At 63.4% G+C, this 55807-nt stretch carries 52 protein-coding genes (1 of these 52 cut by a window edge); 31 read left to right on the top strand and 21 right to left on the bottom strand.

Translation table 11 applies throughout. The annotated features are described in order from the left end of the window. The 4 genes from ACVOMB_RS12905 to ACVOMB_RS12890 form a co-directional block, all read right to left on the bottom strand. A protein-coding gene (locus ACVOMB_RS12905; protein ID WP_481531544.1) for a sensor domain-containing diguanylate cyclase crosses the window boundary here: on the bottom strand, positions 1 to 1354 show its 5' portion. It extends 344 nt beyond the left edge of the window; 1354 of the gene's 1698 nt are visible here — the first part of the coding sequence; it begins with the start codon at positions 1352 to 1354; its stop codon lies beyond the left edge, outside the window. Positions 1355 to 1516: 162 nt separating this feature from the next. Then, positions 1517 to 1912, bottom strand: a complete 396-nt coding sequence (locus ACVOMB_RS12900) for a hypothetical protein (RefSeq protein WP_481531543.1) — start codon at positions 1910 to 1912, stop codon at positions 1517 to 1519. Between the two features lie 331 nt (positions 1913 to 2243). Then, positions 2244 to 2585: a hypothetical protein gene (locus ACVOMB_RS12895; RefSeq protein WP_481512630.1), complete on the bottom strand. Its 342-nt coding sequence runs from the start codon at positions 2583 to 2585 to the stop codon at positions 2244 to 2246. A gap of 121 nt (positions 2586 to 2706) precedes the next feature. Further along, positions 2707 to 3882 (bottom strand): thiolase family protein, encoded by a 1176-nt coding sequence (locus tag ACVOMB_RS12890; protein WP_481531542.1) that lies wholly within the window; start codon positions 3880 to 3882, stop codon positions 2707 to 2709. 180 nt (positions 3883 to 4062) lie between these two features. Here ACVOMB_RS12890 and ACVOMB_RS12885 point away from each other — a divergent pair, with 180 nt between their 5' ends. Continuing rightward, positions 4063 to 6927: a S8 family serine peptidase gene (locus ACVOMB_RS12885; RefSeq protein ID WP_481531541.1), complete on the top strand. Its 2865-nt coding sequence runs from the start codon at positions 4063 to 4065 to the stop codon at positions 6925 to 6927. 79 nt (positions 6928 to 7006) lie between these two features. Here ACVOMB_RS12885 and ACVOMB_RS12880 read toward each other — a convergent pair whose 3' ends face one another. Next, positions 7007 to 8104 carry a Glu/Leu/Phe/Val family dehydrogenase gene (locus tag ACVOMB_RS12880; RefSeq protein WP_481508352.1) on the bottom strand — a complete coding sequence of 366 codons (1098 nt, stop codon included), beginning with the start codon at positions 8102 to 8104 and terminating at the stop codon, positions 7007 to 7009. 304 nt (positions 8105 to 8408) lie between these two features. Between ACVOMB_RS12880 and ACVOMB_RS12875 the strand changes: the two genes are divergently transcribed. The 3 genes from ACVOMB_RS12875 to ACVOMB_RS12865 all read left to right on the top strand — a co-directional run bounded on the left by ACVOMB_RS12875 (position 8409) and on the right by ACVOMB_RS12865 (position 13671). Then, the gene (locus ACVOMB_RS12875; RefSeq protein WP_481531540.1) at positions 8409 to 11924 is read left to right on the top strand and encodes a methylmalonyl-CoA mutase family protein; all 3516 of its coding nucleotides are present in this window, start codon (positions 8409 to 8411) and stop codon (positions 11922 to 11924) included. A gap of 246 nt (positions 11925 to 12170) precedes the next feature. Beyond that, positions 12171 to 12572, top strand: a complete 402-nt coding sequence (locus tag ACVOMB_RS12870) for a DUF4288 domain-containing protein (protein ID WP_481531539.1) — start codon at positions 12171 to 12173, stop codon at positions 12570 to 12572. Positions 12573 to 12630: 58 nt separating this feature from the next. Further along, positions 12631 to 13671 carry a S66 peptidase family protein gene (locus ACVOMB_RS12865; RefSeq protein ID WP_481531538.1) on the top strand — a complete coding sequence of 347 codons (1041 nt, stop codon included), beginning with the start codon at positions 12631 to 12633 and terminating at the stop codon, positions 13669 to 13671. A gap of 49 nt (positions 13672 to 13720) precedes the next feature. On the opposite strand, the gene ACVOMB_RS12860 is transcribed toward ACVOMB_RS12865, so the two are convergent. After that, complete coding sequence (locus ACVOMB_RS12860) at positions 13721 to 14695, bottom strand: tetratricopeptide repeat protein (RefSeq protein ID WP_481531537.1); 975 nt, start codon at positions 14693 to 14695, stop codon at positions 13721 to 13723. Between the two features lie 270 nt (positions 14696 to 14965). On the opposite strand from ACVOMB_RS12860, the gene ACVOMB_RS12855 reads away from it, so the two are divergent. Together ACVOMB_RS12855 and ACVOMB_RS12850 are read left to right on the top strand one after the other, a co-directional pair. Continuing rightward, entirely contained in the window at positions 14966 to 15916 is a 951-nt protein-coding gene (locus tag ACVOMB_RS12855) for an MBL fold metallo-hydrolase (RefSeq protein WP_481531536.1), read from the top strand. Positions 15917 to 15963: 47 nt separating this feature from the next. Then, entirely contained in the window at positions 15964 to 16308 is a 345-nt protein-coding gene (locus tag ACVOMB_RS12850; RefSeq protein WP_481531535.1) for a hypothetical protein, read from the top strand. Between the two features lie 162 nt (positions 16309 to 16470). Here the strand turns inward: ACVOMB_RS12850 and ACVOMB_RS12845 are convergent, their stop codons facing one another. Beyond that, the gene (locus ACVOMB_RS12845) at positions 16471 to 17361 is read right to left on the bottom strand and encodes a diguanylate cyclase domain-containing protein (protein ID WP_481531534.1); all 891 of its coding nucleotides are present in this window, start codon (positions 17359 to 17361) and stop codon (positions 16471 to 16473) included. Between the two features lie 368 nt (positions 17362 to 17729). On the opposite strand from ACVOMB_RS12845, the gene ACVOMB_RS12840 reads away from it, so the two are divergent. From ACVOMB_RS12840 to ACVOMB_RS12830, 3 genes are all read left to right on the top strand, one after another. Beyond that, positions 17730 to 18614 (top strand): acyltransferase, encoded by an 885-nt coding sequence (locus ACVOMB_RS12840; protein ID WP_481531533.1) that lies wholly within the window; start codon positions 17730 to 17732, stop codon positions 18612 to 18614. A 288-nt stretch (positions 18615 to 18902) separates the two neighbouring features. Beyond that, positions 18903 to 19826, top strand: coding sequence for a M14 family metallopeptidase (locus ACVOMB_RS12835; protein ID WP_481531532.1), 924 nt, complete (start codon positions 18903 to 18905; stop codon positions 19824 to 19826). A 270-nt stretch (positions 19827 to 20096) separates the two neighbouring features. Further along, positions 20097 to 20864: a transporter gene (locus ACVOMB_RS12830; protein WP_481531531.1), complete on the top strand. Its 768-nt coding sequence runs from the start codon at positions 20097 to 20099 to the stop codon at positions 20862 to 20864. On the opposite strand, the gene phaZ7 is transcribed toward ACVOMB_RS12830, so the two are convergent. Then, positions 20854 to 21993, bottom strand: coding sequence for an extracellular native short-chain-length polyhydroxyalkanoate depolymerase PhaZ7 (phaZ7, locus tag ACVOMB_RS12825; protein WP_481531530.1), 1140 nt, complete (start codon positions 21991 to 21993; stop codon positions 20854 to 20856). The two genes, ACVOMB_RS12830 and phaZ7, sit on opposite strands and share 11 nt — an antisense overlap. Positions 21994 to 22100: 107 nt before the next feature. Beyond that, complete coding sequence (locus ACVOMB_RS12820) at positions 22101 to 23006, bottom strand: LysR family transcriptional regulator ArgP (RefSeq protein ID WP_481531529.1); 906 nt, start codon at positions 23004 to 23006, stop codon at positions 22101 to 22103. Between the two features lie 134 nt (positions 23007 to 23140). On the opposite strand from ACVOMB_RS12820, the gene ACVOMB_RS12815 reads away from it, so the two are divergent. Beyond that, positions 23141 to 23776, top strand: coding sequence for a LysE/ArgO family amino acid transporter (locus ACVOMB_RS12815; RefSeq protein ID WP_481508366.1), 636 nt, complete (start codon positions 23141 to 23143; stop codon positions 23774 to 23776). Between the two features lie 204 nt (positions 23777 to 23980). Here ACVOMB_RS12815 and ACVOMB_RS12810 read toward each other — a convergent pair whose 3' ends face one another. Beyond that, the gene (locus ACVOMB_RS12810) at positions 23981 to 26716 is read right to left on the bottom strand and encodes a bifunctional diguanylate cyclase/phosphodiesterase (RefSeq protein ID WP_481531528.1); all 2736 of its coding nucleotides are present in this window, start codon (positions 26714 to 26716) and stop codon (positions 23981 to 23983) included. Positions 26717 to 27018: 302 nt separating this feature from the next. Continuing rightward, positions 27019 to 27822: a carboxylesterase family protein gene (locus ACVOMB_RS12805; RefSeq protein ID WP_481531527.1), complete on the bottom strand. Its 804-nt coding sequence runs from the start codon at positions 27820 to 27822 to the stop codon at positions 27019 to 27021. Positions 27823 to 27930: 108 nt separating this feature from the next. Here ACVOMB_RS12805 and ACVOMB_RS12800 point away from each other — a divergent pair, with 108 nt between their 5' ends. Next, entirely contained in the window at positions 27931 to 28221 is a 291-nt protein-coding gene (locus ACVOMB_RS12800; protein ID WP_481531526.1) for a hypothetical protein, read from the top strand. Between the two features lie 501 nt (positions 28222 to 28722). On the opposite strand, the gene ACVOMB_RS12795 is transcribed toward ACVOMB_RS12800, so the two are convergent. Beyond that, positions 28723 to 29517 carry an IclR family transcriptional regulator gene (locus ACVOMB_RS12795; RefSeq protein ID WP_481531525.1) on the bottom strand — a complete coding sequence of 265 codons (795 nt, stop codon included), beginning with the start codon at positions 29515 to 29517 and terminating at the stop codon, positions 28723 to 28725. Between the two features lie 14 nt (positions 29518 to 29531). After that, entirely contained in the window at positions 29532 to 29774 is a 243-nt protein-coding gene (locus ACVOMB_RS12790) for a hypothetical protein (protein WP_481531524.1), read from the bottom strand. Positions 29775 to 30529: 755 nt separating this feature from the next. Here ACVOMB_RS12790 and ACVOMB_RS12785 point away from each other — a divergent pair. After that, entirely contained in the window at positions 30530 to 31588 is a 1059-nt protein-coding gene (locus ACVOMB_RS12785; protein ID WP_481531523.1) for an HDOD domain-containing protein, read from the top strand. 85 nt (positions 31589 to 31673) lie between these two features. Here the strand turns inward: ACVOMB_RS12785 and ACVOMB_RS12780 are convergent, their stop codons facing one another. Further along, positions 31674 to 33245 carry a phospholipase D family protein gene (locus ACVOMB_RS12780; RefSeq protein WP_481531522.1) on the bottom strand — a complete coding sequence of 524 codons (1572 nt, stop codon included), beginning with the start codon at positions 33243 to 33245 and terminating at the stop codon, positions 31674 to 31676. A gap of 123 nt (positions 33246 to 33368) precedes the next feature. Here ACVOMB_RS12780 and sstT point away from each other — a divergent pair, with 123 nt between their 5' ends. Genes sstT through ACVOMB_RS12765 form a run of 3 tightly spaced genes read left to right on the top strand, consistent with a single transcriptional unit; the run spans position 33369 to position 35619 of the window. Continuing rightward, on the top strand, positions 33369 to 34574 hold the full coding sequence (sstT, locus tag ACVOMB_RS12775; RefSeq protein ID WP_481531521.1) for a serine/threonine transporter SstT: 1206 nt from the start codon (positions 33369 to 33371) through the stop codon (positions 34572 to 34574). Further along, entirely contained in the window at positions 34574 to 35320 is a 747-nt protein-coding gene (locus ACVOMB_RS12770) for an AzlC family ABC transporter permease (protein ID WP_481531520.1), read from the top strand. The genes sstT and ACVOMB_RS12770 overlap by 1 nt, the downstream gene beginning before the upstream one ends. Then, on the top strand, positions 35317 to 35619 hold the full coding sequence (locus tag ACVOMB_RS12765; RefSeq protein WP_481531519.1) for an AzlD domain-containing protein: 303 nt from the start codon (positions 35317 to 35319) through the stop codon (positions 35617 to 35619). The genes ACVOMB_RS12770 and ACVOMB_RS12765 overlap by 4 nt, the downstream gene beginning before the upstream one ends. 166 nt (positions 35620 to 35785) lie before the next feature. On the opposite strand, the gene ACVOMB_RS12760 is transcribed toward ACVOMB_RS12765, so the two are convergent. Further along, entirely contained in the window at positions 35786 to 36496 is a 711-nt protein-coding gene (locus tag ACVOMB_RS12760) for an rRNA pseudouridine synthase (protein WP_481531518.1), read from the bottom strand. A gap of 66 nt (positions 36497 to 36562) precedes the next feature. Further along, positions 36563 to 37060, bottom strand: coding sequence for a M48 metallopeptidase family protein (locus ACVOMB_RS12755; RefSeq protein WP_481531517.1), 498 nt, complete (start codon positions 37058 to 37060; stop codon positions 36563 to 36565). Between the two features lie 69 nt (positions 37061 to 37129). On the opposite strand from ACVOMB_RS12755, the gene ACVOMB_RS12750 reads away from it, so the two are divergent. The 8 genes from ACVOMB_RS12750 (at position 37130) to ACVOMB_RS12715 (ending at position 44146) form a co-directional block, all read left to right on the top strand. After that, positions 37130 to 37684 (top strand): DUF2058 domain-containing protein, encoded by a 555-nt coding sequence (locus ACVOMB_RS12750; protein WP_481531516.1) that lies wholly within the window; start codon positions 37130 to 37132, stop codon positions 37682 to 37684. A gap of 73 nt (positions 37685 to 37757) precedes the next feature. Then, positions 37758 to 38021 (top strand): DksA/TraR family C4-type zinc finger protein, encoded by a 264-nt coding sequence (locus tag ACVOMB_RS12745; protein WP_481531515.1) that lies wholly within the window; start codon positions 37758 to 37760, stop codon positions 38019 to 38021. A gap of 285 nt (positions 38022 to 38306) precedes the next feature. Beyond that, on the top strand, positions 38307 to 38594 hold the full coding sequence (locus tag ACVOMB_RS12740; protein WP_481531514.1) for a hypothetical protein: 288 nt from the start codon (positions 38307 to 38309) through the stop codon (positions 38592 to 38594). Further along, complete coding sequence (locus ACVOMB_RS12735) at positions 38591 to 38917, top strand: hypothetical protein (RefSeq protein ID WP_481531513.1); 327 nt, start codon at positions 38591 to 38593, stop codon at positions 38915 to 38917. Before ACVOMB_RS12740 ends, ACVOMB_RS12735 begins: the two co-directional genes overlap by 4 nt. Continuing rightward, positions 38914 to 41670, top strand: a complete 2757-nt coding sequence (gene mgtA / locus ACVOMB_RS12730; RefSeq protein WP_481531512.1) for a magnesium-translocating P-type ATPase — start codon at positions 38914 to 38916, stop codon at positions 41668 to 41670. Before ACVOMB_RS12735 ends, mgtA begins: the two co-directional genes overlap by 4 nt. A 37-nt stretch (positions 41671 to 41707) precedes the next feature. Then, complete coding sequence (locus tag ACVOMB_RS12725) at positions 41708 to 42439, top strand: MgtC/SapB family protein (protein WP_481531511.1); 732 nt, start codon at positions 41708 to 41710, stop codon at positions 42437 to 42439. Positions 42440 to 42474: 35 nt separating this feature from the next. Beyond that, complete coding sequence (locus ACVOMB_RS12720) at positions 42475 to 43533, top strand: sensor histidine kinase (RefSeq protein WP_481531510.1); 1059 nt, start codon at positions 42475 to 42477, stop codon at positions 43531 to 43533. Further along, the gene (locus ACVOMB_RS12715; protein WP_481531509.1) at positions 43523 to 44146 is read left to right on the top strand and encodes a response regulator transcription factor; all 624 of its coding nucleotides are present in this window, start codon (positions 43523 to 43525) and stop codon (positions 44144 to 44146) included. The genes ACVOMB_RS12720 and ACVOMB_RS12715 overlap by 11 nt, the downstream gene beginning before the upstream one ends. A gap of 12 nt (positions 44147 to 44158) precedes the next feature. Here the strand turns inward: ACVOMB_RS12715 and ACVOMB_RS12710 are convergent, their stop codons facing one another. The 3 genes from ACVOMB_RS12710 to ACVOMB_RS12700 form a co-directional block, all read right to left on the bottom strand. Then, entirely contained in the window at positions 44159 to 44674 is a 516-nt protein-coding gene (locus tag ACVOMB_RS12710) for a GNAT family N-acetyltransferase (RefSeq protein WP_481531508.1), read from the bottom strand. Between the two features lie 82 nt (positions 44675 to 44756). After that, a complete protein-coding gene (locus ACVOMB_RS12705) occupies positions 44757 to 46016 on the bottom strand; it encodes a sugar transporter (protein ID WP_481531507.1) in 1260 nt (419 codons plus the stop codon). 263 nt (positions 46017 to 46279) lie between these two features. Then, the gene (locus tag ACVOMB_RS12700; protein WP_481531506.1) at positions 46280 to 46861 is read right to left on the bottom strand and encodes a mechanosensitive ion channel domain-containing protein; all 582 of its coding nucleotides are present in this window, start codon (positions 46859 to 46861) and stop codon (positions 46280 to 46282) included. 237 nt (positions 46862 to 47098) lie between these two features. Between ACVOMB_RS12700 and ACVOMB_RS12695 the strand changes: the two genes are divergently transcribed. Genes ACVOMB_RS12695 through ACVOMB_RS12685 form a run of 3 tightly spaced genes read left to right on the top strand, consistent with a single transcriptional unit; the run spans position 47099 to position 49130 of the window. Then, positions 47099 to 47671: an RNA polymerase sigma factor gene (locus ACVOMB_RS12695; RefSeq protein ID WP_481531505.1), complete on the top strand. Its 573-nt coding sequence runs from the start codon at positions 47099 to 47101 to the stop codon at positions 47669 to 47671. Beyond that, entirely contained in the window at positions 47671 to 48228 is a 558-nt protein-coding gene (locus tag ACVOMB_RS12690) for a hypothetical protein (RefSeq protein WP_481531504.1), read from the top strand. Before ACVOMB_RS12695 ends, ACVOMB_RS12690 begins: the two co-directional genes overlap by 1 nt. Before the next feature lie 11 nt (positions 48229 to 48239). Next, entirely contained in the window at positions 48240 to 49130 is an 891-nt protein-coding gene (locus tag ACVOMB_RS12685; RefSeq protein ID WP_481531503.1) for a DUF4097 family beta strand repeat-containing protein, read from the top strand. 126 nt (positions 49131 to 49256) lie between these two features. On the opposite strand, the gene ACVOMB_RS12680 is transcribed toward ACVOMB_RS12685, so the two are convergent. Beyond that, on the bottom strand, positions 49257 to 50636 hold the full coding sequence (locus tag ACVOMB_RS12680; protein WP_481531502.1) for an Hsp70 family protein: 1380 nt from the start codon (positions 50634 to 50636) through the stop codon (positions 49257 to 49259). 357 nt (positions 50637 to 50993) lie between these two features. Here ACVOMB_RS12680 and ACVOMB_RS12675 point away from each other — a divergent pair, with 357 nt between their 5' ends. After that, positions 50994 to 51326: a zinc ribbon domain-containing protein YjdM gene (locus ACVOMB_RS12675; RefSeq protein WP_481531501.1), complete on the top strand. Its 333-nt coding sequence runs from the start codon at positions 50994 to 50996 to the stop codon at positions 51324 to 51326. A 38-nt stretch (positions 51327 to 51364) separates the two neighbouring features. On the opposite strand, the gene ACVOMB_RS12670 is transcribed toward ACVOMB_RS12675, so the two are convergent. Further along, on the bottom strand, positions 51365 to 52456 hold the full coding sequence (locus ACVOMB_RS12670) for a tetratricopeptide repeat protein (RefSeq protein WP_481531500.1): 1092 nt from the start codon (positions 52454 to 52456) through the stop codon (positions 51365 to 51367). 276 nt (positions 52457 to 52732) lie between these two features. On the opposite strand from ACVOMB_RS12670, the gene thpR reads away from it, so the two are divergent. The 4 genes from thpR to ACVOMB_RS12650 all read left to right on the top strand — a co-directional run bounded on the left by thpR (position 52733) and on the right by ACVOMB_RS12650 (position 55683). After that, complete coding sequence (thpR, locus tag ACVOMB_RS12665) at positions 52733 to 53320, top strand: RNA 2',3'-cyclic phosphodiesterase (protein WP_481531499.1); 588 nt, start codon at positions 52733 to 52735, stop codon at positions 53318 to 53320. A gap of 96 nt (positions 53321 to 53416) precedes the next feature. Next, a complete protein-coding gene (locus tag ACVOMB_RS12660; RefSeq protein ID WP_481531498.1) occupies positions 53417 to 54016 on the top strand; it encodes an HD domain-containing protein in 600 nt (199 codons plus the stop codon). A 62-nt stretch (positions 54017 to 54078) separates the two neighbouring features. After that, positions 54079 to 54276 (top strand): oxidoreductase-like domain-containing protein, encoded by a 198-nt coding sequence (locus ACVOMB_RS12655; RefSeq protein ID WP_481531497.1) that lies wholly within the window; start codon positions 54079 to 54081, stop codon positions 54274 to 54276. Positions 54277 to 54345: 69 nt separating this feature from the next. Beyond that, positions 54346 to 55683, top strand: coding sequence for a virulence factor family protein (locus ACVOMB_RS12650; RefSeq protein WP_481531496.1), 1338 nt, complete (start codon positions 54346 to 54348; stop codon positions 55681 to 55683). Positions 55684 to 55807 lie beyond the last annotated feature (124 nt).

Raw genomic sequence — 55807 nt, 5'->3', positions numbered from 1 at the left:
AGGCATCGCCGCCACCGTGACCGTGGGTGTCGTTGAACTGCTTGAAGTGATCCACATCCAGCATGATCACCGACAGTGGGAAGTCGCGGCGGCCGCAGCGGGCGATTTCACGGGTCAGTGATTCTTCCAGATAGCGACGGTTGTACAGCCCGGTCAGCGGGTCGCGGATCGACTGCAGGCGCAGTGATTCGCGCAGGCGCAGATTGCTCAACGCAAGCGACAGCTGTTCCACCGCCGATTCGGCGATGTTCAGGCGCGGCAGCGGGCCGGGGCCAGCACCGGAAAGAAATAGAAAACCAATCTGTACGCCTTGGGCCGACATCGGGATGCAGGCGGTGGCCACACTTTGACCGTGTTCTGGTCGGCTGATATGCGGGCAGCTGGCATCGCGCAGCAGGTCATCAATCACATGCGGTTGCCCACGCCGTATCGCCCAGCAATCGCTGGGCGGCAGGAATGCGCTGGTTTCCACCAGCGGCTTGCCCCAGCTGACGATGTTCTCGACGCGATCATTGGAGGCGCGCAGCAGATAGACCGAGCCGGCGACATTGGGCATCAGCGCTTCCAGCGTACGCGCGCTGATTTCCAGGGCTTCTTCCGGGTTGGCGCAGCTCTGCAGCAAGCCGGTATAGCGGCCCAGTGTCTGCAGGTCGGCGCTGGAACGTTCGATCTGCTCCAGGTTGCCGGCCAGTTGCTGCGTAGCGCTTGCTGCGCGCTTCTCGGCGCGGCTGCGGCGGCGCAGCTCGGACAGCAGGATGCCGTAGACCGATGCGACCACGGCAAGGCCAAAGGGGATGCCGGCGAAGGCGAGCCCTAGTAGCAGGTCCGCACTGCGGCGTGAGCTGGCGGCGCGGTCCACCAGCCGGTCGTGTTCTTCCTCGACCATGGTCCGAACCTGCTCGCGGATGGCGCTGGTGGTGCGGAATGCGCTCTGGTTGATCGCGGCGCGTGCGGCGTCCAGCCCTTGGTCGTCGTAGATGTCGACGACGTGCTGGATCTGCTGCAGGCGCCGGTTCACCAGCTCATTGAGTTTGATTGCATTGCGTGCCTGATCGGGGTTGTCGGGGACCGACTTGGACAGGCTGCTCAACAACAGCGGCAGCCGTTCCACGCTCACCTGGTAGTCAATCAGATAGGCCTGGCTGCCGGTCAGCAGGTAGCCGCGCTCGGCCGATTCGGCATCGAGCACCATGGCCTGGATTTCATCAATCCGGCTGATGACTTCGTGGGTATGGGCGACCAGCCGTGCATCGGCGATGAACCTGCGCGCGCCGACGAATACACCGACGCCAATGGCGACGAACACCAGCGCCGAAAAAATCAGCGCGAATTTACTGCCCGTGTGTTTCCGCATCCGGCCCTTGACTGCATGATCGAGGTGATACGCACGTGCTGTCTACGCGGGCGTGATCACATGCCTGCCCGGATTGCGTGCATCCGGCCCCCTGTGGCATCACGCATCCAGCGCGAGCGTCACGCAGCTGTCATCGGCATGACAGCTGCGTGACGAAGTCTATCAATGCTTGGCGGCGTCTGCTTTTTCGCGCGCTTGCTTGGCTGCGTCGTGGGCGTGGTCGGCAACCTTCTGTGCTGCGTTGGCGGTAGCGGCGCTGGCATCGGCGGCGGCGTCCTTGGCTGCGACCGAGGCATCGTCGGCAGCCTTGGCGGTGGCGTCGGCGGCTTTGTCCAGTGCCTGTTGCGATTCGGCGGCGGCATTACGGGTGGCCGCGGCAGCTTGGTCGGCGGCGTCGCGGGTCGCATCTGCGGCGGATTCGGCCGCGCTCTTGGCCGCTTCGGCGGCGTGATCGGCAGCAGCGGCTGCGTCCTGCTTGGCCTGCTCGGCGTCATGGTTATTGCAGCCAGCCAAAGCCAGCACCAGGCCTGCGGTCAGTACGGGGACAAACAACTTCATTGCGCTCTCCTGTGTTGGGTCAACGTGCTCACCCTAGTGGCTGGCGTATTCAGATCACGTCAAGGCCGGATCAAGCGGTGTGATGCGCTCAAGGAGATCATGACCTTGGCAGCCAAGGTTGCTGCGCAGTGCGTATCTGCTCATCCCTGCCAACGGGTGCTGCTAGGAAACATGCTTGCAGATCAGCATGCCTTGGTCAGCGCGCATGGCAGCATTGGCGCGTTGAGGCCTGTTTGCCGTGAATCGTAGTGCTGTCTGGGCAAACCCCGCCCATAAGAAAAGCCGCTGGCGAACCAGCGGCTTTTCAAGACCAGCTTGGAAGCAGAAGTTATTACTTCTTGGCTTCTTCAGCAGCGTCCTTGGCCTGTGCAGCAACGTCTTCAGCAGCCTTGGCAGCGTCGGTAGCGGTGGCAGCAGCAGCGTCGGTGGTGGCAGCAGCAGCGGCGCCAGCAGCCTGGCCAGCAGCGTCAGCAGCGGTGGCGGCGGTGTCGGCAGCAGCCTGGGCAGCGTCAGCGGTAGCAGCGCCAGCGGTGGCAGCAGCGTCAGCAGCGCCCTGGGCTTCGGTTGCAGCGGTGTCAGCGGCAGCGGCGGCGTCAGCAGCCTGCTCCTGCTTCGAGCAGGCGGTCAGGGCCAGACCCAGGGTCATTGCGATCAGCAGCTTGTTGATGCTCATTTGTGAATCCTCGTCGTGAAATTAGGCAACGCGCCATTGCGCGCCGGGAACATGATGACAAGCCCATTTTGACTGTCAAGCGGTCCCGCATTCAGGTTTTGAATTATCTGAAATTTTCCAATCAAATCAATTCAATGGCGATGGCAGTTGCTTCGCCGCCGCCGATGCAAAGCGACGCAATGCCACGCTTGAGGCCGCGTGTGCGCAATGCATTTACCAGCGTAACCACCAAGCGGGCACCGGATGCACCGATGGGATGGCCCAATGCGCAGGCACCGCCATTGACGTTGATCTTGGCGTGTGGAATGCCCAGTTCGCGGATCGGTGCCATCGCCACCACGGCGAAGGCTTCGTTGATCTCGAACAGATCGACGTCGGCGATGGTCCAGCCGGCTTTTTGCAGGACCTTGTTGATCGCACCGATCGGCGCAGTGGTGAACCACTCCGGTTCCTGCGAGTGGGTGGCGTGTGCGGCAATGCGTGCCAGCGGCTGCACGCCGCGCTTGGCAGCATCGTCGGCGGACAGCAGCACCAGCGCGGCGGCGCCGTCGGAAATGCTGGAGGAACTGGCGGCGGTGACGCTGCCGTCCTTCTTGAAGGCCGGACGCAGGGTCGGGATCTTGCTGATGTCCGACTTGCCCGGCTGCTCGTCCTGGTTGAACTCGACCTCGCCCTTGCGGGTGGCAACCTTGACCGCAACGATTTCGTCAGCGAACGCGCCATTGGCCACGGCAGCCTGAGCGCGGGTGACCGACTCGATGGCGTAGGCGTCCTGCTCTTCGCGGGTGAAGCCGAATTTGGCTACGGTGGCTTCGGCAAACACGCCCATGGCCTGGCCGTCGTACGGGTTGGTCAGGCCATCCCATGCCATGTGGTCCACCGCCTGGAAGTTGCCGTAACGGTTGCCGGTGCGCGAGTTGGGCAGCAGGTGCGGGGCGTTGGACATGGATTCCATGCCGCCGGCAACCACGATGCTGGCCGAGCCGGCCTTGATCAGGTCGTGGCCGAGCATGATGGCCTTCATGCCAGAGCCGCAGACCTTGTTGAGGGTGGTGGCACCGGTGCTGGTCGGCAGGCCTGCGGCCAGCGCGGCCTGGCGTGCGGGCGCCTGGCCCAGGTTGGCGGGCAGCACGCAGCCCATGATGACTTCGGACACGTCGCCGGCAGGGATGCCGGACTGCTGCATGGCCGCGCTGATAGCGGCTGCACCGAGGGTCGGGGTGGGGACGCCGTTGAACTGGCCAAGGAAGGAGCCAATGGCGGTACGCTTGGCGGCGGCGATGACGATGTCAGACATGAGCAATCTCGGTTATACCTTTCGGCAATTATCGAACGTCTGCGGGATCGGGCACATTGGACCAACGGCACATCCCCACAGGCAGTGGATTGTCGTTGCAGTATAGAAGGTAGCTGGAGCGCTACCGGGATCAGGTAATACCTGAATTGGCGAATCATCCACAGGAAGGGGGACAAGGGAATGAGCAGTTCATTGGTAAATGGCAGCGCGGCTCGCGGCGTGTTGGCCAGTTCATTGGCGCTGGCGTTGGCGGCCTGCGGCAGTGGTAGCGGACCCAAATCCGACCCGCCACCGGTGACACCACCGGTAACGCCGCCGCCCACCACGACTCCGCCGGTAACCCCGCCGGTGACCCCGCAGCCTGCGTTTGATGCGCACCTGGCGTTGACCAATACGCCGGCAGCGCAGGCCATGGGCCTGACCGGTGCCGGTTACCGCATCGGCGTGATCGACTCCGGGGTGATGCGTAACCATCCGGCCCTGGCCGGGCGGGTGCTGGTCAATCGCAACTACGTCAGTTCGACCCAGAACAATCTGTCGGTGGACGATGTGGTTGGGCATGGCACCACCGTGGCGCAGTTGGCCGCTGGCGCACCCACTGGGCAATGGCCGGGCGGCATCGCGCCGGGCGCGCAGATCCTGTCGGCGCGCATCATTGCCGACAAATCGCCAACCGACGATGGCTCCGGCAAGGGCAACGAAGTGACCGGCGCGCTGGGCATGGCCTCGATCCATGCGGACCTGATCCGCGATGGCATGCGCATCATGAATAATTCTTGGGGCGGCTTGTACTGGACCCGGCCGAACGTAACGGCGGAGATTGCTAACGAGTACCGTCCTTTCATCAACAATAATGATGGGCTGGTGGTGTTCGCCACTGGCAACGAATCAAAGCCCAACCCTTCCGACATGGCCGCGTTGCCGAGCAAGGCTGGCGACCCTGGCAGCTATCCGGCGGCCGATCTGGAGCGGGGTTGGTTGGCTGTGGCGGCCCTGGATACGGCCAAGCCGACGGCGTTGGCGTCTTACTCCAACGCCTGCGGCGTCGCCAAGAATTACTGTCTGGTGGCGCCGGGGACATCGGTGTTCCTGGGACAGAACAGCACCGCGAACAATCTGTCCTATTACTACGGCAGTGGCACCTCCTATGCGGCGCCCCTGGTGTCGGGCGCGGCAGCGCTGGTGTGGCAGGCGTTCCCTTACTTCAACAATGACCTGGTCCGGCAGACCCTGTTGGGCACTGCGACCGACCTGGGTGATCCAGACCCGGACGCTGTATTCGGCTATGGCCTGCTCAATGTCGGCAAGGCGGTGAAGGGGCCGGGCAAGGCCGATTGGGGCGACATCAAGGTTAATGTGAATCAGCTCGGCCTCAATTCGGTATGGAGTAATCCGATCAGCGGCGCCGGTGGTCTGGTGAAATCCGGTAGTGGCTCGCTGGGCTTGTCCGCTGCCAATACCTATGCCGGTGCCACCCGTATCCAGCAGGGTACGCTGGCGCTGCGCGATGGCGGCTCGATCCGTTCCAATGTCAGCATCGACGCGCAGTCCAATCCTTCGGCTGCTGCACTTCAGTTCATGGGTGGCACCACACGTGTGGTTGGTAACGTGGACAACGGCGCCAGCGTGATCGTGCTCAGCAATGAGGGCTCGGCAACGATCGAGGGCAACTATGTGCAGCGCTCGGGCGCACGCTTGATGGTTGCGCTCGGTTCCAATGCCTTGCAGGTCACAGGAACCGCGAGCCTGGATGGCGGGGTGATGGTCAGTGGTGCGGTCGCCGGGTATGTGCCGCAGGACGGTCGCCGCCAGGACCTGCTGCATGCGGGCGGGGGTATCAGCGGGCAATTCGCAACCCCGGCTACTGGCAGCACCGGCGTTACCTTGCTGCAGACCCAGTATGGCTATGACGTCAATAACGCCTGGCTGCAGCTGGACCGGGTGAGTGTCACCACGGCAGCAAACACCGCCAGCGTTGGCTTGCGCGCAATGTCGGCAGCGCAGCGGGTGGAGCAGGCGTTCGAACTGCTGGATACCGATACCGGTCTGCAGGCCACGGCGTTCGGCTCGGCAGCGGCAGCGGTGCAGGGCGTTGGCGGTGGTTTTACCGGCTTGGCCCAGAGTCTGGAGAGTCTGTCCGGGCAGGCTCACGCTACTGCCACGGCGATGACCTTTGACAGCATCGACATGAGCCGGCGCGCGCTGTCCAGCCAGTTCGCCGAGGCTGGCGCGCGGCCGGCGGCCAGTGGTGTGTGGATGCGCAGCCTGGGTGGCGGTGGCCAGGGCGGTTATCTGGGCAGTGACTACAGCGTTGGCGGTTGGATGATGGGCGGCGAAACCGCGTTGTCAGGCAATGCCGTGCTGGGTTTCGCGTTCGGTGAAACCCGCGCCAATACCAGTGGTGGCGTGGCCCAGGATCGCAGTCGCGACCGCCAGACCCAGTCGCAGCTCTACGCTGGCTGGCAGCGCGGTGATGTCTATGTGCTGGGCCAGGCCGGGTTTGGCCAGTACCAGCGTGAGCTGGATCGCGGTCTGTTGCTGGGTTCCGAACGCGCCGGGGTGCATGCGCGTTACAGCGGCAACTTCCTGTCCAGCAGCGTCGAGGCTGGTTATCGGCTCGGCCATGGCAGGGCGCAGCTGACACCGTATATGGGCGCGGATTACACCCGCATCGACGGTGGCGCTTTCAACGAACAGGGCGGCTACGGCTTCGGCCTGCGCGCCGATGACTGGAGCAGCAGCCGTGTGCAGGCCTTGGCTGGCTTGCGTGGCCAGTACCTGTGGAAGCAGGTGGCCTTCAATGGTTATGCCGAATGGCAGCAGGCGCTGGGTGGCAATGGCCTGAGCCTGGATGCCAGCTTCGTCGGGGTGGATGCCTGGGCGCCGATTGCTGGTCTGCAACCGTCGCGTTCGGGCGGCTTGTTTGGTTTGTCGGTGGAGTCGTGGCTGGCCCGCAATACCCGCCTGTCACTGGGCTATGACCAGCGCTTCGGCCCGCGCGGTGACAACCGGCAGGTGTCGCTGCGTCTGCAACAGGCGTTCTGATCCGGCAGCGGTTGTAGTTGGATGAAAAGCAGAAGGCGGGCCATGTGATCGCCCGCCTGCAGTGTTTTTGGTGCGTGGCTTACTCGCCGCGCAGGCGATTCATGCGCGGGGTTGCGCGGCCCATCGGCATCTTCAGCTTGCCGATCGCCTCCAGTCGGCTTTCGGCGATGCGGTCGGCGGCGCGCTGCGGCGAGACGTCATCGCGCTCGGACTGGTCGAAGATCTTGCCGAGGTTGTGATAGATGCTGCGGATCAGGCGCATCGCCCGCTCGCGGTTGTAGCCGTCGATCTCCAGCGACACGTTCATCACGCCGCCGGCATTGACTGCATAATCCGGTGCCCACAGTACGCCGCGCTTGTACAGCTCATCGCCGACGGCATGGCTGGCCAGCTGGTTGTTGGCGGTGCCGCAGATGACCTTGGCCTTGAGCCGCTCCAGCGTGCTCATATCGATGGCACCTTCCATCGCGCAGGGCGCGAACACGTCGGCGGCGACGTCGTAGATGGCATCGGGTTTGACCGCTTCGCAGCCGTATTCAGTGACGGCCTTCTGCACCAGCACCGGGTCCAGGTCGGTGACGTAAAGCTTGGCTCCGCGCTCGCGCAGCAGCTTCACCAGTTCCATGCCGATATGGCCCAGGCCCTGCACGGCGATGCTGAGCTTGCCGATTTCCTCATGGCCGAACTTGCGCTTGACCGACGCCATCAGCGCCTGCAACGCGCCGTAGGCGGTGAACGGGGCCGGATCGCCGGAGCCGCCATGGACCTGGTGCACGCCGGTGACAAAGCCGGTTTCCAGATAGATGTTTTCCATGTCGTTGACGTCGGTACCGACGTCTTCGGCGGTGATGTAGCGGCCGGCCAGTGCCTCGACCTGGCGGCCGAAGGCGCGGAACAGCACTTCGCTCTTGGCGGTCTTGGGGTCGCCGATGATCACGGCCTTGCCGCCACCCACATTCAGCCCGGCCAGCGCGTTCTTGTAGGTCATGGTGCGGCTCAGGCGCAGTACGTCGCGCAGCGCATCATCGGTGTTGGCGTAGGGGCGCATGCGCACGCCGCCCAGGGCCGGGCCGAGGGTGGTGTTGTGGATGGCGATGATCGCCTTCAGGCCGGCGTCGCGGTTCTGGCAGAACACGACCTGCTCATGGCCGGAAGTCTCGAGGGTTTCGAAAAGCATGCAAGCTCCGATGGCGTATCTGCCACAACGTCAGTGATCGTGTAGCCAAATGGCTGGCCGGAAAACAAAAAATGCGACTTCGTCATTGGCAGGGACGGGGGTCGCGGGCCGCCATTCTAATCCATTCCCGGTAGGGGAGTGTTCAGCCCGGCGTACCGCTGGCGGTGCCTGGTTTTGCCGATACGGGCGGCGCCGTGCCTGGTGAAAGGGCAAACCGGCAAAAGGTCACGCTGCGCTGCAACCTGACCTGCGGGGGCAGCGGTTCTATGATCGGTTGCAATAGAAACCGGATGTTGCACGGCCCATGAGTACCCCCGCCTCCCAGCTCCCGCAGGCGCAGCCTGAAACCACCCCGCTGCGCTTCGTCACCGCCGCCAGCTTGTTCGATGGCCACGACGCGGCCATCAACATCATGCGCCGCCTGATCCAGGCGCAGGGCGCGGAGGTGATCCACCTCGGCCACAACCGCAGCGTGGAAGACGTGGTGCGCGCCGCACTGCAGGAAGATGCCGACGCCATCGCGCTGTCGTCCTACCAGGGCGGGCACGTGGAGTACTTCAAGTACATGGTCGACATGCTGCGCGAACGTGGCGCCGGCCACATCAAGGTATTCGGTGGCGGTGGCGGCACCATCACCCCGGAGGAGATCCGCGAGCTGCAGGCCTATGGCGTGGAGCGCATCTACCACCCCAACGACGGCATGAAGATGGGGCTGGTGGAGATGATCGAGGACGTGGTGGCGCGCGCTGGCAAGGCCCGCGAAGCTGCCGCCCGTGAAGTGCATGCGGAGGTGCCCTCGATCGAGGATGAGATCGGCATCGGCCGGGTGCTGTCGCAGCTGGAGGATGGCAATCACGGAGAGGCCGAGCTGGGCTTGCTGCGCAAGCAGTGGCAGTTGGCAGCTGGCAAGACCCCGGTCATCGGCATCACCGGTACCGGTGGCGCCGGCAAGTCGTCGGTCACCGATGAACTGCTCAACCGCTTCCTGGCCAGCTTCCCGCAGATGCGCATCGCGGTGATCTCGGTCGACCCGACCCGCCGTCGTACTGGCGGCGCACTGCTGGGCGATCGTATCCGCATGAACTCGCTGCGTTCAAAACGCGTCTACATGCGCTCGATGGCAACCCGTCGCCAGCATGCCGCGATCAATACCGTGCTGCGCGACTGCATTGGTTTCCTGAAGTCGCTGCATTTCGATCTGGTGATCGTCGAAACCGCAGGTATCGGCCAGAGCGATTCGGAGATCGTCGATCTGGTCGACTTCCCGATGTACGTGATGACCAGTGACTTCGGCGCACCCAGTCAGCTTGAAAAGATCGACATGCTTGATTACGCCGAGCTGGTGGTGCTGAACAAGTTCGACAAGCGCGGCGCCGAAGATGCGCTGCGTGATGTGCGCAAGCAATGGAAGCGTAACCGCGTCGCCTTCACCATGAAGGACGAGGACGTGCCGGTGTATCCGACCATTGCCAGCCAGTTCAATGATCCGGGCATCAGCTGGATGTTCGCAAACCTGTGCCGTCTGCTGCGCGAGAAGGCCAAGGCAGACGCCGGCCTGCAGCCGCAGATCGACACCACGTTGAAGGAACCTCGTGCGACGGTGCTGATCCCCGGCGCCCGCGTGCGCTACCTGGCCGAGATCGCCGAACAGGGCCGTGGTATCAACGCCCGTATCGAGTCGCAGGCGGAAGTGGCCGAGCGTGCGCAGAGCCTTTGGCAGGCGCTGAAGGAGCTGGGTGATGCAGCACAGCCGGGAGCGTTGGATTTGTACGCGGGTGATGCGCTCACCGATGCAGGCGCCGACAACAGCATCCGCACCTTGCGCCAGCGCTACAACGATGCGGTGCAGTCGCTGGATTCGGACGCGCTGCGCCTGCTGCGCGAGTGGCCGGCACGGCTGAAGTCGATCACCGATCCGGTCAACGAGTACCAGGTGCGCGGCAAGACCATTCGTGTCGAGAACTACCGCGAATCGCTCAGTCACCAGCAGATCCCCAAGATCGCTGCGCCCACTTACCGCAGCTGGGGCGAGCTGCTGGTATTCCTGCAGAAGGAGAACCTGCCCGGTTCCTACCCGTATACCGGCGGCGTCTATCCGTATCGCCGCAGTGGCGAAGACCCGATCCGCATGTTCGCCGGTGAAGGCACGCCGGAGCGCACCAACCGCCGCTTCCATTACCTGAGTGTTGGCCAGCCGGCCGCACGCCTGTCCACCGCCTTCGACAGCGTCACCCTGTATGGCGAAGACCCGGCACCGCGACCGGACATCTACGGCAAGATCGGCAACTCCGGCGTCAACATCCCCACGCTGGATGACATGAAGAAGCTGTATTCCGGCTTCGACCTGTGCGCGCCGACCACCTCGGTGTCGATGACCATCAATGGCCCGGCGCCGATGATCCTGGCGATGTTCATGAACACCGCGGTCGATCAGCAGATCGAGAAGTACCTGCAGGAAGACCCCGCGCGCTGGGCCGAGGCGGAGCAGAAGATCGCGAAGATCTTCGAAGGCCGCAGCCGTCCGCAGTATCACGGCGAATTACCGCCGACCAATAACGGTCTAGGCCTGGCGTTGCTCGGCGTTACCGGCGATCAGCTGGTGGACGCCGAGACCTACGCGCGGATCAAGGCAGAAACCCTGTCCACCGTGCGCGGCACGGTGCAGGCCGACATCCTCAAGGAAGACCAGGCGCAGAACACCTGCATCTTCTCCACCGAGTTCGCGTTGCGGATGATGGGCGATATCCAGCAGTACTTTGTCGACCACAAGGTGCGTAATTTCTACTCGGTGTCGATCTCCGGATATCACATCGCCGAGGCCGGCGCAAACCCGATCAGCCAGCTGGCTTTCACCCTGTCCAATGGCTTCACCATCGTCGAGTACTACCTGGCGCGTGGGATGAAGATCGATGACTTCGCGCCCAACCTGTCGTTCTTCTTCTCCAACGGCATGGACCCGGAGTACACCGTTATTGGCCGCGTGGCGCGGCGCATCTGGGCGCGTGCGATGCGTGAGCGTTACGGCGCCAACGAGCGCTCGCAGATGATGAAGTACCACATACAGACCTCGGGCCGTTCGCTGCACGCGCAGGAAATCCAGTTCAACGATATCCGCACTACGCTGCAGGCGTTGTATGCCTTGTTCGATAACTGCAACAGCCTGCACACCAATGCCTATGACGAGGCGATCACCACGCCGACCGAGGAAAGCGTGCGTCGTGCAGTGGCGATCCAGATGATCATCAACAAGGAGCTGGGGCTGAATTTCTGCGAGAACCCGTGGCAGGGCAGCTTCATCGTCGACAAGCTCACCGATATCGTCGAAGAGGCGGTGTACAAGGAGTTCGAGGCGATCAGCGAGCGCGGCGGCGTGCTCGGTGCGATGGATACCATGTACCAGCGCGGCAAGATCCAGGAAGAGTCGTTGTATTACGAGCACAAGAAGCACGACGGCAGCCTGCCGCTGGTCGGCGTCAATATGTTCCTGCCCAAGGAGCATGCTGGTGAAGTGGCGACCGAGATCGAACTGATCCGTTCGACCGAGGAAGAAAAGGGTCAGCAGATCGAGAACGTGCACACGTGGCAGCGCAACCGCAATGCATTGGCCCCGGCGGGTGAGACCTCGCATGCGCATGAGATCGAAGGCGCAGCGGCGGATCACGAAGCGCACGATGGTCACGGTCTTGGCTACCTGCAGAAGACCGCACGTGATCGTCGCAACGTGTTTGAAGCGCTGATCGAAGCGGTGAAGACCCACAGCCTCGGCCAGATCAGCCATGCCCTGTACGACGTAGGCGGCGAGTACCGTCGCAACATGTAACGGTAGCGCCGAGCCATGCTCGGCAAGGGGCTTTCATGTAGTGCCGAGCCATGCTCGGCAGAGGCGTTCCCGGAAATGCCCCAGCCGAGCATGGCTCGGCTCTACCGGGTCAGGCGTTGCCAGCTTCGCGGCTTACGCCGCCCGCACAAATTGTAGTCATCCAGCGTTCTCATGGGCCTGTTTCCGATCTTTGGCGGTTGCCTGCTAGTCTTGCACCAGTCCTTTACTGGCGCGTGCAGGTGAAGCATGTCCGACCATTCAAATGATCTGTCCCCGGTCGGTTGGTACGTGGGCTCCTATCAGTTGCGCTTCGTCGAACTGGAGGAGGCCGGAAACGATGACCCTCAGGGCGAGTTCCTGGTCTGGGAGAATACGGTCATCGTCAAAGCGGGCAGTTTCGAACAGGCCTACGAAAAAGTTGTTGCCATTGGAGTGGATGCAACTGAGCCTTATCGGGGCGGTGAGCTGGGGGTTCCGGTTCAATGGCTCTTTGAGGGGGTGACCGAGTTGCTGCCGATCTATGATCCTTTGGAGGACGGCGCAGAGATCATGTGGACCGAGCTCCCTTCCGTCGAGTTGGCTAGGTTGCGGCTGCGTGCCAAATCCCTGGAAGAGTTGAGACAGCACTTGGATAAGGACGCTCAGTAGGGAATCATCGGATACGGCTTCCGTCCGGAAGCATTTCCCCTTGATGACAGGCTGCAACATGGATCGACGTCGTTTCATCGGTGGTACGGCTTTGGCGGCGGCTTTGCCGCTGATCGGCGTGCAGGGCGCGATGGCTGCCACGCGCGGGCAGATGCTGGCGGCTGGCCTCAGCAAGGGCGATACGGTCGGCCTTGTCAGTCCATCCTCAGCCAGCAGCGAGCGGCTCAGCCTGCAGCTGGCGCGCGAGGCGATGGAGGCCTTGGGCTTCGTGGTCAAGACCGGCGCGCACTACGCCGCACGCCATGGACATCTGGCTGGTACCGATGCCGAACGCGCGGGCGACCTCAATGCCATGTTTGGCGACAAACAGGTCAAGGCCATCATCTGTGTGCGCGGCGGATCTGGTGCGGCGCGTTTGCTGCCCTTGCTCGACTACGAGCGCATCCGCGCCAACCCCAAGGTGTTGCTCGGCTACTCCGATATCACCGCGCTGCATTGCGCGATCCAGGCCAAGACCGGGCTGATTACCTTCCACGGGCAGATTGGCGCAGGCAGTTGGAATCGTTTCAACGTCGATCAGTTCGATCGGCTGTTCTTCAAGCGCGAGCTGATGCAGTACCAGAACCGCAGCGAGAGCGACGACGAGCTGGTGCCGCGCGACAACCGCACGCTGACCCTGCGCGGTGGCAGGGCCCAGGGCGAGTTGGTCGGCGGCAACCTGACCGTGCTGACCGCCTTGGCGGGCTCGCCCTACCTGCCGGACTTCAGCGGCAAGATCCTGTTCCTGGAAGACGTGGCCGAAGCCCCATACCGCATCGATCGCATGTTCAGTACCTTGAAGCTGATGGGCGCACTGGACAAGATCGCCGGCTTCATCTTCGGCGAGTGCACCGATTGTTCGCCGGGTGACGGTTATGGCTCGCTGACCCTGGACGAGATCTTCGATGACTACATCGTGCCGCTGAAGATCCCTGCCTATCGCGGCGCGATGATCGGCCACATCAAGGAGCAGTTCATCGTCCCGGTTGGCGGCAAGGTGGAGATGGATGCCGATGCCGGTACGTTCCGGCTGCTGGCGCCGGTGCTTACCGGCGCTTGATAAGCAGGACGACGTTACGGGATGCCGTCACGTCGTCAAAGTCCGAGGCTTATTCTTCTTCGTCGCCGCCCTCATCCGCATCTTCATCCTCGGGTGACAGCCACCAGGCATAGCCGTCTTCGCGTACCGGTTGCGGACACTCACGGGTTTCTATGGCGTCGAGGTGACGGCCAGGTTGGCCGGCGACCCAGTCTTTCAACAGCTTCTCGACCGATAGGCGGCTCTGCGCGGCAATGCCGAGATTGCGCTCGACCTGCCATTGTTCGACCTGCTCCTCGTTGGACTCCTGCGCATGGCTATGCGGCGCGCCGTAGCTGCAACGCAGGCAGTAGTGACGGATGCTGCTGGTCCAGTCTTCTGCGTAACCGATGCCTGGAGCGCTGGCGCGCAGCAAGGCGGTGATGTCGTCGCGACTGTCAGCGCGCACGAACACCACGAAGGTCTGAAACTCGGACGGCTGCAGTCGTTCCAGTTCGTTGAATACATGCACTTCACGCTCGCCGTCGAAGCGTGCGCCGGTGGCCGCGCCGTCATGCAGCACGATGTCGCCAAAGCGGTGGCCGCTTTCCGGTAGTGGTACGTTGAGGATACGTGCGCGCACCGGATCGACGCGGCGCATGAACACCGTCTCGCCGGCGCTCCAGGGATTCAAACGCACAACGGCGACGCCGAAGTCGGCATCGATGGGGCCGTTGCCTTCCGGCAGTGTGATGTCGCAGGCTGCCCATAGTTCGCGCACCGTGCTCCACCGGCCAAGACCTGTGGCGGCGATGGCCGCGTTCCAGTGCTGGGCCTGGCTGAACTCTTCCGCCAGTTCAATCGCACGCAGGTTGTCGCGTAGCGAGCCGGCCCACTCCATCTGGTACTTCAGTGCCAGTCCGCGCATGTAGTGATAGAGCGGGTTGTCCGGGTGGTGTTGCAACAGCAGGTCGAAATTCTGTGTGGCGCTTTGCAGCTCGCCTTCGTCAACTGCGGCGTACGCATTGTTGTGGACGCTTTCAAGGTCGGGCTGTTCGGTGGTCATTGCGCGCGGCAGCATTGGGGGACGGGAGATGATCGCATGCGGACAGTGTTCCCGGGCCGGGCATACAGCCATGTGATCGATATGCCGAATGGTTGTCAGCGCGGGATGGGTGCAGCATCGGTGTTGGTAGAGCTGCGCATTAACATGCCAATAACAGGACTCTTGCCAGCATCGGCATCGAAGCGTGGTCGTGAGTCGTTGTCTGGGGGCACCGCGCACAATGAAGTCCCGTCTTTGGTTTGCCGGAGCAGTGCAATGAGTAGCAGAAGCATGCGGTACACAACATCGGCAGCAGCGCTGGCGCTGACGGTAGCATTGGCAGGCTGTGGCAAGCAGTCGACAGCCGATGGCGCCGCAACAGCGGCTCCGGCGGTAGCGACACCAGCAACGGATGATCTCCCGCAATCCGCCCAGCAAGCGCTCAAGGTTGAGGTGTTCAATCCGGGCGAGGGCGGCATCTTCGCGGTGTCTTCCGAACTGCTCACGGGCGCAACCGATGCGGTGCTGGTGGATGCGCAGTTTTCCACTGCCGATGCGGCCAAACTGGTCGAGCTGATCAAGGCATCCGGCAAGAAGCTGACCACCATCTACATCAGCCATGGCGATCCGGATTTCTACTTCGGCCTGGAAACGCTGCATGCCGCCTTCCCGGACGCGCGGATTCTGGCTACACCGCAGACCATCGCGCATATCCAGGCCAGCAAGGATGAGAAGCTGAAAATATGGGGGCCGCAGCTCGGTGCCAATGCACCCAAACAATTGCTGGTGCCTTCACCCTTGCAGGGCGACAGCCTGCAGCTGGAAGGGCAGGAGCTGAAGGTGATCGGCCTGGACGGAGCGAGCCCGCAGCGCACGGCCTTGTGGGTGCCATCGATCAGGACGGTGATGGGCGGAGTGTTGGTGGATGCAGGCTCGCACGTGTTCATGGCCGATACGCAGACACCACAGTCGCATCAGGATTGGCTGGCGGCGCTTCAGCAGATCAAGGACCTGGCGCCGGCGCGGGTGATTCCCGGTCACTATGCGCAGGGCGCGCCACAGGATCTGGCGGCCGTGGAATTCACCGCCAACTACATACGCGCCTTTGATGAGGAAGCTGCCAAGGCCAAGGACTCGAACGCGTTGATTGCAGCAATGAAGCAGCGCTACCCGGGCCTGCAGGGCGAAGCATCGTTGGAACTCAGCGCCAAGGTTGCCAAGGGCGAAATGCCGTGGGAATAATTGCGTGGCGCGGTTAGGCTGCATGCCAATTTTCATCTAGGATCGTTATGCATAATCGCTTTTGGGCCGTTCTCATCGTCGGCTGCCTGGCAACAGGCACTGCGCGGGCCGAGGAACCCATTCGCTTGGATGCGTCTTCGGATGCAGCAGCTGAGGCCAGTTGGAAAAGGATGCTGGAGTCGGTTGGCCCCGAAAAGAAGCAGAAGCTCCTGATAGCCTTGCTTCAGATAAATTTCGTCGCCGTGAGTTCGGCTTATCAGGCAGCGGGCAGTACTGAACAGCGGCGCGTTGGTGTTGCCAAGGTAAAGAACAAGATTTCCAATCTGAATGCCGATGAGATCATTGAGGTGGGAAGTCGGATGTCCAGCGTTCAAGTCCCGGCGATCCAGTGAGCCCAGCAGTTTGGAAAAGCCGAGCCCGCTCGCGGATAGTCTTGGTGCAGACGACGTAAGCGTACTGGAATGCACTTCTTCGCCCTGGGTCAGAGCGCTCAGGGCGAAAGTTGGCTTACCTGCTCAACTCACGCCAGCTGAAGGGTCGAAGAGCACTCTGCGTCAGGAGATGGGGTTGGAAGTGCGGTCCGCAGAGGAGTTGGCAAGCCGCTTCTTCGCCTTCGCTGCATACATGGCGGCATCGGCGTGGCGCAGCAGCGCGTCGGCGTCATTGCCGTCGGCGGGGAAGCAGGCCACCCCCACGCTGGCGTCAATCTGCGGGGTATCGCTACCAAGGCTCTGCAGCAGGGCCAATCGCGCGCGCAGGGCTGTAGCGATATTCAACGCATCACTGGGGCTGGTGCAGGCTGGCAGCACGGCAACGAATTCGTCGCCGCCGACGCGGGCGATCAGGTCGTTCTGACGCAGGCCGTCGCGCAATTGGCGGGCGGCATCACGTAGCAGGCGGTCACCAGCTTCATGCCCGTAGCGGTCGTTGGCAGCCTTGAAGCCGTCCAGGTCGATGTAGAGCAGTGCCAGTCCCCCGCCATCGCGCGCAGCGCGTTCCAGTGCAGCCTCCAGCTCGCGCCGCAGGTGGTAGCGGTTGGGCAGGCCGGTCAGTGCGTCGTGGCTGGCCAGGTGCTCCAGCTGTCGCTCAATGCCACGCAGGGCGGTTACTTCATGGCCGACGCCGATGCGGATGCCGTACTCCGGCAGCCATTTGGCCGACCATTGGATATCGACCACGCTGCCATCCTTGCGGATGTAGCGGTTGCGGAAATTGGAGCGCGGGTGGCCTGCCATCGCATCCAGCGCTGATTGCTCGGTGGCGGCACGGTCCTCCGGATGCACCAGGTCCATGATCTGCCGGCCTTTGGCCTCGGCAGGGGTGTAGCCAAAGATGGTCTCGAAGGCTGCATTGACCATCAGCAACTCGCCATCAGGGGCAACCATACATACCGCGTCGGGTAGCAGATCAAGGACTTCACCGAGCGGCGGCAACTTGAATGGCATGTGGAAGCACAACAAATACGAAGGCTGGGATTATGCCGTGTCCAGATTACCGCGTATGTCGGGGCGCAGCCCACGCAGGCGGGGAGGCGGGCCGCCGCAGTGCCGGTGGCTGAAGGTGGCCGGCGCTGGGGGCGGGGTTGAGGAGATGCCAGCCGGTCTGCAGCCGCTGGGAAGATGCACGGAAACTTGCCTGCGGGCAGCCGCATTACCGGCGGCTCCTGGCTGGTCCGAGCGCGAAAATGCCTGGGATTACCGCTAGTTGGCCGTCGCTGTCGGGCCTTTTAAAGCAGCTCGGATAGAACCTGAAGCGGCGGTTTTGCTACCCTGTGCTTCTTTGGGTTCTGGGGTCGCCCCCCACGGTTATTTCCATGGTGTGGTTGCGTGTTGCTCTGATTCTCCCGTTGATCGTGATCAATACGCTGGCCCATTGCCTGCCGTTGTTCGTGGTGGCGCTGTTCAAGGCGGTACTGCCGCTGAAGTCGGTGCGTCGGGCCTGCAATCCGCTGCTGACTGGCTTGGCCGAAAGCTGGATCGCGGTGAACAGCGCAATGATCCATGCCTTTACCGCCACCCGTTTTTCGGTCAGTGGCACCGAGGGGCTGGAGCGCGATGGGCACTATCTGGTGCTGGCCAACCACCAGAGCTGGGTCGATATCCTGGTGCTGCAGAAAGTGTTCAACCGCCGCATCCCGCTGCTGCGCTTCTTCCTGAAGCGCTCGCTGTTCTGGGTGCCGGTGCTCGGCCTGGCTTGGTGGGCCTTGGATTTCCCGTTCATGGGCCGCTACAACCGCAAGCAGATCGCCAAAAACCCCGAGCTGGGCCGGCGCGACATGGAAGTGACCCGCAAGGCCTGCGAGAAATTCGCCAGCATTCCGGTGGCGGTGATGAACTTCGTCGAAGGCACTCGCTTCACGGCCAGCAAGCACGCCTCGCAGAGCTCGCCGTTCAAGCACCTGCTCAAGCCCAAGTCCGGCGGCGTGGCCTTCGTACTCGATGCGATGGGCAAAGGACTGCATGCCTTACTGGATGTGACCATCGTCTATCCCAAGGGTATCCCCTCGATGATGGACCTGATGGCCAATCGCCTGCCGGAAGTGAAGGTGCTGGTACGCAAGCTGCCCATCCCCGCCGAATTCATTGGCCGCAACTATCAGGAAGATCGCAACTTCCGCGCGCAGTTCCAGCAGTGGATGAATGGCTTGTGGCTGCAGAAGGACGCGGACATCGCGCGCCTGCTCGAAAACAAGGCCTGATCGACACCCGGCGGTTTTGCAGAACTCCCTCGGTTTCTGTTGTGGGAGCGGCGTAAGCCGCGAAGCCGACATCGCCGAAGTGCCGGGCTTTGTTGCCACCTGAGGATGTGGGAGCTTCGCGGCTTACGCCGCTCCCACAACGGCGTAAGCGGAGGTGGCGGGTATTTGTGCAGCCTGACAGTGCAGCAGCTTCGCGGCTTACGCCGCTCCTACAATCCGTGCGCGCCTGAAGCCGATTCGGCATAGGTGTAAAGTGCGCGCCAACATCCGTATTGAAGAGACCTGCGCATGAGCATTGATGCCGCTTTCTATCCCATTGGTACCCCCGGTCAGGCCTGGGGGGCGCCGGAGCGCGCGCAGTGGTTGGCGCAGCAGCATGTGCAGCGCAGCTATGCCGAAGAAGTGCTGGTCAAGATCGACGCGTTGCGCGAGCGTTTTGACGTGACGCAGTACGGCGAGCTGGATTACCCGTCGGGCCGTTATCCGCTGTTCGCGATCCGCAGCCAGAACTGGGACGAGGCGTTGCCGGCGATGTTGGTCACCGGTGGCGTACACGGCTATGAGACCAGTGGCGTGCAGGGCGCGCTGCAGTTTGTCGATCAGCATGCGGAGAGCTACGCCGGGCGCTGTAACCTGCTGGTCGCGCCTTGCGTCAGTCCGTGGGGCTATGAGCGCATCCAGCGTTGGAATGCATTGGCACTGGACCCGAACCGCTCTTTCGTGGACAACAGCCCAGCGCAGGAATCGGCCGCGCTGATGGCGCTGGTTGCTCCCTTGCTCGGCAATGTGCTGATGCATATCGATCTGCACGAAACCACCGATACCGATGAAACCGAATTCCGCCCGGCGCTGGCCGCGCGCGACGGCAAGCCGTTTGAGCCGGGTGAGATTCCTGACGGCTTCTATCTGGTCGATGACACCGAGAACCGCCAGCCGCAGTTCCAGCAGGCGGTGAATGCCGAAGTGGCCAAGGTGACCCATCTGGCCCCGGCTGACGAGCGCGGCGAGATCATCGGATCGACCGTGGTAGCGGAAGGCGTCATCGAGTATCCGCTCAAGGCCTTGGGCCTGTGTGCCAGCGTCAGCGGTGCGCGCTACACCACCACCACCGAGGTCTATCCGGACAGTGCCAAGGCGACGCCGCAGCAGTGCAATGACGCTCAGGTCGCTGCCGTGATCGGCGCTTTGGACTACGCGTTGGCGCATCGCTGAGCACACGCACCAGCACGTTCGATGAAAGCCCATCCGGCGCCACCGGGTGGGCTTTTCATTTGCGTGGCAGATTGCCCCGCGGTGGTGGCCCGGGCAGGCGCAAGCGCACCCGGGACAGACGCTGCGTCACTGGTGTTGGCCGTTCCGCCGGCATGGGTGACCTCCAGCGGGCGCCCCGCATCACGACTCCGCGGGTTTGTGCCACCGTGGCTCGGACTCTGCCTTTGATTGTTCACGTCACCCAGCAACGGCTTATGCAACATGGCGAGCATGAAAGCTTCGATTCCCCTGTGTGCAGTGCTTGCCTTGGTTGGCCGCCAGGCCCATGCCGATGAGGCGCCGGAATTCGACCGGCCCGGCATCAGCTTCGCCACCAGCACGGTCGGCAAGGGCGTGTTTGCCTGGGAGCAGGGTTTGCCCGATGCCAGCCGTGATCGCAGCGACGGCCTGAGCACCACTACGTGGGTTGCAGACACGCTGTTGCGGGTTGGGCTGGCCGATACGCTGGAGCTGCAATTGGGTGCAAACAGCTGGAGCGGGCTGCGGATGCGTGGCCCCGGAGTGCGAGTGCAACAAAGCGGTGGCGGCGACGGCAACGTCGCGCTCAAGTGGGCGCCGAAGCTTGCCGATCAGCAGCGGAGCTTGGCGTTCAAGGCCGGTGCCAGCCTGCCGTGGGGCAGGGCACCATTGGGCAATGCGGGGCGTAATTACGATCTCGGCATGACCATGGCGTGGGCATTGTCGGGTGATCGCAATCTTGCATTCTATGCTGATCGGCGCTGGGGCGATGCTGGCGGCGGATGGCTGCTTTCGCCCAGTTATGGCTTCGCCTTGCGGCCGCAGCTATCTGCCTATGTCGAAGCGGGTTACGGTACCGGCGCGCAGTACATGCGTGCGGCCGGTGGCGGTGTGGCCTGGATGGTGACCCCGCGTGTGCAGCTGGATGCATCGTTCCTGCGCGGGCTGGACGCCGACACCGTTGATTGGCAAGGTGGTGTCGGCGTGTCGATGTACTTCAACGCCGGGTTCAGCGATTGACTGCCGGTCCGTAGACGCCGCTGTAGCCCGTGGCGCAATCGCTGCTGCAGTCACTGGTCAGCATGTTGCGCACGATCAGCCCAGCATTATTTTTCGAGCGGAAATGACCGACGCCGTTACTGGTATCGCCACCGCCGAAGTTGTACGGGCTGCCATCGCTCCAATCCCAGTCAAAGCTGTAGGCGCTGCTGCCGGCGCCGATGTCCACCTGTGCGTAGACATTGGTGGCACCGTTGAACAGTGCACCATCGGCGCAGCCGGCGCTGTAGCTGGTGGTGAAGCAATGCACCTGGTCACGCGAGCCGGCGGTGATGGTGTAGAAGCGGATGCCGGTGTACGTGGCCGGGAAGGTGCGCAGGCTGCCACTGCCGCTGCCGGTCCAGCGGTTGTAGCCGTAGTAGGTGACACCGGTGCTCGGGTACAGGCCGAAGGTGTAATAGGTGTAGGGATAGACGTAGGCTTCGGCATTGCAGGTGGGTGCCAGTGCCGATTGATAGCCGGTGCTACGGCAGGTCTGCAGGCCGCGCAATCCGCCTGCGATGTTGATGAAGCGACGCACGCTGCTCTGGTTGGCGTTGTACTTGATCGATGCCAAGGCCATGGTCGAGCCCAACGAGTGAGTGACGATGTCGACCTGGCTCTTGCCGGTGTAAGCTTTGACCTTGTCGATGAAGGTCTTGAGTGTCTGATAGGTGGCCGGCGAGTGGTAGTTGTTCTGTGGTGCGGCGCGCTCGCTGGCACTGAGATAGGTGATGCCAAACAGTTCGCAGTCGTTGTAGCCGGCGGCCTTGAGCTCGGCATAGATCGAACGCGGCGGCGTGCTGTAGCCGCTGACCGCGCCGGCCGGCATGTCGAAGCTGATGGCACTGTCGCCATTGCCGGGGATGAACACCACCGGGGTCTTGCTGGCAGTGCAGCTGCCGCCGCCAAAACCGCCTTGGCCAACACCGGGGCTGAAACCGCCTGCGTATTGGTTGGCGGTGCCGGTGCAGGTGTAGCCGTTGTTGCTGCCGCACTCCAAGGCCTTGGCGCTGGTCGGGGCCAGCATCAGCATGGTGCCGGCCAATGGTGCGACCAATGCGCTGAGCAGCCACGAGGAAACAACGGGGACAGATCGTTTGCTCGACATCTGGCAGCTCCGGTAGGTGTGCGTTGTGATCGACGCAGCATCCGCCGGTACCGTTGGTGCGGGCAGTGTCCTTTAGGGAAACTTGCAGTGCAGCATGAGCGCCGAGGTTATTTGCGCTTGCGGATCAGCATGGTCGAGGCCTGCAGGATGGCGCGGGTCAGCAGCGCCATGGTTTTGACCTCGCCCTTCCAGTGCTGCCAATACAGCGGCACGTCCTCCCATGCGCGGGCTTTGACGTAGACCAGGCGGCCGCTTTCCAGATGCCGGCGTACCAGCGGTAATGGGTTCATGGTCCAACCCAGTCCGCCGAGGTTGGCGTGGACGAAGGCGCGGGTGGAGGGAATCCACCAGGTTGGGGCGTTGTGTGCTTGTTCGACACCGGCCAAGCGCCGAGCGTAACGGGCCTGCATATCGTCCTTGCGGTTGAATACCAACACCGGTGCCTGCGCCAGCGCCTGCGCGGTCACGCCCTTGGCGAAGTGGCGGGCATGGAATTCGGGGGTACAGGTGGCGGCGTAGCGGATGCTGCCCAAAGCGTGGATCTGGCAGCCCTGTACCGGCTCGGACAGGGTGGTGACCGCGCCCATCACCGCGCCCTGACGCAACAGGGCAACGGTGTGGTCCTGGTCTTCGGTATGCAGGTCCAAGGTGGTGGAGGTGCTCTGCGAGAACGCCTGCACGGCCTCCGGGAACCAGGTTTCCATGCTGTCGTGGTTGACCGCGACCGGGATGCTGGCCCGTGGCAGCTCGGCATCGCTGAGGCCGATGCGCTCGAAGGCGTCGCGCTCGAGCAGGGCAGTCTGCTCGGCCAACTGCACCAAAACCTGACCTTCCAGTGTCGCCTCGGTAGGGATGGTGCGCTTGATCAGCAGTTTGCCGACTCTGTCCTCCAGTGCCTTGATCCGCTGCGATACGGCCGAGGCGGTGACGTTCAGCGATAGCGCAGCGCGCTCAAAGCTGCCTTCGCGGATGACGGCTGCCAGCGCCCGCAGCTGGGCATGATCGATGCGCATATTAATTTTCGCTAATGATGGTTAACGAAGTTTAGCTCTACTTTTCCGTGCTGCATTGCGACAATTGCCGCGTCCGGACGTAACCGGTGGGCTCTCCCGCTACGTCCTTCCCCCTAGTAACAAGGTTTTTCCTCATGTTTTCGGTTATTTCCGCCCAAGCTGCCGGCAGTGCCTGGCTCAGTGGTGCCGGTATCGGTATCGGTCTGTTCGCCATCGTCGGCGCGCAGAGTGCGTTCATCCTGCGCCAGGGCATCATGCGCCAACACGTGATTCCGATCATCGCCACCTGCTTTGCGATCGACGCGGTGTTCATCATGGCCAGCGTGGCCGGCCTGCGTCAGCTGACTGCGCAGTTGCCGTGGCTGACCACCGTATTGCTGTGGGGCGGTGTTGCCTTCCTGACCTGGTACGCGGCGCAGTCGGCGCGGCGTGCGGTGGTGGGCGGTGGCGGCATGAACCTGGATGACAACGGCGAGCAGTCGCTGCGCACGGCGCTGATGGCTGCGGCCGGTTTCTCGATCATCAACCCGCATTTCTGGCTGGACATGATGGTGATTGGCTCCATCGCCGACAACTTCGGTGAGTCGCGCATGGCCTTCGCCATCGGCGTGGTGACCGCCAGTGGCGTGTGGCTGACGGTGCAGGGTCTGGGCGCACGGATGCTGGCGCCGTTGTTCACCAAGCCGTCCACCTGGCGGATTCTGGATGGCACCATCGCGGTGATCCTGAGCGTGCTGGCCTTGACCCTGGCGATCCGCGGGGTCAACTGAGGTCAGGCTTCATCCGGGCAGGTTCGGCGTGCCCGGGTCATACCGGGGCACGGCCGGACGGACGCTTCAGCCGCCGCGCCAACATGGCCGGGGTCAACGCAGCGCACTCTGGAGCACAGAAGTCTGCGGTTCTTGCAGGCTGCCAAACCACAGCCCCCGGGTGGACTGCGCTTACCCGGGCTGTGGCTCCGCATGCTTTCGTGGCTATGTGGCCGGGTTCCAGCGTGCCGGCCACTGGAGGATGAAGTCCTCCACCTTTGCCAACGGCATTGGTCGACCAAACACATAGCCCTGGCCCTCGGCACAGTGCTCTTCCTTCAGCTGGTCCAGTTGTGCCTGGGTTTCGACACCTTCGATGGTGGTGCTGATGCCCAGCTTTTCGCATAGGTGCGATACCGCGCCGATGATGGCGCTGCCCTGGCTTTGTTCGCCCAGATCGCGGATGAAAGACTTGTCGATCTTGACCTTGTCGAACGGGAACGCACGCAGGTAGCCGAGCGAGGAATAGCCGGTGCCGAAGTCATCCATCACGATCGACACGCCGGCCATCTTCAGCCGTAGCAATTGCGCCGATGCCGCCTCGATGTTGGCGATCAGCGCGTTTTCGGTGATCTCCAGTTCCAGCCGGGTCGGTGCCAGCCCGGTTGCTGCCAACACCTGCTCGACGTCTTCAGCCAGAGTGGGCTGAGCCAGCTGCGATACCGACAGGTTCACCGCGATCTTCATCTGCTCCGGCCACTGGCTTGCATCCTGCGCGGCCCGACGCAGTACCCATGCGCCCAGCGGCAGCATCATCCCGATATCTTCGGCCAAGGCCAGGAACTCACTGGGTTCGAGCAGGCCACGTTGCGGGTGATTCCAGCGCAACAGTGCTTCAAAGCCGACGACCTGGCGCAGGCGCAGATCCACCAATGGCTGGTAGTGCAGCTCAAATTGCTGCTGTTGCAGGGCTGCGCGCAACTCGGTCTCCAGCTGGCGACGGCGCTGCATGCGGGTGTCCATCTCCGCTTCAAAGAAACGGTAGCAGCCACGCCCTTCGTCCTTGGCCCGGTACAGCGCCAGATCTGCATTGCGCATCACGGTGTCGGCCGCGCTGGCGTGGTTGTCGATGAGGACGATGCCGATGCTGGTGCTGATGGCGAACTGGTGGTTTTCCAGCTCGACGCTGCGGCTCAGTTCTTCCACCAACCGTGCGGCCAGTGATGAGGCCGCCTCCGGGGCGCGGCTCTCGGGTGCCATAAGGATGGCGAATTCGTCGCCACCCAGTCGTGCGACCAGGTCGTTGCCGCGTACACAGCCGAGGATGCGCTGGGCAACTTCCTGCAGCAGCCGGTCGCCGGTGGGATGGCCAAGGCTGTCATTGACCTCCTTGAAGCGGTCCAGGTCGAGCAGCAACAAGGCGCTGTGGTGACCACGGCGGGCAGCGATCAGGCCTTGGTCGAGTTTCTCGAACAGCATGTTGCGATTTGGCAGCGAGGTCAGCGGGTCGTGCTGTGCAAGGTAGGCGATGCGCGCCTGTGCCTGACGCCGCGCATCCACGTCCTCCAGTACGCCGGCCCAGCTGCTCAGGCTGTGGCCGATGCGCGCGCCGCGTGCGCGCAGCCAGCGCCACTTGCCGTACAGGTCCAGAACGCGGAACTCCACGTCCAGGGAGGCTGCGTTGGTGGCGGTGAAACTCTGCTCCAGAGCAACTTCTATCTGTGGCAGGTCGTCTTCGTTGACCCGGCGCAGCCAGCCTTTGCCGAGCGCATGATCATCGGGTTGCCCGGTCAGCTCGCGCCAGCCGGTCGCCGACAGCACGGTTCCATTGCGATCGGATTGCCACAGCACCAGTGCGCCGGCCTCGGCGACGGCGCGGTAGCGCTGCTCGCTGGCCTTGAGGTCACGGGCCAGGTCGCGCGCTTCATCGGCGCTGCGCTTCAATGCATCGACGGTGCCGCTGAGGCTGCTCTGCAGGCTGCGTACTTCGCGGATGCGGGAGGGCTGTGGGTCAGGCAGGGTGGCGACATTGTCAGCGACGCTGTGACTGCGCTGGGCCAAGGCCCGGATCGGCAGCAGGATGCTACGGGCGACGGCGTTGGCCCAGAGCAAGGCGATGACCGCTGCGACGATGCCGCCGAAAATGATCCCCAGCAACGGTTGTTGCCAACGCGCCTGGAAGCTCTGTTGTGGTTCTCCTACCACCAAGGTCCAGCCCGGCGCAGCTTGCAACCGGTGGAAGGCGAAGATCACCGGCGTGCCCTCGTTGCTGCTGGCATCGAACAGCCCGTGCTTGCCGCCACTGCGTTGCAGCACCCTCCAGTCGGGTACCTGTTTGCCGATGTAGCGTTCCGGTGACAGTGATCGCGCAGCAATGACGCCATTGTTGTCCACTACCGCAGCCAGCAGTTGTTGGTCGTTGCCAGTACCCATGATGCTGGCGATCAGGCGATTGGATGGCTGCACCATGGTCAGCACGCGGACGTCGTCGGCATCGCCGAAGGGCAGGGCGATGGCCACTTCCGGGGTATTGGTGACCGCGTTGGTGAACAGGTCCGAGACCTTTACCTCGTCTTCGCGGCGAGCGTCCTCCAGCAAACCCGGCGGCAATGTACGGGCCTGCTCGCTGTTGTCCTGGATCAGCCTGATGTCGGGATTTTCGCGTGCCCATGCCCGCAGCTCCGGGGCGGTTTCCTGCAGCTGCGGTGCCAGCAATGACAATAGACGCAGTTGGTTGACGTTGTCTTCGATGCCCTGATCGACACCGCGTGCCAGCGCGGTGGCGGTTTCCTGCAGGCGTTGTTCGGAGCTGTGGCGGTAGTCGCGGGCGGCATTCCAGACGGCGAAAGCGCCGATCACCAGCAATGGCAGCAGAGTGGCAAGGATCAGCAGGTGAAGACGTGAATGCAGGCCACGGGTGCGCGCCAAGGTGTGCTGCGCTGCCGACGGGGTAGTTGCCAAGCCTCAGTCTCCGGTTGCCGTTGCGCCGTTAGCAGCCAAACCCGAGTAGCTGCCGAGGGCGGCGTGGCGCTGTTATGGCACGAACCCGGTACGGTTGGAAGCAGGGGGGAGGCCGGGCGCTGGTCCCCACTGTCCAATCCTGGCCGTGCAGGGCAGGTGTAGACAGTCGCAATGGATACGTGATTGCGGTCACGCTATCACATCGAGCTGACGACAAGGGCTCCCGCATCGTCCGTCAACGCAGAAAATGGCGCAGATGGGGTCACTTCGGGCCTTTGCGTCAAGCGATATTGACGCCGTTGTCAAGGGCGCTTCTGGCTCCACATCCACTCCCACATCGCGGGGTTGCGATAGGTGGCGTCCCAGGCGTTGTGCTGGACGTCCGGGTATTCGGTGTAGCGGAAATCTGCGCCCATCTGCCGGCTGGCAGCGGCGATTGCGCGATCATCAGTGGTCGGTACCAGCTCATCGAGGGCGCCGTGGAATATCCAGGTAGGTACGCCGCGCAGGCGGCTGACGGCGCTCTGGTATGGATCAGCAGCATCGGCAACCTGGTCGACCATCAGCCCCGGCCGGTCCGCCCGCGGCGCGCGCAGCGCGCCACAGATCGGCACCAATGCGGCGAACTGTGTCGGCCGGGTCAACGCAAGTTCCCAGCTGCCATAGCCGCCCATCGAGATGCCGGTGAGATAGATGCGTTGTGGATCAGCGGCAAACTCCTTGCTGGCCGCGTCCAGAACCGCCAACGCCATGCGTGCGTTGCGTCCGCGCCATTCTTCGCCCTCAGGCACTTGTGGGAACACCACCAGTGCCGGGAAGGTGTCCATGCTCTGGGTGAGCCAGGGACCAATCCCGGCCAAGGTAGGCTTGAGCCCGTCATCGCCGCGCTCGCCGGAGCCGTGCAGGAACAGGACCAGTGGGCGCGCGCCTGATGCTGTGACAGTAGTGGCTGGCACAAACACCTGGTAACGGAACTGACGGCCTTCGAAATCGAGCTGCCGCGCGACGAACTGCCCCTTGGTTGGTGCCGTGTTGGCGGTTGAGGGCAGGCTGTTGCAGCCCATCAGCATACCCAGCAGACATAGCGACATCAGAATTCGACCCATTGCTTCCGGCTCCATGGCAGAAGCCGTCAGCCTAGCCTGATTGGGCGTGTGCCAGAATGCTTGCGGCTACACCGCTGTGGCGATCTGCGCTGTTATTGGGAGTTGTGGATGAAAAAACTGCTGATCGTTGCGTTGGCAACGTTGTTGGCTGCCTGCAGCCAGGGCCTGAGCGGCACCTGGAGTGATGGCATGGGAATGGTGAGCTACAGCTTTGACTCCGACGGCAAGGTAACGGTTGAAATGCTGGGCAAGGCGCAGCAGACCCGCTACACCCGCGACGGCAACATGCTGAAGGTTGCAGTACCTGGCACCGAAGCAGAGTCGGTGGACTTCATCATCAACGAGGATGGCTCGTTGCAAGGCCCGATGGGCGTGCGTCTGCAAAAGCAGAAGAAGTGACGCTGTATTCGCTGCTTGATCGGCGATGAGGGTGGTGCCGGCTCCATCAGGCGCTGGCGGCGGCTACGGAAGCGCAGGCTCATGCCATTGGATCGCGACAGGGGCGTTCTTGGCGTCGTGCGAACAACCAGGCTGATTGCTCAGGGCCAGCCCGTCTTGCTGTAGCGATGGAGCCGAGGCTACGCCCTGCTTGAAACTGCGAAGGGTGAAGCCCGTTTCGATGGAGACGCGCAGGCGCGCACTGGCCAGCGGGTAATGCATGAGCCGTTGAGGGTGCCCACGCTGCTTGCGCGGCTGATGTTGCGCTCGGTGGTCAGCCGGTTTCGGCCAGGATCGACGTCCAGGCGCTCACTGCTGGCCAAGTCGTCAGTGCCGAGCTCGAATTCTTCGATAACGCCTATCGACATGGCGACGACTCCATGAGGTGGTGGCGGGGCGCTGAGACCCGTTGCAGCAGGCACACAGCGACAGCAGCTGGTGCGGGGTAGTGCTGAAAGAGGCTCAAGACGCGTGCAGAAAGCGTTCAATTTCGCGTGCGGCTTTTTCGACTTGTGTGCTCAGTGATGCCTTCAGATCCGCCGGCAACACCGAGCGCGGGACCATGATGCTGATCGAGGCCAGTACGTTGCCTTCACGGTCACGCAATGGATAGGCCACTGCCGAGACGCCGGGTTGGTAGAACGATTCGCTGATGGCGTGGCCACGTGCACTGTCGTCGCCCAGCAGCTCGATCAGGTCCTGTGGTGTCTTTGGCCCTTGTTCGGAGGTAAGTGCAAATGCAGGCTCTGGGTAGAGTGAACTCAGCTCCTGCTCGGGCAGGGCCATCAACAGTACGCGGCCTATTGCGGTGCAGTGGGCGGGTAGGCGCGTGCCCACGCTGACGCCCGTAGGTAGCTCGCCGATCGCGCTGGCACGGGCCACGTATACAACGTCGCGCCCATCCAGCACACACAAGTGCGCAGAGTAGCTGGTGATATCGCGTAGCCGTTGAATGACGGGCTGGCCGATCTGCACGATATCCATCGATGACAGATAGTCAAAGCCCAGTCGCAGAATGCTGATGCCAAGGCTATAGCCGCCACTTTCGCTGTTGCGATCCAGGAAACGCATCTGTTCCAGCGTCTGCACGGTGCGGTAGGCAGATGCTTTGGGCATGCCGGTACGCTGGCAGACCTGGGTGAAGCTCAGTTCACCACGCTGCTGTCCAAACAACAGCAGCATGTTCAGGCCCTTCTCCAGTGCGGGCACCATGTAGCGGTTGGGTACTTTTACCAGTGTTGCTTGGGACGTTGACATATCCGTCTTCTCCTTTAGTTGAAGACAAACCCGTCATTGACGGGTAGGGCCTTCCCGCTGACGAAATCCGATTGGCCTGATAGGGGGAGCACTACCGTGCCGTCGAAGTCGGCGGCGTATTGCGCCCGCTGCAAGGTGAGTCTGTTTTCGTACAGGGCGTGTCGTTCGGCAGGAGTGCACTCGGTGGGTTCGCACTGGGTCAGGCCCGGTGTGATTGCACTGATGCAGGTGCCGTTGGTACTCGGTTCACGCGACATCGGCCGGGGGAAAGCCGATGTCCTTGGCGACTACCTTGGCTGCGTAGGGATATTCATCGCGCATCCGCGATTCTGCGCAAACAGTTTTCCAGCTCATGCCGTTTTTCCCGCTCATGGAGGGTGAGGTTGGGGTTTTATATTTGAAACTAAATATTATTGCGGAGGCAGCAGTTCAACATAGCAGTATCAATGGTGCTGGCAATCAGGAAATTGGCCATTTGCATGTGCTGCTATTCACAAATTCGGAACCCGGAAAAACTGTTTATTGATTGCGGTGGTGGTTTCGGACTTTGGCTTTTGTATGAATATTCGTTTAGTTTAATTGGTGAAACTTTGGTGCTGCCGAATTGCGTGGCTTGCTGATTCCCAAGCGGCAGGGTCTTTGGCTTTCCGTTGCGCTCCGGGCGTTTTGGGCGGTGTCTGCATTGTCGCGATCATCGTGGCGCGCCTCGGGATGGTGGTTGGGTGCGTATTGGTGATGAGCAGTAAGCCGCTGCTGGGTATGGTGCGGATCTAAAAGCATGATGAAAGTGTGGCGGCTTGATTGGTTAAGTTACTTTCTATTTGAATATAGGGGGCGGTGTCCTCGCGTTTCTTTGGGATTTGTCCTAAATGAATCTGGTCTGCGCAGAAACTGGAGTGGGCTTGGCAGTGTTGTTGTATTCATCTTTGCGAAGCAGTAGGGTTGGCTAAAGAACTGCGGGCGTCGGCCGATATACCGGGCAGCTTTCCGCGTGGGCCATTTTGTTTTAGTCATGGTGATTATCTCGGCAGTGTTTGCAGCAGTGGTTGCCGGAGGCCTGGTCTGGCTCTGGCAGCGGCGCAGTGGTGATGTGGCACGTCCGCAACGGCGGCTGCGTGTGCCGCCGTCGGCTAGCGCAGCGACAGTCGAGGATGCTGCGGTCGTCGTCAGCGTTGATGATCTGCAGCGGCGCTTCCTGCTCAGCGCGCTCAGCGCCGCCGATACGCCGGCCGATGCGCTGCGCGTACAGCGTGCGGTGGTGGACGATGTGGTTACGGCGCTGAGCCGTGCGGACCTGTCCTCGCGCTACACGCCGCGCCGACCGAACCTGCTGCCGCAGCTGATCCAGAGTGTGAATGACAGTGCTGCCTCGTCGCGCTCCATCGCCCGCATCATCGGCAGTGATGCGGTACTGGCGGCAACGTTGTTGCGTATCGCCAACAGTTCCCTGTATCGCCTGCAACGGCACGACATCCAAAGCATCGAGCGGGCGGTGACGCTGATCGGCAACGATGGCATCCGTCAGATCATTTCCGCTGCATTGGTGCAGCCGGTCATGGAGTCAGCCAGCGGCGTTGATGCTGAGTTCTCGCGTTTGCTATGGGAGTACACCTTGCGGGTGTCGCTGGCCGCTGCTGACCATGCGCGCAGTGTGGAACGCGAGGATGGCTTCGCTGCCCAGCTGGCTGGCCTGCTGCTGGGGCTGAGCGCGGCAATGGCGATGCAGGCGGCTGCCGATGTGTTGGCGCGGCCGCCGTTGCGCGCACGTGAGCCGGGTACTTTGCTGGAAGTGTTGGAGCGCTGCAGCGCGCCGACCGCGGTGCGGATTGCTGGGCATTGGAAGTTGTCGGCGCCGATCGTGCAGGCGCTCAAGCAGGTGGAGATGCCGGCTGCCACGGGTTTGGGGCGCTCGTTGCAGATCGGGCAGTTGGCCGCAAGCGCGGCGATGCTGCATGCACAGGGCCTGATGAGCGAGGCTGAGGCCAATGCAGCGCTCGCCAGCCAAATGCCCGAACACGTGGCGGCATGGTTGTGGAAGCGGATGACGCAGGCAGACAGCACATCGGATTGAGGTTGGTTCGGGCGGAGCGCGGGGCGGGCCGCGTCTGCATATGGATATCTACTGGAAGACCGCCCCGCAATGCCGACTGCACAGGCTAGAGCTGCGACTCCAGCGGCAACCAGCTGATCACCTGGGTGCTGGCGCGTTGCATCAGTCCTGTGTCTGGTTCGGTACGCAGGCTTATTGGTGGCGTGCTGGCACGGTCCAGCCAGCGCAGTTCGTGGTCCTTGTTCAAATACACCCAATAGCTCAGTTCCGCGCTGGACAGGCGCAGGTATTCCTGACGCAGGCGTGCAGCCAGCACCGGGTCATCGAATAGTGCGCCCATTTCGGTATTGAGATAGGCCGAGCGCGGGTCGAGGTTGAACGAGCCGACGAAGCCACGGCGATCATCCACCACGAAGGCCTTGGTATGCAGGCTGGCGCCACTGCTGCCGAAGGTGGATGCCTTCTCGATGTGGCCACGGGCCTTGAGTTCGTACAGCTGCACGCCGCCGGCCAGCAACGGGCGCCGGTAATGCATGTAGCCGCTGTGCACTGCAGGTACGTCGTTGGCTGCCAGCGAGTTGGTGATGATGCCGACCTGCACGCCGCTTTGGACCTGCTGGATCAGGCCCTTGGTGCCGACTGCGCCGGGCACGAAGTAGGGCGAGATCAATAGTGATTTGTGCTTGGCACTGCTCAGTACCTCGACCAGGCGGGTGACCAGCCATTGGCTGCTGTCGCCGCCGACGGGCTTGCGTGGCGGGTCCGAGCGGATCCTTACGCCGTCGGTCCAATGCAGGTCCAGTTGCTTGCTGAGGTAAGCATCGGTGAAATGCGATCGCACGCGTTGCAAATAGGGTTCGGCTTGCTGCTGGCGTGCGTCCAGCTCGGCCTGGCTGATGAAGTTGGCCATCTGCTGGTCGGTGCTCTGATGCAGGGCGGCGATCGGCACCACCGCGTCGCTGTTCCAGAATTCATCGAAGATGTTGCTGGCATCGTTGGCGACCGGGCCGGCCAGCAGCAGATCGAGATCGCGGAAGTTCACGTCCGGGCGCGCGTCGAAGTATTCGGCGCCGATGTTGCGGCCGCCAACGATGGCAACGCGGCCGTCAGCAACCCACGCCTTGTTGTGCATGCGATGGTTGATGCTGAAAACCCGCTGCACCATCTCGACCAGTCGCCATAGTCCGTCGCGGTTGCGGAACGGGTTGTACAGGCGGATCTCGATGTTGGGATGGTTGTCCAACGCCAGCAGCTGCGGGTCCAGCCCGGTAGCGTTCATGTCATCCAGCAGCAGGCGCACGCGTACGCCGCGTTCGGCTGCCTGGTAAACGTCATGGGCGAGCAGGTGGCCGAGCAGATCGTCGTGCCACATGTAGTACTGCAGGTCCAGGCTGCGCCCGGCCTGGCGGGTGATGATCGCGCGTGCGGCGTAGGCCTCGAGCCCGTCGGATAGATACACCGCGCCGCTCTTGCCGGGGTGATCGGCCAGCAAGGGTTGCAGTTGGCGGTCGATCAGGGTCTGCTGTGCCTGCAGTGGCAGGGCCTGCGAAGTCGCACCGACGGCCTTCGGGGTGAGGTGGTCACCCAGCAACAGGCCGCTGCCGATCAGCAGCAGCACAACGGCCAGCAGGTAGGCCAGGAACCGCAGCAGGCGTTTGGGGCGATGCTTGTTTTCCATGCGCGCATCCTAACGGTGTTGGTGACCTGGCGGCAGTTTGTCCTGATTCCATGACGTTCCGGGGGTGCGGGGAACGCCCCTGGTGGGCGAGAATCGAGGTTTGCGTTTGCCCCGAGCCCTGTAATGACCGAACGTTCCTCCTCTATCCGAGCGCCCAGTCTGGTGCTGCAGATTGTCATCGGCCTTGTCGCCGGCATCGTGCTGGCGATGGCGTGGCCAGCCGGCGCGACCGCCGTTGGCCTGCTCGGTACGGTATTCATTTCCGCGCTGAAGGCAGTGGCGCCGATCCTGGTGCTGGTGCTGGTCACGGCCTCTATCGCCAATCACCAGCAGGGCCAGAAGACCCATATCCGGATGATCCTGGTGCTGTACATGATTGGCACCTTGGCCGCGGCCATGGTGGGCGTGGCAGCCAGTTTCCTGTTTCCCAGCACATTGACGTTGAAGGCCGCCGAGACCGGCATGAGCGCGCCGGGTGGTATTGGCGAGGTGCTCAATACCTTGTTGATGCAGATCGTCGACAACCCGGTACATGCGCTGCTCAACGCGAACTACATCGGTTTGCTGGCATGGGCAGTCGGCCTGGGCCTGGCACTGCGCCACGCCAGCCAGACCACCCGTACCCTGGTCAGTGATTTCTCCGATGCCGTCACCTGGGTAGTGCGGTTGGTGATCAAGCTGGCACCGCTGGGTGTGTTCGGTATTGTTGCCTCGTTGTTGGCCGAGTCCGGCCTGGGAGCATTGAAGGACTACCTGCATCTGCTGGCGGTGTTGATTGGCGCGATGCTGTTCATGGCCTTCGTCGGCAATCCGCTGATCGTGGCGGTGGTGACCCGCCGCAACCCCTATCCGCTGGTGCTGCGCTGCCTGCGCGAGAGCGGCATCACCGCATTCTTCACCCGTTCCTCGGCGGCAAATATCCCGGTCAACATGGAGCTGTGCCGCAAGCTCGGCCTGCATGAGGACACCTATTCGGTAGCAGTTCCGCTGGGTGCGACCATCAACATGGCAGGTGCGGCGATCACCATCTCGGTGCTGACCCTGGCGGCGGTAAATACCTTGGGTTACGCGGTTGACCTGCCGACCGCGCTGCTGCTCAGCGTGGTTGCCGCAGTCGGCGCCTGCGGCGCCTCCGGCGTGCCGGGCGGTTCGCTGTTGCTGATTCCCTTGGCCTGTGGCCTGTTCGGCATTCCCAATGAGATCGCCATGCAGGTGGTTGGTGTCGGTTTCATTGTTGGTGTGGTGCAGGACTCGGCTGAAACCGCCTTGAATTCGTCCACCGACGTGGTGTTTGTCGCGGCGGCCGAACAAGCGCGCGGGCGCGCCTGATGGCCATGGCCGGGCGCATCACGCCAGCGGTACGCATCGGCGTTTCGATAGCGATTGCGACTGGCCTGTATGGCATTTCGTTTGGTGCGCTGGCGGTGGCATCGGGGTTCAGCGTGGCGCAGACCGCCGCGCTGAGCCTGTTGATGTTCACCGGTGGCTCGCAGTTCGCCTTCATCGGCGTGATCGGCGCTGGCGGTGCGGGCGCAGCGGCGTTTGGCGCGGCCACGCTGCTTGGCATCCGCAACGCGTTGTACGGGGCGCAGATCAACCGCATGCTGCGCCCACGCGGTTGGCTGAGGCCGCTGGCAGCGCAGGTCACCATCGACGAATCGGCGGCAACCGCCGCCAGCCAGAGCGATCCGCAGGAACAGCGTCGCGGCTTCTGGGTGGCAGGGCTGGGCGTTTACCTGTGCTGGAACCTGTTTACTTTGTTGGGTGCGCTGCTGGGAGACGCGTTGGGTGATCCGCGCCAGTGGGGCCTTGATGGCGCCGCCGTTGCCGCCTTCCTCGGCTTGCTGTGGCCACGCCTGCGTTCGCGCGAGCCGGTGACGATTGCGGTGGTCTGCGCGTTGGTGACGGTGCTGGCCCTGCCATGGGTGCCGCCAGGTGTGCCTATTCTATTGGCTGCCGCGGTGGCCGCGGTTTGGGGTTGGTTTGGCAGGGGGCCGGCGGATGAGGGCTTGGAGCCCGATGTCGCGCCCAAGGTCGACGTTGCTGCCAAGGTCGAGCAGGAGCCGACACCATGACGCTGTGGGCATGGATCATCGTGGGCTGCGTTGCCGCTTGGGCGATCAAGTTCGCTGGCTATCTGGTGCCGGTGCGGTGGCTGGAGTCGCCGCGCATGAACCGCGTTGCCGGCTGCCTGACGATAGGTCTGCTGGCCTCATTGACGGCAATGAACACGGTGTCGGCCGGGCAGGGGTTGGCCTTCGATGCGCGCATCGCCGCGTTGTTGGCCGCAGCGGTAGCCTTGATGCTGCGGGCACCGTTTCTGCTGGTGGTTATTGTGGGTGCAGCGGCTGCGGCTGTGATTCGACTGTTATGAGCGCAGTCGACCGTTGTGGGAGCGGCGTCAGCCGCGAAGCAGGTGTTTCGTCCGCGCGCTGATCGCTTGCAACTGCACATTGTGAGATGCTGTTTCGTACCGTAACCGGGCGCATTGCCAGCTTCGCGGCTGACGCCGCTCCTACAAAACCAGCGCTGGCCTTGGCTTAGAACTTCTGCTCGGCTGCCAGGTAACGCCACTGGCCTTCGGGCATCTTGCTCAGGCCGATCCGGCCGATGCGCAGGCGGCGGATCTGTTCGGCCTTCAGGCCGACCTGGCTGCACATGAACTGCAATTGGCCCGGGCGCACGTCCTTGATCGCGAAACGCAGGCGCTGCTCGCTCTGCCAGCTGATCTTGGCCTGCGGCAGGCTGCGGCCTTCATAGATCAGGCCATGGGTGAGTTTGGGCATCGCCCACGGGGTGGGTTCGCCGCTGACTTCAACCACGAATTCCTGCTCCAGGCTGTAGCCGGATTCCTGCAGGTGGCGGCGCACGCGCCAATCCTGGGTCAGCACGACCAGGCCGCTGGCCGCATCGTCCAGCGGCATCAGGTAGTCCAGTCGCTGGAAATGACGGCGAAGCGGACGGATGCCGGAAGCGTCGTCGGCAAAGCGGTTTTCATCGGCCAGCAGCGCGAACAGCTGCTCGCCGGTGCAGCCGGCCGGCTTGTTGATCAGGAAGGTAGCTGCTTCGGCGGCTTCGGTATTGCCTTCGGCGCCGAGGGTGATGATTTCCCCACTGACCATGGTCTGCGGGGTTTCCACCACCACGCCATCGACGCTGATCCAGCCGCCTTCGATGTACTGCTGGGCCTGCGAGCGCGAGCACTGCAGCTGCGCGGCAACGCGCTTGTCGAGACGGATAGGGGTGGTCATGGCATCAATGGGTTCTACGAAGGGCGGGGAGTGTAGCGCTGTGGCGGGAGCGCGGCGATGGGCGGCTCAACCGGGTTCATGTTCCAAGGCGGTCAGGTACAGGCGCAGATCGAACTCCAGCTGGTGGTAATCCGGCTCCATATGCAGGCACAGCTGGTAGAAGGGCTTGTTGTGGTCGGCTTCTTTGATATGCGCCAGCTCATGCACCACGATCATCCGCAGGAACTCGGCAGGGGCCTCGCGGAACACACTGGCAATGCGGATCTCGCGGCTGGCCTTGAGTTTGCCGCCATGGTTGCGGGAAATGGCGGTATGCGTGCCCAGGGCGTGTTTCACCACCTGTAGCTTGCCGTCGTACAGCACTTTGCCCAGCGGCACCGACTGGCGCAGGTGGCGCTCCTTGATGGCCTGCACGTAGTCGTAGAGCTGGCGGTCGTTGCGCACTGTATTGGGCTCGGCGTAGCGCTTGCGTACCGCCTCGCCCAGCTTGCCCGCGTCCAGCAGCTCGCGGGCGCGCTGCTGCAGGTGTTCGGGATAGCCATTCAGGTATTTCAGCGGAAGCATGGGCATTTGGGCGGGACCGGGCAGGCCGCTATGATGGCAGCCTCGGCAACAGAACCATGAACAACGACGATGGCAAAGGGTAATCCACTGCAGGAACAGCTGCTCAAGGCTGGTCTGGTGAAGAAGTCACAGGTCTCGCAGGTGGTGCGCGAGCAGGTCAAGGCCCGGCACGGCAAAGGCCCGGCGAGCGCGACCGAAAGCCAGCGCGAGGCCGACCGTGCCCGCGCCGAAAAGGCCGAAAAGGACCGCCAGCTGGCCGCTGAGCACAACGCCCAGCGCCGCGCCGACGAGCTGCGCGCGCAGGCCCGGCAGATCATTGCTGACCGCAAGCTGCCACGCGCTGGCGAGCTGGAATACCGTTTCAACGACGGCGCAGTGATCCGCACGATGCTGGTCACCGAGGCGCTACGTACCCAGTTGTCCAATGGTGCGCTGGTGATCGCCCGCCATGGCGACAGTTTCGAACTGCTGCCGCGGGTGGCGGCGGAAAAGGTGCGCGAGCGCGACGCCAGCCTGATCGTGCTCGACCACGGCCAGAGCGCGGACACGCCGATTTCCACTGGCAACGCGGAAGACGACGCGTATTACGCCCAGTTCCAGGTGCCTGACGACCTGATGTGGTGAGTTCCACCGGCGTTTACCCAGCCTTGTCGCAACTGCGCTAGGCTGGAACCCGGTCATTACGGAGCCAGCGATCATGGCCACCGGTTGGGCGGGCGACACCGCCGTTCAGGATCAGATTGATGCCACCGTCGAGGACGCGATCAAGCGTGCGCGCAGCCGCATGCCCAGCGGCCCGGGGCTGGAACACTGCGAAGAATGTGATGCGCCGATTCCCGAGGCGCGGCGCAAGGCCGTGCCCGGAGTGAGGCTGTGCGTGGCCTGCCAACAGGCGCAGGACGAAGACGAGTCGTTCGCCGGCTATAACCGGCGTGGCAGCAAGGACAGCCAGCTGCGCTGATGCAGCCGTCGGCCGGCGCGGCCGGTATACCAAGGTATATCCCGGCCATGCCAAGGTAGGCTGGGGTCGGGCGATATGAATCCGGATAATTCACCCATCCGGCGAGGCTGCAATGGCCTCGGATTTCCACCGACAGAGGAGTTCATAGCTATGGACCCTGGCCCAGAACGGCACGCGCGCGTGCACCCCCGAATTTTCCCGATGACCGGCATCCGGCCCTGATTCCCGTACGGCAGCTCGATTGAGCGCCGGGGAGGCCGCTGCCCTGTGGCCGAGGCCTTCCCGATGATCCTGCAACTGACCCACCTCACCCTGCGCCGCGCCGTCACCCGCCGTGACGTCCGCGCCTTGCGCGACCTGCTGTTGAGCGAAGGCGGCCCGGCCTTCGCCGCCGCTTTGCAATGCTGCTCGGCACGTGTGCGTGCTGATGCGCTGTCACTGCTGCCGCTGGGCGAGCGCCCGGCGGTCATCCGCCATCTGCCGCCGGCCCTGCGTGACGAGCTGCGGCCCCTGTACCGCGCTCGCCCCGACTATCGGATGCAAGGCGGCGAGTTGCCGGGAGTGCACGCATGAACGCCCTGGGCTGGAGTGAGCTGCGCCATCACCGTATCCAGCTGCGCCTGCGCCTGCGCCACGGTGGCGGGCAGCGCTTTGAACGTTGGCTGCGGCGACTGCTACGGGCCGGTGTGGGCAGGTTGCTTTATCTGCATCGCAACGCCAATGAGGTCGAGTTGGGGCTTGCGCTGGATACCCGGCGCGGGCAGCTGCCAGCACCGCTGGTATCGGCAATGGACGCTCATCCCGGCGTGCATTGGCTGCGCTGGCAGGTAGTACCCGCCGCATCACAACACCGCCAGCTGCAATCGATGGCAGGCACCTCCGGAGCAGGCGCATGAACATTTTCAAGAACTGGTTCGATACCTTCCTGCGCAGCCGCCGTGTCGCCGGCCTGTTCGGCCGCCGGCGCATGCCGGAAGCGGCGGACCTGCGCGATGGCACCGCGACGTTGCCGGCCGGTTATACCCAGCAGCTCACCGAGCTGGCGCTGGCAACGCCTGAGCAGGCGTTGCAGCAGCTGCAGTCACATGCCGATGGCCTGGGCATGGCCGAGGTGGAGGAGCGTGCCCATCGCTATGGCCCCAACGAGGTTGACCACCAGAAGCCGCTGCCGTGGTGGCGGCATCTGTGGCAGTGCTACCGCAATCCGTTCAACCTGCTGCTCACGGTGCTGGCGGTGGTGTCGTGGTTCACCGAAGACATGAAGGCGGCGACGATCATCGGCATGATGGTGGTCCTGTCCACGCTGATCCGTTTCGTCCAGGAAGGCCGCTCGAACCGCGCCGCCGAACGGCTGAAGGCAATGGTCAGCAATACGGTACGGGTGCTGCGGCGTTCGCATGGCACCGAAGCGGCGGACCTGGCCGGGCAGTATTTCGGCGTGCAGCTGCATTCGGCGACGGCATCGGTTGCGGCGGAGGTGCCGATCCGCGAACTGGTGCCGGGCGATCACGTGCTGCTGTCGGCCGGCGACATGATCCCCGCCGATTGCCGTGTGCTGAGCGCGAAGGACCTGTTCGTCGCGCAGGCGGCGATGACCGGTGAATCGTTGCCGGTGGAGAAGTTCGCTGACTCGCGGCAGGACGGCGGTACCGTGCTGGAGCAGCCCAACCTGTTGTTCATGGGTACCAACGTGGTTTCCGGCAGCGCTACCGCGTTGGTACTTACTACCGGAAACAGCACCTACTTCGGCACCCTGGCGCAGCACACCACCCACTTGGAAACCGCGCCCACTGCATTCCAGGCTGGCGTGAACAGCGTGAGCTGGCTGCTGATCCGCTTCGCTGCGGTGATGGTGCCGATCGTGCTGCTGATCAACGGTCTCACCAAGGGTGACTGGCTGGATGCCTTCCTGTTTGCGCTGTCGGTAGCGGTGGGCTTGACCCCGGAAATGCTGCCGATGATCGTCACCTCCACCTTGGCCAAGGGGGCGGTGCAGTTGTCGCGGCGCAAGGTGATCGTCAAGCGCTTGGACGCGATCCAGAACTTCGGTGCGATGGACGTGCTGTGCACCGACAAGACCGGCACGCTCACCCAGGACAAGATCGCGCTGGAACGGCATACCGACGTCAGCGGCAGTGATTCGCAGGACGTGCTCAAGTACGCCTACCTCAACAGCCACTACCAGACCGGCCTGAGCAACCTGCTCGACCGTGCGGTGCTGGAGCACGTGGAGATGCAGCATGCGCTGCGTGTCGCCCAGGACTACCGCAAGGTCGACGAAATCCCGTTTGATTTCGAGCGCCGCCGCATGTCGGTGGTGGTATCCGAGCGTGACGACCACCACGAGCTGATCTGCAAGGGCGCAGTGGAAGAGGTGCTGTCGGTGTGCTCGCGCGTGCAACTGGATGGTCAGGACCTTGAGCTGGACGAGGCGCGTCTGGCGCGGGTGCGGCAGACCACCGAGGAATTGAACGAGGAAGGATTGCGGGTAGTGGCGGTGGCAATGAAGGAGCTGCCGGCCAGCAACCGTGCCTACGGCCGCGGCGACGAATGTGACCTGACCCTGATTGGTTACGTGGCCTTCCTTGATCCGCCCAAGGACACGGCGGCTCCGGCGTTGCAGGCACTTGCCGAACACGGCGTGGAAGTGAAAGTGCTGACCGGCGACAACGAGCTGGTCACCGCGCGGGTGTGTTCGCAGGTGGGTTTGACGGTGGGCACGATCATCACCGGGCCGCAGATCGAGCGGATGGACACCGCGACCCTGGAGCGCGCGCTGCGCGAGCACAGCGTATTCGCCCGGCTGACCCCGCTGCACAAGGAGCGACTGGTGCGTTGCCTGCGCGCACAGGGCAGGGTGGTGGGTTTCCTCGGCGACGGCATCAACGATGCACCGGCACTGCGTGCGGCCGATATCGGCATCAGCGTCGACGGTGCCGTGGATATCGCCAAGGAGGCCGCTGACATCATCCTGATGGAGAAGAGCCTGCACGTGCTGGAGGACGGCGTGATGCAGGGGCGCAGCACCTTCAGCAACATGCTCAAGTACATCCGCATGACCGCCAGCTCCAACTTCGGCAACGTGTTCTCGGTGATGGTGGCATCGGCCTTCCTGCCGTTCCTGCCGATGCTGCCCTTGCAGCTGCTGGTACAGAACCTGCTCTACGACATCTCGCAGATCGCCATTCCGTTCGACAATGTCGACCGCGAGCTGGTGGCGCGACCGCTGAAGTGGGACCCGGCTGGCATCGGGCGTTTCATGCTGTTCTTCGGGCCGATCAGCTCGATCTTCGACATCCTCTGTTTCGCCTTGATGTGGTACGTATTCGATGCGCGCACACCCGAGCAGCAGAGCCTGTTCCAATCCGGCTGGTTCGTGTTGGGGCTGCTCACCCAGACATTGATCGTGCACATGATCCGTACCCCCAAGGTCCCGTTCCTGCAGAGCATCGCCTCGCCGCCGCTGCTGGTGATGACCGCGGTGATCATGCTGGCCGGCGTCGCCTTGCCGATGGGGCCGCTGGCCGGCTACTTCCGGATGCAGCCGCTGCCGCTGGGGTACTGGCCCTGCCTGGTGCTGCTGCTGGTGGGTTACGCTGCGCTGACCACGGTGTTGAAGAAGATCTATATCCGGCGCTACGGCTGGTAAGCCATCCAACGACCACCGAACAGGAGCACCGCACGCAATGGACCTGAACCTGCCCGCTTTCGACCCGGGGGCGACCCTGAGCAGCTTCATCAGTCTGGCAACGGCCTTCGTGCTGGGCTCGGCGATCGGGCTGGAACGGCAGCTGCGCCAGCGTACCGCCGGTCTGCGGACCAACACCTTGGTGGCGTTGGGAGCGGCGGTGTTCGTCGACCTTGCGGTGCGCTTCTACGACCTGCACGGCGGCTCCACCACGCCGATGCAGGTGATCGCCTATGTGATTTCCGGCATCGGCTTCCTCGGCGCCGGGGCGATCATGAAAGAGGGCGCGCAGGTGTCCGGGCTCAATACCGCCGCCACCTTGTGGGGATCGGCTGCGGTTGGTGCCTGTGCCGGCGCCAAGCTGCTGCCGGAAGCGCTGCTGGCAGCGCTGTTCGTGCTGGCCGCCAATACCTTGCTGCGGCCGGTGGTCAACCGTATCCACCGCCAGCCGTTGCGCGAGCAGTTCTCCGAGGCCACCTATGCGGTGTATGTGATCTGCCAGCGCGACAGCCAGGCACACGTGGTGGCGCAGTTGCTGGAACGGCTGGAGGAGGCCCATTACCCGGTGCGTTCGGTTGAGCAGCAGCCCTTTGGCGACGATGATGTGGAGGTTGAGGCGGTGCTGTATGCCACGGCCGTCGATTCGACGGAGCTCGACCAGGTGATGGCCGCCTTGTCGTCGACCAAAGGTGTATCGCAGAGCTTCTGGAACGCTACCGTCGAGGACTGAGCATCCGCCGACGGCCCCTGTACTGCGAGAACGCCATGCCCACCCCGACATTGAATACGCATCTCAAGCGGCTGGCCCTGTTGCTGGTGATGGCAGCGATCTTCGTGATCGATACCTTGACCGACTATGCGGTGGCGGCGCCGAGTTTGTACGCGGCGGTGATCCTGGCGGCCTCGGGCAGCCTGCGCCGGCGGGGTCTGCTGTGGTTGGCTGGCAGCTGCATCGTACTGGTGGTGGTGAGCTTCGGTTTCACCCGCTTCGGCGCGTTGCGGCTGGGCATCGTCAACTCGCTGATCGGCATACTGGTGATTGTGTCGGTGACCTGGTTGGTGTTGAAGATGGAGACGGCGCAGGCCACGGCCGCGCACGCGCAGGCGCAGATGCTGCGGGTGGCGCGGGTATCGACGATGGGCGAGCTGACCACTTCCATTGCCCACGAAATCAACCAGCCATTGGCAGCCATCGCCACCAGCGCCGAGGCGGCCGAGCGTTGGCTGCGGCAAACCCCGCCCAACGTGGACAAGGCCGTGCAGACCGTGGCCCGCATCCGCGCGGATGCCCACCGTGCCAGCGAGGTGATCGCACGCGTGCGCAGCCTGGTCCGTGGCGAACCACCGCAGGCTTCGGCTTTCGACCTGGGCGATGCGCTGCGTGAGGTACTGGCCTTGTCACGCGGCGACCTTGATCAGCAGGGCATTGATGTGCAGCTGGATACGCTGGATGCACTGCCGCCGGTTTGGGCTGACCGCGCGCAGGTACAGCAGGTGATCGGCAACCTGCTGGTCAACGCCGTCGATGCCATGGAGCATCTGCCTGCCGCTGATCGCCGGATTGAACTGGCGCTGCGCCTGCTCGACGACAGGCATGTGCGCTTGAGCGTGCGTGACCACGGTGCGGGGCTGGATGCGGTGCAACTGCAGCATCTGTTCGACGCGTTCTGGACCACCAAGAAGAACGGCCTCGGCCTGGGCCTGAGCCTGAGCCGCAGCATCGCCCAAGCCAACGCAGGCAGGATCAGTGGCGAATCGGCGCAGGGTGGTGGCGCACGCTTCATGCTGGACTTGCCGATGGCGGAGGTGGCCTATGCAGCATGAGGCAGCTGGAGCGGTGGTCTACGTGATCGACGACGATCCGTCGGTGCGTGCGGCATTGGAAGACCTGCTGGCCTCGGTAGGCCTGCAGGCGCAGGCGTTCGCGTCCACGGCCGATTTCCTCTCCCATCGCCGTGGCGATGGCCCGGCCTGCCTGGTGCTGGACGTGCGCATGCCCGGGCAGGGCGGTATCGAGTTTCACCGCAGGCTGCTGGCGGACGGGCAGGCGTTGCCCACCATCTTCATTACCGGCCATGGTGATATCGCGATGGGTGTGGCGGCGATCAAGGCGGGCGCCATCGAGTTCCTGACCAAGCCGTTCCGTGAGCAGGAGTTGCTGGACGCGATCAATAACGCTCTGGCCGCAAGCGAGCAGCAGCGCAGCGAACAGGGCGCGCAGCAGGCCTTGCAGGAGCGCTGGCAGGGCCTGACTCCAGGCGAGCGGCAGGTGTTGGAAGGGGTGGTGCGCGGCCGGCTCAACAAACAGATCGCAGCCGACCTGGGTATCAGCGAGATCACCGTCAAGGTGCGACGGGGGCAGGTCATGCGCAAGATGGATGCACGGACCTTGGTCGACCTGGTGCGCATGTACGACCTGTTGCCGCACACACCATAGCAGCCGCCTGGCTCAGGCTTCCGGCTTGGCCAGTGCAGTGTTGAGATACTGTTTCTGGATCACCGGCTTGACCAGGCGCGGACGTTCCATCAAAACGAAGCGCACCCCCTTGACGGTCTGTGGTGCTGCCTTGGCAACGAAGCCGAACCTCTCATACACCGGGACAGCGACCTCGGAGGAGTTGACGGTGTATTGCTGGCGGCCGTGGATGCGCAGTGCATGTTCCCACAGCATCCTGGCGATGCCACGTTTGCGGGTGGTGCGGCTGACGAACAAGTGGTGGATATGGCTGCTTTCACGCATGGCGATCATGCCGCACAGGGTTTCGCCGTCCATCACCACATAGTGGGCGAACTGCGTGGACGCCAGGCGTTGCAGGAAGTTTTCCGCTGTCAGGGTGGAGAGAAAGGCATGGGCGCTGGAGCCGGTGTCCATATCCAGCAGGTGCCGCGCCAGTGGCGTGACCAAGGCACTCAAGGCCGCCGCATCGGCGGCGGACGCATCACGAAGTATCAAACCTGCATCCATCCCGCTCTCCAGGCATTCAACTTGCCACCGAGGTGCAAGCATATCCGCTGCTGCGAGCAAACGGCGTGCTGGCAGGCGCAACTCAGGCGGTGGGCTTGCCCAAGCGGAAACTGCCGCTCCAGCGCAGCATCGCGAACAGGCACCACAACCAGCCTGCCGTGGCGATCAGGCCGCCGACCAGGCCGATATGCTGCATGCCCAGTTGCAGGCTGACCTGACTGCCGATCAATGCGCCGGCACCGATGCCGATATTGAAAATGCCGGAGAACAGGGCCATGGCCACGTCGGTTGCATCGGAGGCCAGATTCAGCACCTTGGACTGCATCGACAGCGCAAAGCTGATCATCGCCACGCCCCATACCGAGACCAGCGCATACAGCAGCCAGCTGCTGTGCAGGCCGCTGCGCAGCAGCAACAGACTGGCAGCCAGGGTGCCGATCGCGGTCAGCAGGAAGCCGCGCGGCCAGCGCAGTCCATAGCGCGAGAACAACACGCTGCCAATGAAGCCCATGCCGCCGAACAACAGCAGCACCAGCGTGGTCACGTGAGCATCAAAGCCGCCGATCTTCTGCACGAAGGGCTCGATGTAGCTGTAACCGGTGAACTGGGCGGAAATCACCACCATCACCAACAGGTACAAGGCCATCAATGCCGGGCGTCGCAGTAATAACGGGATGCTGCTGGCCGAGCCGCTGTTGTGGCTGGGCAGGGCCGGCAGCAGGCGCGCCAGCACCAGCATCACCAGCAGGGCGACGCCGCCGATGGCCATGAAGGTGATGCGCCAGCCCAACAGCTCACCAACGATGCGACCCAATGGGATGCCCAGCACCATCGCCACGGATGTACCGGTGGCGAGCAGGCCGAGTGCCTGCGGTCGTTTGTCCTGCGGTGCCACACGCACCGCCAGCGAGGCGGTGATCGACCAGAACACCGCATGGGCCAGCGCAATGCCAACCCGGCTGGCCATCAGCACCGGGTAACTCCAGGCAAATCCCGAGAGCACATGGCTGAGAATGAACAGCGCAAACACACCCAGCAGCAATTTACGGCGGTCGAAATTGCGGGTCAGCAGCATGCACGGCAGCGAGGTCAGTGCGACCACCCAGGCGTAGATGGTCAGCATCAGCCCGACATGCTCGATTGGCTTGCCGAAATCGGTGCCGATGTCGCTGAGCAGGCCGACCGGGACGAACTCGCTGGTATTGAAGACGAAGGCTGCCAGGGCCAGGGCGATCACGCTGAGCCAGCGCTGGCGGTCGGAACGCGGATCTTGGCTTTCGGCAACGGCAAAGGCGTCGCCTGCCTGCGGGGCAGGGCAGGAGGTATTGGGAGAGGAGGACATTACGTGCGGGTTTGCGACCGGGCCGGTCGCTCAATGCCGCTGATTTTCGCACGGGTGATATGGACGCGAGCGGAACGCTGTAGATCGGTAGGTTGCTGCCGTACCTGTGTTCAGGTGAGTGAGCGTTTTGGCTCTGGCTTTGGTTGCTGCTTCCGGCTCACGCCTTGCGCAGTCGTCCCCGCCTTCGCGGGGATGACGAGCCAAGGCAAGAGCCGAGGTCAGCGCCAGCACCACGGCGATTGCTGACTTCGGGCGGCGCCCGCTCAGCCGTCGCCCTGCACGGTGGTCGGCGTTGCATCGCCACCGCGCCAGCGACGCAGGCCGCGCTGGAAGAACAGGCTGTTGGGGATCTGCATCAGTGTGCCTTCGGCCGGGCCGCCGACTTCATGCAGGGTGGTGTAGATCAGGTTGATGTCGGTGACCACGCCCTTCAGGCCGGGCTTCTCGCCATTCTCCAGCAGTTCGATCTGGTCGCCGAGGCGGAACGGCCGGGTGGTGAAGATCAGGAAGGTGCAGAAGATGTTGGACAGCACACTCCAGGCGGCAAAGAACGCCACCGCACCTACCGCCGCGAAGCCGGTGAACGCGGTCCACAGCACGCTGGCTTGTACGTTCAGTGCCTGCAGAATGGCAACCAGCGCCACCGTGCCGATGACAAAGTTGGTCAGCCGCCGGATTGCCATCTCGATCTGCGCCGGCAGCGTGTAATGCCGGCCCAGCCGGGACAGCAGGCGGCGGGTGAGCAGGCGCAGCAGCCAGGCCACGACCAGGATCAGCAGGATGCCCAGGCCGGTGTTGATGGGGTCAATCCATTGCTGCATCGAGGCGGGGAGGTAGTGCTTCATGCGGTTTCCTTGCGGTACGTCAGTGTTTCAGTGCAGTGGAGGCGGCGCGGCCGGCCAGCGGCAAACGCGGCGCTACGCGCAATGACGGGGCTACCCAACATCGGCAGCAACGGTTTGGCGAGCGCCGATTGTCGGCCAGTGTGGCGTTTGCTGCCAGTCGCGGCGTGTTGGCAGGCCAGTTGCGCAAAGAATTGAACCGGCTTTAAACCTTTTGCCTGCTTGCCGCATCCAATGGATATGCTCGACGCCACCGTGACTACCGCCGCCCCTTCACCGCCCGTCGTCGACGACGCTGCGCTGGCCCGTGCCGCCGCAGCCGGTGATACCCGTGCCTACGAGCGCATCTACCGGCGCCACTCGCCGCGCCTGTACGCCCTGCTGTGGCGGCTATGCGGCGGCAACGCCGCGCGGGCCGAGGATGTAATGCAGGAAACCTTCATCCAGGCCTGGCGCAAGCTGCCGCAGTTCCGCTTCGAGAGCGCGCTGGCTACCTGGTTGCATCGCCTTGCGGTGAATACGGCGCTGATGGAGTTGCGCGCGGCAACGTTTGAGTCGCTGGATATCGGTGAATCCGGAATGGACCTATTGGCCGAGATCGCCGATACCCCACGCTGCCATGCCACCGGCATGGATCTGGAACGCGCGCTGTTGACGCTGCCACCACGCGCCCGCGCGGTGCTGGTACTGCACGACATTGAAGGCTGGAAACACCAGGAGATCGCCGTGGAACTGCAGATGGCTGTCGGTAGTTCCAAGGCCCAATTGCATCGTGCGCGCAGTTTGTTGCGCACGCGGCTTGGAGACGCATGATGAACAACCACGAAGACGATCGCGATCAAGGCGATGAGCTGGTGCAGCGCCTGCGCGGGCTGCCTGCCGAGCGGGTACCCCCGGCTATGGTGTGGCAGCGCATTGCCGCAGAACTGGAGCAGGTGCCGCGTACCCTGCAAGCGGATGCCGTACCTGTTTCTTCCTTGAATATCGCACTGACAAAACGGCCGCCGCGACGCCACTGGCCGCGCTATGCCGCTGCTGCGGTGGTCGTGGCGCTGGTTGGCGTGGCCAGTCTGTCGTTGTTGCCGCGACAGCCGGTTGCATCGGTGGCTGTGGAGGAATCCCCGCTGCAGCATCAGGCCAACAGCATCACCTACCAGTACCGGCAGGCGATGGCGACGATTCCGCAGGACAACCTGGCGGCCGAGCTGCAGCCAGCCCTGCGTGAACTGGATGAAAGCGCCGGCAGCATTCGCAGCGCCATCGCACAGAGCCCTGATGCCACATTTCTACTTGGACAGTTGCAGCGCACCTACGCGCTGCGGCTTGAACTCACCCGCAAGGGCGTGAACCCGACCGGACTTCCGACTTGAAGGAGTATTTGATGAAAGCTTGCATGCGCAATCTGATCGCCACCGCGCTGTTGCTGGCCCCGCTGACCAGCGCATTTGCGCAGACCGCGGTCAATCGCAACCTGCCCTTGTCCAGCGGCGGCCGTGTGGAACTGAGCAATGTGGCGGGTTCGGTCACCGTGCGTGGCTGGGACCGCAATGAGGTGCAGCTCACCGGCTCATTGGGCGACGGCCAGCGGCTGGAGGTGGAAAGCAGCGCCAACCGGGTGGCGTTGAAAGTGGTCTACCCGCAGAACGGTCGTAGCAGTCGTGGCGCGGTGCTGGAGCTGCGCGTGCCGCGCGCTGCGCAGCTGCAGACCAGTACCGTCAGCGCGATGGTGGATGTGTCCGATGTGGACCTGCGGCGCCTGCAGAGTTCCACCGTCAGCGGCAGCATCACCGCCAATGGGCGCGCTGCTGAGGCCGAGTTGACCACGGTCAGCGGCGCGATCCGTTCGCAGCTGCAGACATCGCGTCTGGAGACCAGAACGGTCAGTGGTGGGATCAATGCTGCCGGTGGCAGTGGTGGCGAGGTTTCGGCCAATACCGTGTCGGGTGGAATCACCCTGGATCTGGCCAAGGTGCAACGGCTCAATGCCGAGTCGGTATCAGGCAGCCTGGGTGTGCGCAGCGCTGGTCTGCAGCCGGGCGGCCGGATCAATCTGGAGACGGTGAGTGGCTCGGTGTCGCTGGGCTTGCCGGCCAGTACTTCGGCGCAGTTGAAGGTCAGCACCTTCAGCGGCAGCATCCGCTCCGATGTCGGCCAGGTGCAGACCCCGCGTTATGGGCCGGGCAAGAATCTGGACGCGCGGATTGGCGGTGGCGATGGTGACATCTCCATCCAGTCGCATTCGGGCGGTGTGCGGGTGAGTCTGGATCGTTGATTGATGCCCTCCCTTTTGCGAAGCAAGCGGGAGGGGGAGAGCTTCAGCTCCCTCCCTTTGCAGCAGGCAAGGGGAGGGTTGGGGAGGGGTAGAGCTTCTGCGCGTCTAGAGCTGTGGCTTCGCGGCTTATGCCGCTCCTACAACAGCTGCATTGGTTGTTGCTGCCAGCGCCAGCCCTTGCACGACACCGAATGACGGGTCGCCATGCACCAGCTTGGCAGTCGGGAAGGCCGCTGCTGCCGCCTGCTGGATGTAGCCGGCGCGCGACATGCCGCCGGTCAGGAACACCGCCACCGGGTCGTGGCCAATATCGGCACTTACCTGCTGCAGCAGCGTTTCGAACTCTCCCAGATAACCACCGGCAGCTGCAGTCAGATGCGGCGCATCTATGTCGACCGACAATCCTGCCTCGATGAAGTCCAGCACGCTGCTGTGGTTGGGTTGGCTGCTCAGGGCGATCTTGCATTGCTCCACCGCGCGGTACAGGCGAGCGGTATTGCCGGTGTCCTGCAGTGCCTGTAGACGCGGGCCATGGGGCAGATCCACCGAGTCGTAGTCGTGCTGGCGGAAGTCCCGCTGGCGGGTCATGTCCTGCACCATCGCCGCTTCCACATAGTGGTGCGCAGGCACGCGGGTGATGCCACGGCCAAACAACGGCATATAGCCAGCCAGGCTCAGGGCCAGGTCGATATCGGTACCACCACGGGCGATACCCCAGGCGCGATGGATCTGTGGTGCGGCGCTGCCGCCAACGCTGGCATGGGCGATATCGGTGGTACCGCCGCCGACGTCGACGATCACCGCTTCGTGGCGCTCGCTGCTGACCGCGTGGTAATGCATGGCCGCAGCTGCGGGCTCTTCAAGGAAGTCCACCTCGTCAAAGCCTGCCGCCATCGCCGCGCTGCGCAGGATATCCAACGCCTGGTCGTTGCCGGCCGCGCCAATCGAGCTGCGGAACTGCACTGGCCGACCAAGCAGGGCGCTGCGCACGTTGTACTGCAGCTGGCGCGAGGCGGTCAGGCGGATGTGTTCGAGAATATGAGTGGCGATGCCGGTGATGGTCTGCTTGGCACGCGGGTGCAGGTTGTAGCCCAGCATCGACTTCGGGCTCTGCACCAGGTTGCCTTCGTTTTCCTCGAAATAGGCCTCCAGCGCATCGTCACCGTAGACCGCGTTCTGCAGCAGGGTGGTCGAGCTGCGCGGTTCGCGGATGCGCTCTTCCATCCACTGTCGGCGCACAACGCGCAGGGCGGCGCTGCGCAGCTGCTCATGGCTGCGCGTATTGCCGATCGCACGGGCGTCGCGGCGGCCGGATTCGATCAGCTCATCGACCTGTGCCTCCAATGCCGGGGTCAGCTCGAAGTCGTTGGGGTCGCGCATCACCTCGGGGAAGTACACCGTGGTGCGGAATTGTTGGGCCTCACCAAAGCTGACCGGGACTACCTTGCCGTCAATATGGGCGGCGGCGGCCGAGTTGCTGGTGCCAAAGTCGATGCCGAGTTTCATGATGCCTGCGCGTCTTGCTGCTGAATCGGCCGCGCACTGTACTACGCCGCCGCGCGGCTGGCTTCACATGTCAGCGGCGCACCGCTGTTCCAGGCCGCAAGACCTGCGCAAGGACGAACGACGTCACGATTTGCGGGTGCAGGCGTTGCCTGAATGACCATTGCCATCACGGTGGCCAGACTGTCGGCCCGGCCTGCAGATGACGCATTGCGCAGCCGGGTTGTTCACTGAAGGTGTGCCCGGCAACACGGTAAGGGCTTGCTCGCGGTCGCTTTCCCACCGGCCGCCCTGTGCTGCGGTGAGCAACTGTGACTGAGCGGCTACAATACGGAGTTAGTCAATGTACGGGAGTCCCCCATGTCTGTTACTTCCTGTCCGCAGTGTTCGCTGGAAAACGTCTATGCCGATGGCGCGCTATGGGTCTGCGCCGATTGCGGGCATGAATGGACCATTGGCGAAGCTGCGGAATCCACACTGGTGGTCCGTGACAGCAACGGCAATGTGCTGGTGGCCGGTGACACCGTCACCGTGATCAAGGATCTGAAGGTCAAAGGCTCGTCGATCCCGCTCAAGCAGGGCACGGTGATCCGCAACATTCGTCTGGTCGAAGACGATGCCGAGAACATCGAAGGCAACTCGGACAAGATCAAAGGCCTGGTGTTGAAGACCTGCTTCCTGCGCAAGGCCTGAGCTGGGCTTTCGTTGTTCAGGCCGCCCGCGGTGCGCGATCAGCGCGCCGCGTGGCGTCCTTCCAGTCTGCGGATTCCGTCCAGCTTGCTCTGGTAAACCGCTCTCATCGGGTCGCCGCCGAGATCGCGGGCGAGCTTCATCTCGCGCATGGCCAGATGGTTGTTGCCGCTGAGGAAGTAGGCGCGTGCCAGCCCGAAGTGGAACTGGTGAGCTTTGCTGTACAGCCGTACCGCTTCGCGGTAGTAGCGCGTGGCCAGGGCGTAGTCGCCGTCACGCTCGGCGGTGGTGCCCTGCATGAATTGATAGAACGGGTCGCGTTTGCGTACCTGCTCCAACCGTGCCTGCAGCTGCGCCACGCGGCGGGTGTCTCCCATGCGCTGGTAAAGCTTGGTGGCGTTGTGCAGGGCAGGTGCGTGGAAGCGATTGATCGACAACGCGGTTTCAAGGTCCTTGGAGGCGGCAGTGAGATCGTTTTCGCGCGATTCGAGCACACCCAGATTGCTCCACGCCGGAACAAAACGCTGATCCATCCGCAAAGCCGCATCAAAGTAGGCACGTGCGCCGGGGTAATCGTGCGCGGCCAGTTGCTCGGCGCCGCGGTTATTGTAGAAATGGGCCAGCGCCCGGCTGTCATTGATCGGTTGCGGGCCGCGGCGGTCGTACAGCACGTTGCTGTCCAGATCCAGGGTGGCCTGGCGTCCATCCACGCGCATGCCGACATTGACGTGGCCGGCGTTGAAGATCAGCCCCTGGTCCTCATACCAGGACACCACTTGCCCCACTTCCTGCATGCGCGCCTCCAGGCCGATCTCGCGGGCCAGGGCGACGAACAACAGGGTGAAGGAGAGGCAGTTGGCGCGCCGTTGTTGCCAGGTCTCGGCCACGGTCAGGGTGGCCTCGGTATCGTATTTCAGGCCCAGCCCTTCGGGCCGGAATACCAGCTCAACCAGTAGATGCAGGCGTTGTTCGGGGGAGTTGGCGGCCTTGATCACCCGCTCCTGCAGCTGCGCGCGTATTTCCGGGGGGATGGCCATCACCTGCTCCGGTGTAGGGACCAGAACCGGGGCGGGCGGCGTGGCGATGGCCACGCTGCTGGCGGCGAGCAGGACTAACGCGTTCCAACCGATCATGGCGATCACCCGGAGGTTGCTGCGGCGCGCTCAGTGTAGGCCTGTTGCAGGGGGATGGAAGCGGGCTGGGAATGAATCCACAGCGGGTGTGGACCAGCACTGTGCAAACATGTGGATAACTAATGGCAGCCCTTGTGCGGCGTGGCTCGTCGGCTGGTGGTGATTGTTTCGCCATGGCCGGGCCGCGACCGGCGCGGTCTGCTAGTATCCGCGGCCCAAGACAGTAGTGGCCGCCGCGACGGAGCGGGTACGGCAGCCGGCTTTCGATACCAGACCATGACGAAGCAGCTTTCCTCAACCGAGGCCCAGATGACCCTGGGCCTGGGCAGTGACATTCCAACCGAACGCCTGTTCTTTGCGGTGATGCCCGATGCGCTCACCGCCGAGCGGGTGGCCGAGTTGGCCGATGGCCTGCGCGAGGAACATGGCCTGGTTGGGCAGCCGCTGGCCCCCGAGCGCCTGCACGTCACCCTGCATCACCTTGGCGACTACGCAGGCCTGCCGCCGAGCCTGTTGCCCAAGGTGCGGCAAGCGGCGGCGCGGGTGCGCATGCCCGAGTTCGAGGTCTGTTTTGATCAGGTGGGCAGCTTTGCCGGCAGCCGGCAGAACCCGTTCGTGCTGCGCAGCGAGTACGGTGCCGAGCTGTTGAACGGCCTGCACGAGGAGCTGGCGCGCTGCCTGCAAGGCGTAGGTGGCAAGCTGGACCCGCGCTTCACCCCGCATATGACCTTGCTGTATGACCGCCGTCGCCTGCCCATACAGCCGGTGCAGCCGTTGCGCTGGTTCGTGCGTGAATTCGTGCTGGTGCGCAGTTTTCTCGGCCAGGGCCGCTACCAGATCGAAGGCCGCTGGCAGCTGGGCTGAGCCCGGCCTGTGGTGAGCGGCGCAAGGCCCCGTGGCCCTGCTCTTGCCTTTGGCCAGGCTCACTTACCGGCTACCGCTTCGTGCCAAGATGCCGGTATGAACGACTTGCTGCAAACCCTGCCGCCGCCGCTGCTTGCCGAGCTGAAAACAGCTTACGCACAGCCGCCGCGTGCGTATCACAACTTCGGCCATGTGCAGGCGGTGCTCCAGCATTACCGCGATGTGGCTGCCGGTCCCGGCTGGCGACAGCCGTTGGAAGTGATGCTGGCGGTGCTCTACCACGATGCGATCTACGAGGCCGGGCGTGGCGACAACGAGGCGCGCTCGGCGCAGCTGGCCGCGTCCGGCATTGCGCGCTGGTTGGCGGATAGCGAAGTGGATGCGGCGCGGGTGATGGCGCTGATTGAACTCACCGCGCGTCATGGCAGCCTGGGTGGAGAGGAACTGGATGCCGATGCCGCGCTGTTCCTGGATAGCGACATGGCGATCCTTGGCGCACCGGACACGGTGTTCGATGCCTATGACCGTGGTATCGCCGAGGAGTACCAGGGCAAGGTGCCGGGCTTTCTGTTCCGGCTCAACCGGAGGCGTTTCCTGAAGAAGGTATTGGCGCAGCCGCGCATCTTCTTCAGCGATTTCTTCCATGAACGTTACGACGCCGCGGCACGGGCCAATCTGCGCCGGGCCACTGCCTGAGCCTGTGCTTTGGCTAAAATGTGGCTAGTCCCACCGCTGATAGGGCCGAACCGGCCGCTGCAATGAACGAACTGCCCGTCCAGGCCTCTGCCACTCCTGATCCCGATCCGCGCCCGCAACCACCGGAAGCGCCGGGTCCAAACGAATGCTGTGGCAGTGGCTGTCCGCTATGTGTGCTGGATCTGTATACCGATGAGTTGCTGGTCTACCGGCAGAAGCTGGCCGAATGGACCGCGCGTCACCCTGAAGCGCAGGCCTGAGTACTCGCCTTCGACATCTTTCCACCGCCGGTAGGCGTAGCCTTTGCCGGTCGCTCTCGAGAACTGTACATGGCACGTGTGATGTGGGGGATGGGGGTGCTGGCGTTGAGCCTGTTGGCGGCACCGGCAATGGCAACCGAGCAGGTCAGCCATGGGAGGTTCGAGCATGTACCGGTACTGCTGCCAAGTGCGCCGGCACAGCGTGTGGTGCTGTGGTTCGGCGATGGCGTTGGCTCCACCCAGCATCGGGAGCGGCTGCAGAGCCTGCGCGACGACGGCGCGATGGTGGTCGATATCGATACCCACCACCTGTATCGGGTGTTGGCCAAGGAAGGTGGCAAGTGCGGCTTTTCTGCCGGCGATGTGGAAAATTTCTCGCGCTACGTGCAGGCCTACTATCACGTGCCTACCTACCGTCTGCCCATCCTCGGCGGTGATGGCGCTGGTGCCGCGCTGGCCTATGCGGTCGCGACCCAGGCCGATACGGATGTGTTTGCGGGGCTTTTGACCGAAGGCTTCTGCCCGCAGCTGCACAACGCCACGATGACCTGCGGCGATGCCATCAAGGGCCGTGCGCTGCAGCCGCAGGCGCTGCGGTTTCCCTGGTTGAACGCTGCTGCAGGCAAGGGGCGGGCCTGCCCGGCGGCGGTGACGGCTTTCATGGCGGCGGTGCCATTGGCACGTGAGTTCGCCCTTACCCGAGCGGGCAGTGCTCTGCCTGGTGAAGTCGCAGCGGCGCGCGTGCTGGGCGCGCAGCGTGGCGTCAGCCTGCCTGCGGTGCCGCAGGATCTGGACGGCTTGCCGCTGGTGGAAGTGCCGGCCAGCGGGCAGGGCGATACGTTTGCGGTGTTTGTATCCGGTGACGGTGGTTGGGCTGGTTTGGACAAGGATGTAGCTGGGGCCTTGGCCGAGGCCGGGATTCCGGTGGTCGGCGTTGACTCGCTGCGTTACTTCTGGAGTGAGCGCACACCAGCAGGCTTTGCGGTCGATCTGGACCGGATTGCGCGTTACTACGCCAACCAGTGGAAAAGGCCCAAGTTGATGCTGATTGGTTTCTCACAGGGCGCCGATGTATTGCCCGCAGCTATCAACAAGCTACCGCCTGCTACTGCACAGATGCTGCGGATGACCGCGCTGATGTCGGTGGGTGAAACCGCTGACTATGAATTCCATGTCAGCAACTGGATATCCAGCGGCGGCGATGATGGTCTGCCGATCGCACCTGAGATGCGGCGCATGGCTGCGGATCGCACGCTGTGCATCTACGGCGCCGATGACGATGACGCGCTGTGTCCGAAGTTGCCGGTCGGCAGCGTGCAGTTGATCAAGCTGCCCGGTGATCATCATTTTGAAGGTGACTACGAAGGCTTGGCTAAAGCGATTTTGCAGCACGTGCAGGGGCCTTGATGCGGGATGTTGTGGGAGCCGGGGGACCACGGCGGCCGGGGGGTGGTAGGCCACCGGCGGGAGCGGGCGGCGGCCCGCGGCCCCACCCCCCCCCCGCGAGAAGGTCGAGGCGGAACCGGCCGTG

It is taken from the genome of Stenotrophomonas sp. STEN018 (genome assembly GCF_056760235.1).
The sequence above is the reverse complement of the archived record's forward strand: the minus strand, read 5'-3'. Positions and strand labels throughout refer to the sequence as shown.

Coding starts and splice junctions, on each gene's coding strand:
- ACVOMB_RS12865 (WP_481531538.1), top strand. CDS start 12,631: ATGGATCGACGTCGTTTCATCGGTGGTACGGCTTTGGCGGCGGCTTTG.
- ACVOMB_RS12815 (WP_481508366.1), top strand. CDS start 23,141: ATGTTTTCGGTTATTTCCGCCCAAGCTGCCGGCAGTGCCTGGCTCAGT.
- ACVOMB_RS12680 (WP_481531502.1), bottom strand. CDS start 50,636: ATGAAACTCGGCATCGACTTTGGCACCAGCAACTCGGCCGCCGCCGCC.
- ACVOMB_RS12795 (WP_481531525.1), bottom strand. CDS start 29,517: ATGTCAACGTCCCAAGCAACACTGGTAAAAGTACCCAACCGCTACATG.
- sstT (WP_481531521.1), top strand. CDS start 33,369: ATGACCGAACGTTCCTCCTCTATCCGAGCGCCCAGTCTGGTGCTGCAG.
- ACVOMB_RS12725 (WP_481531511.1), top strand. CDS start 41,708: ATGGACCTGAACCTGCCCGCTTTCGACCCGGGGGCGACCCTGAGCAGC.
- ACVOMB_RS12675 (WP_481531501.1), top strand. CDS start 50,994: ATGTCTGTTACTTCCTGTCCGCAGTGTTCGCTGGAAAACGTCTATGCC.
- ACVOMB_RS12770 (WP_481531520.1), top strand. CDS start 34,574: ATGGCCATGGCCGGGCGCATCACGCCAGCGGTACGCATCGGCGTTTCG.
- ACVOMB_RS12755 (WP_481531517.1), bottom strand. CDS start 37,060: ATGCTTCCGCTGAAATACCTGAATGGCTATCCCGAACACCTGCAGCAG.
- ACVOMB_RS12780 (WP_481531522.1), bottom strand. CDS start 33,245: ATGGAAAACAAGCATCGCCCCAAACGCCTGCTGCGGTTCCTGGCCTAC.
- ACVOMB_RS12835 (WP_481531532.1), top strand. CDS start 18,903: ATGAGCATTGATGCCGCTTTCTATCCCATTGGTACCCCCGGTCAGGCC.
- ACVOMB_RS12800 (WP_481531526.1), top strand. CDS start 27,931: ATGAAAAAACTGCTGATCGTTGCGTTGGCAACGTTGTTGGCTGCCTGC.
- ACVOMB_RS12760 (WP_481531518.1), bottom strand. CDS start 36,496: ATGACCACCCCTATCCGTCTCGACAAGCGCGTTGCCGCGCAGCTGCAG.
- ACVOMB_RS12660 (WP_481531498.1), top strand. CDS start 53,417: ATGAACGACTTGCTGCAAACCCTGCCGCCGCCGCTGCTTGCCGAGCTG.
- ACVOMB_RS12700 (WP_481531506.1), bottom strand. CDS start 46,861: ATGAAGCACTACCTCCCCGCCTCGATGCAGCAATGGATTGACCCCATC.
- ACVOMB_RS12890 (WP_481531542.1), bottom strand. CDS start 3,882: ATGTCTGACATCGTCATCGCCGCCGCCAAGCGTACCGCCATTGGCTCC.
- ACVOMB_RS12735 (WP_481531513.1), top strand. CDS start 38,591: ATGAACGCCCTGGGCTGGAGTGAGCTGCGCCATCACCGTATCCAGCTG.
- ACVOMB_RS12870 (WP_481531539.1), top strand. CDS start 12,171: ATGTCCGACCATTCAAATGATCTGTCCCCGGTCGGTTGGTACGTGGGC.
- ACVOMB_RS12850 (WP_481531535.1), top strand. CDS start 15,964: ATGCATAATCGCTTTTGGGCCGTTCTCATCGTCGGCTGCCTGGCAACA.
- ACVOMB_RS12895 (WP_481512630.1), bottom strand. CDS start 2,585: ATGAGCATCAACAAGCTGCTGATCGCAATGACCCTGGGTCTGGCCCTG.
- ACVOMB_RS12710 (WP_481531508.1), bottom strand. CDS start 44,674: ATGGATGCAGGTTTGATACTTCGTGATGCGTCCGCCGCCGATGCGGCG.
- ACVOMB_RS12830 (WP_481531531.1), top strand. CDS start 20,097: ATGAAAGCTTCGATTCCCCTGTGTGCAGTGCTTGCCTTGGTTGGCCGC.
- ACVOMB_RS12805 (WP_481531527.1), bottom strand. CDS start 27,822: ATGGGTCGAATTCTGATGTCGCTATGTCTGCTGGGTATGCTGATGGGC.
- ACVOMB_RS12720 (WP_481531510.1), top strand. CDS start 42,475: ATGCCCACCCCGACATTGAATACGCATCTCAAGCGGCTGGCCCTGTTG.
- ACVOMB_RS12880 (WP_481508352.1), bottom strand. CDS start 8,104: ATGCTTTTCGAAACCCTCGAGACTTCCGGCCATGAGCAGGTCGTGTTC.
- ACVOMB_RS12840 (WP_481531533.1), top strand. CDS start 17,730: ATGGTGTGGTTGCGTGTTGCTCTGATTCTCCCGTTGATCGTGATCAAT.
- ACVOMB_RS12875 (WP_481531540.1), top strand. CDS start 8,409: ATGAGTACCCCCGCCTCCCAGCTCCCGCAGGCGCAGCCTGAAACCACC.
- ACVOMB_RS12715 (WP_481531509.1), top strand. CDS start 43,523: ATGCAGCATGAGGCAGCTGGAGCGGTGGTCTACGTGATCGACGACGAT.
- phaZ7 (WP_481531530.1), bottom strand. CDS start 21,993: ATGTCGAGCAAACGATCTGTCCCCGTTGTTTCCTCGTGGCTGCTCAGC.
- thpR (WP_481531499.1), top strand. CDS start 52,733: ATGACGAAGCAGCTTTCCTCAACCGAGGCCCAGATGACCCTGGGCCTG.
- ACVOMB_RS12885 (WP_481531541.1), top strand. CDS start 4,063: ATGAGCAGTTCATTGGTAAATGGCAGCGCGGCTCGCGGCGTGTTGGCC.
- ACVOMB_RS12670 (WP_481531500.1), bottom strand. CDS start 52,456: ATGATCGGTTGGAACGCGTTAGTCCTGCTCGCCGCCAGCAGCGTGGCC.
- ACVOMB_RS12765 (WP_481531519.1), top strand. CDS start 35,317: ATGACGCTGTGGGCATGGATCATCGTGGGCTGCGTTGCCGCTTGGGCG.
- ACVOMB_RS12690 (WP_481531504.1), top strand. CDS start 47,671: ATGAACAACCACGAAGACGATCGCGATCAAGGCGATGAGCTGGTGCAG.
- ACVOMB_RS12745 (WP_481531515.1), top strand. CDS start 37,758: ATGGCCACCGGTTGGGCGGGCGACACCGCCGTTCAGGATCAGATTGAT.
- ACVOMB_RS12785 (WP_481531523.1), top strand. CDS start 30,530: ATGGTGATTATCTCGGCAGTGTTTGCAGCAGTGGTTGCCGGAGGCCTG.
- ACVOMB_RS12855 (WP_481531536.1), top strand. CDS start 14,966: ATGCGGTACACAACATCGGCAGCAGCGCTGGCGCTGACGGTAGCATTG.
- ACVOMB_RS12655 (WP_481531497.1), top strand. CDS start 54,079: ATGAACGAACTGCCCGTCCAGGCCTCTGCCACTCCTGATCCCGATCCG.
- ACVOMB_RS12860 (WP_481531537.1), bottom strand. CDS start 14,695: ATGACCACCGAACAGCCCGACCTTGAAAGCGTCCACAACAATGCGTAC.
- ACVOMB_RS12705 (WP_481531507.1), bottom strand. CDS start 46,016: ATGTCCTCCTCTCCCAATACCTCCTGCCCTGCCCCGCAGGCAGGCGAC.
- ACVOMB_RS12650 (WP_481531496.1), top strand. CDS start 54,346: ATGGCACGTGTGATGTGGGGGATGGGGGTGCTGGCGTTGAGCCTGTTG.
- ACVOMB_RS12750 (WP_481531516.1), top strand. CDS start 37,130: ATGGCAAAGGGTAATCCACTGCAGGAACAGCTGCTCAAGGCTGGTCTG.
- ACVOMB_RS12695 (WP_481531505.1), top strand. CDS start 47,099: ATGCTCGACGCCACCGTGACTACCGCCGCCCCTTCACCGCCCGTCGTC.
- ACVOMB_RS12790 (WP_481531524.1), bottom strand. CDS start 29,774: ATGTCGCGTGAACCGAGTACCAACGGCACCTGCATCAGTGCAATCACA.
- ACVOMB_RS12685 (WP_481531503.1), top strand. CDS start 48,240: ATGAAAGCTTGCATGCGCAATCTGATCGCCACCGCGCTGTTGCTGGCC.
- ACVOMB_RS12820 (WP_481531529.1), bottom strand. CDS start 23,006: ATGCGCATCGATCATGCCCAGCTGCGGGCGCTGGCAGCCGTCATCCGC.
- mgtA (WP_481531512.1), top strand. CDS start 38,914: ATGAACATTTTCAAGAACTGGTTCGATACCTTCCTGCGCAGCCGCCGT.
- ACVOMB_RS12740 (WP_481531514.1), top strand. CDS start 38,307: ATGATCCTGCAACTGACCCACCTCACCCTGCGCCGCGCCGTCACCCGC.
- ACVOMB_RS12845 (WP_481531534.1), bottom strand. CDS start 17,361: ATGCCATTCAAGTTGCCGCCGCTCGGTGAAGTCCTTGATCTGCTACCC.
- ACVOMB_RS12900 (WP_481531543.1), bottom strand. CDS start 1,912: ATGAAGTTGTTTGTCCCCGTACTGACCGCAGGCCTGGTGCTGGCTTTG.